Raw genomic sequence first — 54,311 nt, 5'->3', positions numbered from 1 at the left:
GGGTCAGCTAAAACTGCGCCGGTCCGAGCGACGACATCCGTTGCATTTCCCCACCAGGATAACCATAGGGTTGGCGCGCCCTGGTGCAAAAAGGCTTGGAGTACGCCGATACTGGCGCCCAGTTGAGCTTGCAACAGGGGTTTTTGATTGACGGGATTGAGAATGACAAAGTCCTGGCCCAGGCGAATCGGACTGTTGAAGGGCGTCTGCGGCCCTGTACCCACTAACCGCCATGCCGGTCGTCCCGGTAAATTGTTCCAGTCGGTGATCTCGCTGGCCGGCACCACCTGGGGAAGCAGCGGTCGTTTCCCCAAGCGGCTGAGCATCCCCAGCACTTGAGCCGTGCCCGCTACCACTGCAGGGTTGCCCGTATCCACCACCACCTGCCCCTGGCCCAAAAACGCCTGGGGCACATCGTCGAACGTCCCGCGCGGGGGCTGGTAACCCGTCCAGTCCAGGTAGGAGGAACCGAGCACCTGCACCGTCAGCGGGCTGGGGAAACGGCAGTACTCCTCCTGGGTTGCGCTAAATACCAGGTCCAGGTGATTGACCCGCCGGATGCGCCGCTCCGGCAGCGCCAGGGTGACGTTCAACTGGGTGTCCGTACCCACATTAAAACTGTTGACCAGCGCGCCGTTAAAGAAAATCTGGGCGCTCAGGGCCCGCCGGTCCCGCTCGCTCATTTGCCCAAACCGCGACCGCAACGCCAGCGCCAAGTCCCGTGGTCGTCCACCCAACTGGGCCAAATCAAACGTCAGGCGAAAACTCTGATTTCCCAGGCCCGTCTTAACGGTTTCCGGCCAGCCCAATTCCGCAAACAACCGCCGGTTTCGCGTCGGTGGAGCAGAGGGAGCGTCGGCGGCTACGACGCGCACATCGGGAGCGACAAAGGCCGGTTGCAGTTCCATCAGGGCACGTATCACCTCCGGTCGCGCCTTGACCCGCAGCCGGTTCCCTTGCCGATGGATATCGGGCGCTTGGGCGTCCCGGTGCAACAGCACCACCCCGTCCACCTTTGGGTCCAACTTCAGGGCGGCGACATCCCCAGCGAACCACTGCACTGGCACCCGCGTGTCCCGAAAGTGATAGCTGAGCACACTGTACAGCCAGAGCGCGGCTTGCGTGGTTGCGGCGTCCATCTGGGGAGGCACCACCAGCGCCACCCGGTTGTAGGTCGGGCGAAACCAGCCGTTAATGGGTGGGGCAGTCTCCGTCTGGGCAAGCTGGAAAAAACTGTTTTCCCCAACCGTCAAAAACAAATTGCCCGAAGCGGCGTCGTCACAAAAATTCTGGCTGATTCGCAAATATCCCTGCACTTCCACCGACAGGAACTGCTCCCCCGGTGGCGGCAACCGCAACGGAATCCGCACGCTTTTTTGGGGCAACAAATCCTTCACCAAAAACACGCGCTCTGGACGACCGTTGACCAAAACGCGCACGGTGGAATTGGGTCGCAACACCGGCGAAGGGGCCAATTCCAATTGCACAAAACTTTGCTTGGTATCCAAATTGCGACTCAAGAGGGGAAGACTCACACCGAATTCGGGATTCGGCCCCCGCAATACCACCGGACGGGTGTAACCCAAGTTGCGCAGGGGAATCCGCTGGAGGGTACGCACTGGCTGCGCGTGGGCGGGTAAAACGCCCAGCCCCACCACCCCCACCGCCCAGACCAACCGTTTCACGCCTTAACTGCTCCGTGAGACATTGATTTTTCTTTTACTAGACTGCACCCCGCTGCATGTCAAGACCGTCCTCCCTTTTCCAACCACCAGAGGTTGTCAACGAAAGAGCCAACAACGGGGCTGCGCCCTGCGACCCCCGAGATGACGAGCAGCCGTGACCTAGCGATAGGGATGGGCAAGGCCCCCGCAGGTTTGGTCGGCTTCCTTCACGGCCTTGAGCAACCAGCCTGGCGGTCCCAGTTCCACCTTTTGCATCAGGCGCTCAAACTCCCGCTGGAAGTGGGCTGCGACGGTGGCATTGCGAATCACCAGTAGCGTTTCATCGTTATTGTGATTCCCCGAGGGCGTCCAGTTGTGGGAACCAACGATGACGATGTAGTTATCAATCAGGCCGAATTTGTGGTGTAACCGGTCGCCCTTGGGCAATTTGGGCACGCCCACCTCCCGCACCGGATTAGACCAGGGAGCATTGTTGGGTTCGTACTTGCAGGTGCCTTTGCGGGGTAAGGCGATCCCCCACATATCGAGCGCCTCGCTGTAGTACTTGTAGGCGAAATCCGGCTCGATCAACGCCCGGATCCGCACGCCCTTGGCGGTCAGGGGTTCCATCGCGTCCACCAGCGGTTGTTCCGAAAACACAAACAGCGCCAGGTCAATGCTGCGCTGGGCTTGGCTTAAGGTTTCGGCAATCAGAGCGTTAGTGCTTTGGTGCCACTGGCGTCGCCGCGCCGGGGAAAACATCACCGTGACTGTGCCACTTCCGAGGTTGAGCGTCTGGGGCGCGCGCAGGGGTTTTTGAATCCCAAAGCGGCTGTCGGTGGCGCCGCCCGGTCCGTCTCCCCACATGAAATTAAATTCCTCGATAAATAGGCGGGCTACCTCGGGACTATCAATGACCAGCAGCGCATTCGGGTTGCCGCGACTTTCTGGGGAACCAAAATCCCCGTGCATATCGCTGGTGGTGAAGTTGGCCGAGGTCACCAGCACCCGCCGGTCGTCAAAAACCATGAACTTGTGGTGCATCAGGCCGCTGCCTTTGGACCCATCGGCGGTGTCGTCAATTAGGGGCACGTTGCCGTTTTGCAGGATGATGATGGCGTCGCCATTGTTGACCTCATCCGGGCTGAGCCGTCCATCGCCATTGGTGTCGATGAGTTTAAAGACCTCTTCGTAGCGGCTGCGGCTATGGGGGTTGAGTTCATCCACCTGCGCTTCAGTGAGCTGGCTCAGGGCCACGTTGTAGGTGTTTTCTAAAATCACGCGCACCCGCACCCCCGCCTGGTGCTTTCTCACCAGGGCCTTGGCGACCAGGGGCAACCGAATTTCCTGCACCGCCACGTCTATGGAACGGGTGGCGTTCTCGATCTCCTGCAGAATAATCGCCTCGAAGTTATCGCCGTAGCGGCTGGGGACCGCTTTGCGGTAGGGGTCGCGGTAAACAGCGGCTTGGGATTGATTGAAATAGGCCTGGATGGCCGGGTCCTGGGGCAAGGGACGCACCCGAGGACGCAAGCCGCAGCCAAGGGGAACCGCCGTCAGGATTAAGATGGAAATAACGCGCAGGAACTTGGGCCAGGCCATAACGTCTCAACCAGTTAGACACTGAACGATAAGGCTCACCCATGAATCCGACGTTGTCTGCCTCTTGGTCCCGCTTTGAGGTGCCGTCTGTGCCTGTGGGCAAACTGTCAACCGAGGAGTTGGTCTGTCGTTGCCAACAGGGGTTTCAACCCGACCGCGCCGCCTTCACGGAACTGGTGCGCCGCCATCAGACCCACGTGGAACGCCTTTTGTACCACTTGGCCGCCGACTGGCAAGACCGCGCCGACCTTGTCCAAGAGGTGTGGGTGCGAGCCTACCGCCATATTAAACGACTCCAGGACCCCAAGAAGTTTAGGAGTTGGTTAAGCCGGATTGCCACCAATCTCTTTTACGACGAACTGCGCCGCCGCAAGCGCCAGCAGGCTACGGTTTCCTTGGACGCCCCCCGCCAGATGGGCCATGCGGAAATGGACTGGGATGTTGCCAGCGACGGGCCAGGTCCAGGTGATGACCTGGCGACCCAGGAGTTTTACGAGCGCCTGCAACGGGCCATCGCCGAGTTGCCGGAGGTGTTTCGCACTACCATCATCCTGCGGGAGTTGGACGGTCTGGCCTACGAGGAAATTGCCGAGATCACGGGGACGTCTCTGGGAACAGTCAAATCCCGCATTGCCCGTGCACGCGCGCGTCTGCAGATGCAACTCAAGCCCTACCTCGACAGCTAGTTTTGTGCCATAGTAGTAGCGGGTGTGCCGCTTTCGCCTATGCCGATTACCCGTCCTGAGTCTCTCGACCGTTTTGAACTGGTGAGCGCCTACCTCGACGGGGAAGCCAGTCCCGAAGAGCGCGCCCTAGTGGAATACTGGTTGACCACCGACCCCGAAACCCAGCAGCTCTACCGCCAGTTGGTCCACCTGCACGAATGCTGTCAGGCATTACCCGCGCCCCCGCTGGGGATGTCCGCCGATGAGGTCGTGGCGGGGGTGATAACTCGCCTGAGCCGCCGCGCTCGTAAACGCTTGGTTTGGAGCGGGGTACTTGTGGCGGCCTCGGCGCTAGTAGGGGGTGTTCTCTCCGGCCTGCTCTGGCGGCCCCCAACCCCGGAACTAGCGCAGTATCCAGACCCCCAACGGGTTTTGCGGATCACGCTGGAGCAGCCGCCGGTGGTGATTCCGGCCCAGCTGCGGGAACGGGCTAGATAATTGTGCCGTCGGGAATCGTTGCGTTTTTGATCACCACCACGATGCCGTTGCGGATGTAGAACCCTAGGGCTTCCCGGTCCGCCTCCTGTACCCAGTCTTTGTTGATAATCTGCACGTCGCGCCCGATGCGAGCATTCTTGTCCACAATCGAGCGGCGGATCACCGTATTTTCACCGATGCCCACGGGGATATGGGAGTCTAGCGGGTCGGGAAACCGTTGCTCGTAGGGTTCGTAGTAGTCTGCTCCCATCACCAACGTGTCTTCAATCACACAACCGGATTGAATCCGGGAACGTATCCCCAGCACCGAATGGCGCACTCGGCACTCTTTTAAAATGCAGCCCTCGCTCACCAGCGATTCCACAATCTCACAGTTTAAGAGTTTGGAAGGGGGCAAATAGCGGGAGCGGGTATAAATCGGCGCCTTTTCATCGTAGAAACTAAAGGGGGGATTGGGTTGCTTGGTCAGGGCCAAATTCGCCTCATAAAACGATTCAATGGTGCCGATGTCTTCCCAATAGTCGGTGAACAAATAGACCTGAATGTTGTAGTCCTTGATGGCGGCAGGGATCACTTCTTTGCCAAAGTCGGTGCGGCTGGGGTCCTCCATCAAGAGTTTCTTGAGAATGTCTTTGTTGAAGACGTAAATCCCCATGGAGGCAATGTAGGGTTTGCGCAGGGCCTCCTCAAGCGGCAGCCCCAGCTTGGTGGTATCCACCCGCATCTCGTAGAGGGCATCCCCCTTGGGTTTTTCCCGGAACGCAACAACCCGCCCGGTCTCGTCAATTTTCATCAGTCCAAAGGCCGTCGCCCGCTTTTCCTCCACCGGGATCACCGACAGGGTAATGTCCGCGCCGGTGCGGATGTGATGCCCGATGAATTCCCGGTAGTCCATGCGGTAAAGATGGTCCCCCGACAGAATCAGATACTGGTCCACGTCCCAGGTTTCAAACAGCCACATGTACTGGCGCACCGCGTCTGCTGTCCCCTGGAACCACCCCGGATTGTCGGGCGTTTGCTGGGCTGCCAGCACCTCCACAAACCCGTCCAAAAAACCTGCAAAGACGTAGGTGCGGTTGAGGTGCCGGTTCAGGGACGCCGAGTTGTACTGGGTCAACACATAAATCTTGTGAATCTCAGAGTTGATGCAATTGCTGATGGGAATATCAATCAGCCGGTACTTGCCCGCCAGGGGAACCGCCGGTTTTGCCCGCAGTTTGGTCAAGGGATAAAGCCGTGTTCCTGCGCCCCCGCCCAGAATGATTGCCAACACCCGCTTCATATCGCTGCACCTCCCTTGCGGCTGCCAGTACCAGTCTCCCCCAAAACAGCACTCCTCAACAAGAGTATCTGTATCCGTTTTAGCATTTAGCCGGCAAAATTTAGGGGTTTATCCGGTTCTCCCAGGCGCAAATAGAGCAGAATAGGGAGCGTAATGAAGGCCATCAACACGACCGACAAAGCCGCCCCCAGCGGCCAATTGAGAGTTTTCAGAAATTGATTTTGGATGAGATTTCCCACCATCAAACTCTTGGCGCCCCCTAAAATATCCGGTGTAATAAAGGCTCCCACCGATGGGATAAAAACAAGCAGGCATCCCACTGTGATCCCGCGCCGGGTCAGGGGCAACAGGACGCGATACAGGACTTGCCAAAAATTGGCTCCCAAATCCTGAGCCGCCCACACCAGAGTGAAATCGAACTTTTCTAGGGTGCTGTACAAAGGCAACACCATAAACGGCAAATAGCCGTACACCAGCCCGATCCAGACCGCCGTCGGCGTAAACAGCAGGTCAAGGGGTTCCCGAATCAGTCCCAGTCCCACCAGCAGGGCATTAACCACCCCCCGTTGCCCCAGCAGCACCATCCAGGCGTAGGTGCGCACCAAAAAATTCGTCCAAAACGGGATGATCACCAGCAACAGTACCACCGTGCGCCAGGGCTGGGGTCGGGTCGCCATCCACAGGGCCAGGGGATACCCCAGCACAAGACACACCAGCGTGGTGCCCAGGGCCAGTCCCACCGAGCGCAGCAGGATTTCCCCGTAGGTCGGGTTCCAGAGACGGGCGTAGTTCTCCAGCGTCCCCTGCCAAACCACATTGCCGTAGCCCTGGTGGGTTAAGAAACTGTAAAGAACCAACAACCCCAAGGGGAGTACAAAGAAAATCCCCAGCCAGAACACGGGAAGCGCCAGCAGGACACGCCATACCCACCAGGACGGGTTCACGGTTCGGTTGACAGCCAGCTCTCGTCTCTAGGATAGCGTCAGGCGGTCGCTCCAGTTTTGGCGAGATAGCGCTGGACAGTGGCCCGCAACCGCTCAGGACTGGCCGGTTTTTCCAGAACTTCGTTGGCTCCCGCCAGGCGCGCCCGTGCCCGGTCAAGCAGCCCCCCGTTGGCCGTCAACAGGACAATTGGCACGTCCTTGAGTACCGGCGACTTGCGCAGCAGAGAGCAAATTTCCAAGCCGTTGACCTGGGGGAACAACCAATCCAGCAGGATGAGATGGGGCCGCGCTTGGATTAAGGTCCCTAACCCCCGCAGCGGGTCCTCCAAGGTGATGAGATGAAAGGCATCCCCCAGCGCCTGCACCACGTTTTGCAAACAGGTGGGGCTGTCATCCACACAGGCAACGATGGGCTTTTGCACGGGTTCTGGGGGCGGCGCTAAATCCTCCAGCGTTTGCAACCGGAAATACCCCTCGCGCACCAGCGATAGCAGCGATTTCCCGACTAAGGGAAGTTCAGCCCCCGTTTCCAGGGCCAAGTCCCAGAAGGTGTGTTCCCCGTCGCACAGGCGGCTCAGGGTGAGATAGGTCTGAGGACTAACGCGCTGCTCCAACCGGCGCTTTTCGTGGAATTGGGGGGCCATGTCCGGGGAGGTCGCCCGCAAGCCCACCTGTTGCCATTGCTGCCAAAGCTGTTCCACGCGCTGCCACTCTGCGGTTGCCACCAGCAGGCCCAACTCACCGGGCAACCGGGCGTCTCCATCCCAATAGCCCCGCACCTGACCAACCCCCATCTGGGCCAAGGTTACCGTCTGGGCCAGGTCAAACAGGACCTCTGTGACGCAACCCCGGATGATCTGCTGGGCCTGCTCGCGGGTGATTTGCCGGGCCGCTACCGCTTGCGCCAGGGTTTCGTACTCCCAGGGTTTTTCCGGCTTGCCCTGCTTGGGCGTGAGTACCGGAGCCAGTTTTTGGGTCCAGCGCCGCCAGCGCCGGTACCGATGGGCGCCTCCGGTGGCAAACAATAACCGCCCCCCCAAAAACCAGAGCTGCCACCGTTGCCGACCGTTGCCAAGCTGAAGTTCTCCTGACAACTGCTGGGCCTCCACCTTCCCCAGCAACAGCTTGACATCCAAAAGCGAAAACGTTTGACCGGCCATATTCCCCTCCTGAAACCGTAAACCTACGGGCACCCGTTCCTTCATATTAGGATTTCTTTGCACATCTCGCAACATTTCTTAACATAACAAAGCCAAGCAGTGGATGAACTTAGTTTAGCCGCAAATCTCGGGGATTTGAAGGGGATCCCAAAAAGGTTATAGCTAGCTATAAGCTTGATTTTGTAATTATTTTTAAGTGCTAAAATACTTACAATGTACTGCTAACTGTCTTGGTCGCCCAGGGTACATGCGACTGTCTTGCGCGATTTCACGGTGGATTTACTTACGTGCTTTTACGCAGAGACGATTGGTTATGTAAATTACCAGGGGATAATGAGACAAAATTAAACTTTGTGAAATACTAGGGCCATTAACCTTGGCGCTGGTGGGGAGTTTCTGCGACCCGGGGAGTGGCCCGGTAGAATGGGGGATGGAGGTCAAGTTGCCATGCCAGAATCGGTAACCAGTTTGCCGCCGTCGTTGGGAACGATTGTGGAGCGGCTCCAGCGGGCGAATCCGGCCAGGGTGAAGTACGAGTTGCTGATTCGCTACGGCCAGAAGTTGCCCCCTTTCCCCGAGGCGGAAAGAGTTCCTCAGAACCAGGTCAAGGGCTGTGTGTCCCAGGCATGGCTGGTGGCAGAGCTGGACGACCAAGGACGGGTGCAGATTCGCGCCGATGCGGACTCCCAGTTGGTCAAAGGTTTGCTGGCGATTCTGGTGCTGGGCTTGAGCGGACTGATGCCGGCGGAGATTTTGGCGGTACCGCCGGATTTCATCAAATTGACGGGGCTGGATGTGAGTCTCACGCCGTCACGCAACAATGGGTTTATGAGCGCTGTCCAGTTCCTGAAACGCCAAGTTGCGGCCTACGCGGTCACGTCCTAGCAACGGCGGTGTGCGTTCGACGGGTGAATTAAGATGTGGCCCTGGCTCGGTTGGCTGGCGCTGCTGGTTGTGGTGGCCGGGCTAGTGGGTCGGCAGTCTCCTTCAGATGGCATCCCACACGTCACTTTGATTGGGCTGGGAGCTTCGTTTCCAGCGCCCCTGTACCAGAATTGGGCATGGGGATTGAACCAAAGGCATAGCCAGATTCAGGTGAATTACCAGTCCCAAGGAAGTGGAGCTGGGATTAGAGACTTCCTTGAAGGGCATGTGGATTTTGCCGCCAGCGATATAGCCCTGGCTGATGAAGACGTGGCGAAGGTGGAACGGGGTGTGCTGATGCTGCCCATGACGGCGGGAAGTATTGCGATTGCGTACAACCTTCCCGGCGTGGAAACGGGCTTGAAACTTAGCCGAGAGGCTTACGTAGGTATCTTCAGCGGCCAAATTCGCCGCTGGAATGACCCCAGAATTGCCAAGGTCAATCCGGAAGTGACGCTACCGGACCTGGCGATTACGGTTGTTCACCGGTCCGACGGCAGTGGGACGACGGCGGCGTTTACCAGGCATTTGAGCGCCATCAGCCCCGAGTGGCGACAGCGGTTCGGCGAAGGAACGACCATCCAGTGGCCGACGGGTAATTTCGTGGGTGCCAGGGGGAATGAAGGCGTGACGGCGCAAATTCAACGCAACCCGGGGACCGTGGGTTACGTGGAGTACAGTTACGCTAAGAACCATCACTTGCACATGGCCGCGCTGGAGAACAAGGCGGGAGCGTTTGTGCTGCCTACACCGGAAGCGGGAATGGCAGCTTTGGCGGCGGTGACCCTGCCGGAGAACTTGCGGGCGTTTATCAGGGACCCAGAGGGTAAAGATGCCTACCCCATTGTGACCTACACCTGGCAGTTGCATTATCGGAAACAGCCAAACCCTGTTAAGGCGGTGGCTCTGGAGATGTGGATCGAGTACGGGTTGAACGAGGGGCAAAAGGTGGCTCCTGAGCTTGGCTACATTGCGTTACCCCAGTCAGTGCGGCAGCGGGTTGCCCAGGCGGCGGATGTGCTCAGTGACCAATACACCATCACCCTAAAGGATTTGACATGACGACGGCGCTGGCTGGTCAACCGTCCCGTTCGCCCTGGAAGCGACGAATTGACCAGTTATTCATCCGGCTGACGCAGGTTTTCGCGGTCTGTGCTGGGGTCTTGCTGGCCTGCATGGTGCTGGTGATGGCCTGGCAGTCGGTTCCGGCGTTTCAACGGTTTGGCCTATCGTTCATCTTCCGTTCAGCCTGGAATCCGGTGCCGGGGCGGGAAGACTTTGGGGTGTTCCCCATGCTCTACGGCACGCTGGTGAGTTCCCTGCTGGCTCTGTTGATAGCCGTGCCCTTGGGGTTAGGGACGGCAATTTTTCTGAGCGAAGATTTCATCCCGCCTTGGTCCCGCCTGGCGATTTCGTTCCTGGTGGAACTGCTGGCGGCCATTCCCAGTGTGGTGTACGGGTTGTGGGGGATTTTTGTGCTGATTCCCCTGCTCCAGCCGGTGGAACGGTGGTTGCACGCCCATCTAGGCTGGATTCCCCTGTTTGGCACCGAACCGGTAGGGCTGGGAATGTTGCCGGCGTCGCTGGTGCTGGCCATGATGGTGCTTCCCATCTTCACGGCAATTGCCAAGGATTCTCTGGAGGCCTTGCCGCCGGAGTTGCGCCAGGCTTCGGTGGCTTTAGGGGCGACCCGCTGGTGGACCCTTTTCCGGGTGTTGATGCCGGCAGCCCTGCCTGGGATAGTTGGCGGAGCGATATTGGCCTTGGGTCGGGCGCTGGGGGAAACGATGGCGGTCACCATGCTCATCGGCAATGCCAACCAGTTGAACGTGTCACTACTGGCGCCGGCCAATACCATTGCGTCGTTGCTGGCGAATCAGTTTCCGGAGGCACGGGGGATCCACGTATCGGCGCTGATGTATGCGGCGCTGCTGCTGATGCTGATGACGCTGCTGGTAAACCTCCTGGCCGAAGCCATCATTGCGCGGTTGAAGGCCACGTACGAGTAGGGGAGTCCGGTCATGACAACTACTACCGTCCATCTGCAGGTAGGGCTGCTGCGCAAGCGTCTGCAGTTCCGCACAGTATTTGGCTGGGTGATGACGGGGGTGGTGAGCCTGTGTACCCTGCTGGCTTTGGCTCCTGTGTTGGCAGTGCTGGGGTTTGTGCTGGCGCGGGGCATCCGCCGCTTGAACCTAGATTTGTTTACGCAATTGCCGCCGCCGCCGGGATGGTCGGGTGGGGGATTTGGGAATGCCCTCATCGGCACGTTGATGGTGGTCTTGCTAGGGACGGTGATTGCGGTGCCGTTTGGGGTGTTGACGGCGGTGTATCTCTCGGAATTTAGCAACGCCAATGCGCACCAACAGCAAATGGCCCGCTGGGTGCGTTTGGGGGTGAATGTGCTGGCAGGAGTGCCTGCCATCCTGGCAGGGGTGTTTGCCTACGGATTGCTGGTGGCAACGGGAATTTTGGGTTACTCAGCAGTGGCGGCGGGGGTGGCCTTGGCGGTGTTGATGCTGCCGACGGTCATTCGCACGGCGGACGAGGCTCTCCAACTGGTGCCACAGGAGATGCGCTGGGCATCGGCGGGATTGGGAGCGTCTCATTACGACACGGTGTTCCGGGTGGTGTTGCCAGCGGCCTTGCCCTCGCTCCTGACGGGCCTGCTCCTAGCGATGGCGCGAGCGATGGGAGAGTCGGCAGCTTTGATTTTCACAGCCCTGTTTTCTCCGTTTTGGCCCCGCAGCCTCTTGGAACCGATAGCCACCCTCTCGGTCCTGATTTACAACTATGCGACGGTGCCCTACCCAGCTCAGCAGGAACTGGCCTGGGCGGCGTCCTTCTTCCTGGTCCTGCTCATTCTGATGGCAAGCGTGGTCTCCCGTCTGGTGATTCGTCGGCACATGCAGCGCTAGCGTTGCCTGGAGGTGGGCGGATGAGTAACGGCGCAATCCCCCCAGCAGAACCTGTCTTTTGCTTGGAAAACGTTCACGTCTACTACGGCCACCTGCAGGTGCTGCGAGACGTTTCGATGTATATCCCCAAGCAGCAAATCACCGCTTTTATCGGCCCGTCGGGGTGCGGCAAAAGCACGCTCTTGCGCTGCCTGAACCGCTTGAATGACCTAATTCCCTCCTTTCGCTTGGAAGGAAAAGTGACCTATCACGGCAAAAACCTCTACGACCCGGATGTGGACCCGGTGGAGGTGCGCCGCCGGATTGGCATGGTGTTTCAAAAGCCCAACCCGCTTCCCAAATCCATCTACGACAATGTCGCCTACGGAGCGCGAGTGATCAATTACCAGGGGGACTTGGATGAACTGGTGGAGCGCTCCTTGCGGCGGGCGGCCCTGTGGGACGAAGTGAAGGACAAGTTAAAGGAAAGCGGCTTGTCCTTGTCCGGAGGACAACAACAGCGCTTGTGTATTGCCCGTGCGATTGCAGTGGAGCCGGAAGTGCTGCTGATGGATGAGCCCTGCTCTGCGCTGGACCCGATTTCCACGCGCAAAGTGGAGGAGTTGATGCAGGAACTCAAGGCCAACTACACGATTGTGATCGTCACCCACAACATGCAACAGGCGCTGCGAGTGGCGGATATGACAGCTTTTTTCAATGTGGAACCCGCTCCTGAAGGGGGCAAAGTGGGTTATCTGGTGGAATTTGACACGACCCAGGTGATCTTCAACTCCCCCAAGCAACCAGCGACCAGGGACTACGTCAGCGGCCAGTTTGGTTGACGCGACACCACTCGCTCCAGCCTCCGACGTACAAGCGTCCTGGCGGAAAACCCGCCCACTCCAGCGTCAGTAGATTCACACAGGCGGTGACTCCCGAGCCGCAGTAGCAGATCACGTCCCGGTGGTGATGGACTTCTCGCCAGCGCTGGGCGTAGGGCTGGGGGGGCAACAGTTCCAGCCAGGGCAAGTTAATCGCGCCGGGGATATGACCCGCCACCGGGTCAATTGGTTCCCATTCGCCTCGGTAACGGCGAGGCTCGCGAGCATCCACCAGAAGAATCTGGGGGTCCTGTTGCGCCGCTATCACATCCTCACGGGTGGCGAGATACTGGGGTTGCAGGCGGGGCGTAAAGTGACCATCGCGGGCCTTGGGCAGCACGTGAGTTGTGGGATAGCCCTGGCGCACATAAGCGTCCCAACCCCCCTCTAGCAGGGCAACCCGTTCATGCCCCACGTAGCGCAACAGCCACCACAGTCGGGCCGCATAGGCCAACTGGCCCTGGTCGTAAGCAATCACCAGCTTGTCGGGCGTGAGACCCATCGCCACCAGCTTGGCGGCAAAGGCCTCCATATCGGGCAGGGGATGGCGACCGCTAGTGGCGCTCACGGGGCCAGACAAATCCTGGTTCAGGTCCAGGTAGAACGCGCCGGGGATGTGACTTTGGTGGTACTGCTGGCCGCCCCAATCCGGTTGTGAGAGATTGAACCGGCAATCCACTAGGAGCACCTCCGGGTCAGTCAATCGGGCGGCTACGTCTGCAGGACTGATCAGGGTTGCCGGAGACACCATCGGCGCTGGGAAAACCGTTGGCTTCTATTATCGCGGAAAAAGGATGCTGCGTCCGGCCCACCGAGATGGTATGGTGAAAGCGTACTGCGTTGTGTGTGACTCAATCCCAACCTATGACCGCTGCGGCCCAGCGTCAGCTCTGGTTCCAAGCTGTTAACCCCTTGATTTACACGGCGGCTGTGATTCCTGTGCTGGTGGGGAGTGCCGCCGCCTACGCCGAAGCGCCCCCGTTGTTTTCCTGGAACACGTTTGCCTGGGTGTTGGCCGGTGTGGTGCTCCTGCAGGTCTGGCTCAACATCACCAACGACCTGTACGACGCGGAAACGGGGGTGGATGTCAACAAACTCACATCGCTGGTGCATCTGACGGGCCGGCCTGGGTTGCTGCATTTGATCGCCTGGTCCTGTCTGGCGGCGGGTCTGCTGTGTATTTATGTGGTGAATGCCCGGCACCCGGATCACTGGATTCTGGGAATTGCTGGGGCGGGAATTCTCTTAGGCTACGCCTACCAGGGACCGCCGTTGCGCCTAGCTTACCTAGGCTGGGGAGAACCCATGACCTTTATCGCTTTTGGGCCGTTATCCACCCTGGCGGCCAGCTACGCCCAGTTGGGCCGCTTTACCGAGATGGCGTTTTGGGCGTCCCTGGTGGTGGGGTGTTTGGTCACGGGGATCCTCTTTGCCCATCACTTTCCCCAGGTGGAGGACGACCGCCGCGCCGGCAAACGCTCCCCCGTCGTTCAACTCGGTGCCTACCGCGCCAGCCGTGTCTATCCCTGGGTGGTGTTGCCCGCCTACGCCCTGGTGTTGGTGGGGGTTGCCGCCGGTTTCTTGCCCTGGACGACCCTGCTATTTGGCGCCAGCTTCCCCCTCGCTTGGCGGTTGGTGACCTTTCTCTGGCGCACCTACGAAGGACCGGCTAGCGGCGGCGCTATGCCTTTAGCGGTCGGATTGCACGCCTTCGGGGGTGTACTCCTGGCGATAGGTCTCTGGCTCGGCCAACCCTACCTGCGCTAACAGGAACCGCTGTTGCGCCAGCATCTGGGCGAGAGAGGTCTCGTCGGGATGGTCCCACCCCAGCAGGTGGAGCAACCCATGCGCCGCTAACCACGCCAGTTCCTCCGTCACTTGCCCAGGTGGCGCTTGGCGCAGGGCAGTGGGGACCGAGATCACGATATCTCCGAGCAACAGGGGTGCCTCTAGTGGCGTGGGCGTTCCGGTTTCCAGAGCGCTAAAGGCCAGGACATCGGTAGGGCGGTCTTGACCGCGGTACTCCCGGTTCAGGGTTTGGATTTCCTGGTCATCGGTCAAGCGCAGGCCGATTTCGTAGCCTCTTGCTGGCGGCAACGCCAGGTGCGTCAGCCACGTTTGGAACCAATCTCGCCAGGGCAAAGCAGCCCACTGCGGGTCAATCCCATGCCAGGTCACCTCCAGTTCAAGCCTGGGCATTCTTCTCTGGCCGTGTCAAAAGACCCGCATCCAGGGCCTGGAGCAACTGCTGCAGCTGCAGGTGCCGCCGCTTGAGCAGTTCGGGCAGCCGCTGCATCTCGGCAAGATAGACCAGTTCGTAGGCTCCGTCCTTCGCCATCTCCTTAGCTCCCAGCCGCCAATCTACTTCCCTAGCATAGGCGGTTGTACCTAGCTACAAAGTCAAGGGGGCGATACAGTTCTTGAGAATGCCCGATACAATAAGGGCCAAAACGGGGGCGGGCCATGCAACGGTTATCGGTGGTCATTCCCATTTACAACGAGGTGGACAACATTCCCCACCTGATTCCGGCGGTGACCGAGGTGCTTCAGAGCACGGGGTGGGATTACGAGGTGATCTGCGTCGATGATGGGTCGCGGGACGGTTCCACAGAACGCCTGCGCCACTTGGCTCAGGAACGTTACGACCTGAAGGTGGTGGTTCTCCGGCGCAATTACGGCCAGACGGCGGCGCTAGCGGCGGGGTTTGACCAGGCGACCGGGGATGTGGTGGTGACCTTGGACGGGGACCTGCAAAACGACCCCCAAGACATCCCACGCCTGTTAGATAAATTGGCGGAAGGGTACGACCTGGTGTGCGGTTGGCGGCAGTATCGCCAGGACCCTGGCCTCACGCGCTTGCTCCCGTCTCGGGTAGCAAATTGGCTGATTGGTCGCGTCACGGGCGTCCCACTCCACGACTACGGCTGCACCCTTAAAGCCTACCGGCGAGAACTGCTGCAGGATATGCATCTCTACGGAGAACTCCATCGTTTCCTGCCGGCCTTGGCCGACATTGAAGGAGCGCGGATTGCTGAAATTCCCGTGCGGCACTACCCTCGCCGGTTCGGCCGCAGCAAGTATGGACTAGGGCGGACTTTTCGCGTGCTAATGGATTTGCTCACCATCGCCTTTATGAAAACGTTTCTCACCCGCCCGATGCATGGATTTGGCTTGATGGGCTTGCTGTTTCTCCTACTAGGGCTAGGACTGGGGATTTATCTAGCCATCTTGAAATGGGGTTGGGGCCAGAGCATCGGCCAGCGTCCCCTGTTGTTTTTATCAGGACTAGCGGTCACGTCCGGGTTGCAGTTGTTTTGTTTTGGACTGCTAGCGGAATTGCTCATGCGCACCTACCACGAGTCCCAGGGGCGTCCCATCTACCGGATTCGGGAGGTGGTGGCCGGTCGTCCTCGCAGCTTAGTCAATTGAAATCTGTTGAGGACCGCTCGGAGGCGGCGGTGATGCAGGCGGTTGCGACGTGGACATTTGCCGCTCGAGCCAGGATTTGAGCGGGTCTTGCTGCAAATCCAAACCCAGCAATCCCGATACAAACCCGCCGAGAAAGGCCGTTGGTTGCTGCAGGAACTCCTGCACGATAGGGCTGAGTTCGTTCAACAGCATAACTCCCTTGCGCGTCCGTTCGCCCTTTACTCTAGCACAGGCGGGGGAATGGCCGTCGTCAGGCAAACGCGCTACAATAAATGGCGACCCGGAACCATGCGGTTTCAACGCCTGAACCGTGTCAGGGCCGGGAGGCAGCAGCACTAAGGGATGCTTGCAACAGGCGTGGCCTCCGGGTCACCTACAGGCTTTCACAAACGCGGTACGCTGTGGATGTAGAGTTGTTTTCGGCGGAGGAGCTGCGGCGTACCTTGAACCGGTTGGCGACTCAGGTCATCGAAGCAACCCCTGAGCTGGCAGATTTATGTCTGCTGGGCATCTACACGCGGGGTGTGCCCCTGGCGCAACGACTGGCCCACAACATCCAGCAGTGGGAAGGGGTGACGGTGCCGGTAGGAAGTTTAGATATTACATTTTACCGGGATGATTTAGACCGGATTGGGGCGCGCACTCCGGCGCCTACCCAGGTTCCCTTCGATGTCACGGGCCGGGTGGTCGTGCTAGTGGACGATGTGATCTATAGCGGGCGCACGGTGCGGGCGGCCCTCGAAGCGATTAAAGACCACGGGCGACCTCGAGTGGTGCGCCTGGCCGTGCTGGTGGACCGGGGCCACCGGGAATTGCCCATTCACCCCGATTTCACCGGCAAGGTCGTCCCCACTGCTCGCGATGAAGTGGTGCGCGTCTATCTCACCGAAACCGACCAGCGGGACCAGGTGTTACTGATCAAAGCCCAGAAGTCGCTAGCTTGACCCCTGTATCCCATTGCATAGAATTGTGAAAGTATAGCTAAGCCGACAAAGGTTGACATACGAGACAGACAGCTTCATCCACGAGAGAACGTAGGTTTTGCTCGGTTAAACTCCATGCATGACCGACCCACCGTTTCATCAATCGGATTCAAATCAGGTGAATATCTCGGTAATAAACTAATTGACACCTGGCCGTTTCCACGACCTGTCTCACCGCCCTATCGCTGGTAAAAGTCTCTCACTTCACCACCGGATAATGGCTTATCCAAGTGAATGGTTCCATCACACGCCCCGATTGATAAGCCGTTCCCCACGATGGTTTTTCCCTTCGGTGCCCAATATCCCGAATAATCTACGCCAAACTGATATTCTGGTGGTATCTGCTTGATTAACTCGCCATAAGCCTGTTGCTCTTGCGAGTATAGCCTATCTTTTGCAGGGCCTTAACTCACGCCGAAGTGAGCGGCCATCTCCCATTCATCCACAAACTGCTGAAATGCTTATGACGATGGCCTTTTTGATAGCCTTCCTTAGGTTTCTGACCCTTGTCTAAGCCAGCATTGCACCGTTCGGTAGCCAACCCACAGTAGTCCCGCCATTCAAGATAGCTTCTATGGCCTTCCTGGGCAAGCCGTAGTTGTACGGCTTGGGCATTTTTCTCGTCCCTAGCAACACGTCTATTATATGACAATCTTAAACGGCTCAACTATAGTTGAGTCAGCCATTCTAGCTGGGCCATCTATGGTTGTCAGCTCTTGGGTCGCAAGGCGCAGTTCCGTCCTTGGTTTTCCGATGATTCCTCTGGCAAGCTAAAGTGGCTTGGCTATCAGAAGCCTGCTCATCTGGCACTTCTACCACCAGCAAATAGCCTGTCATCCGCCCGCTGCTGGCGCTTGCCAACACCCGCAGGATCTCGGGCATGTCCGCCTGGCCCAATTCCCCCTGAGAGCCATAGCGCTCCAGAGCCGTGAGACACCCGAGCGCCGGATTCCAGTCGTGTTGCCCTTCCGGCGGTCGCGCAAACAAAGTGGGGGCGTCCCCCGTCCCGTGAATCCGTAACAGGTTCCGGCCCAACCGTCCCGCGTAGTAGCTCTGGCGCAGGGGTGTGTAATCCCGCCAGGTGGGGGGCAATCGCTCCAAGTAGTCGGCCAAGGATCCGCGAAACGGCCCCGGCTGGGGAGGGAAAAACGCCCGCACCCCCGTTTCAAAGGGCAAAAACAACTTCACCAGGGGAAATTGCCCGTAGGCCCGGAAGAGGTCGCCGCTGCGGCTGTCGGTTCGCCCTTCCACCCGCTGCAATCCCTGGGGCGTCTGTCCGTAGGTAAAGGGCCACTCCAGCGCGTACACCGATTGGGACAACAACTGCCGAGACCACAGCCGCCCCTGTTCCCGGTAAAACTCGCCCCGGTCGTCTTTCACTAGCAGCGTGCAAGGTCGCCAGCGGTTCCTAGGACAAAATACATACAACTGCATTTCACTGGGATACGCTTGCCAGGCCAGTAGGTCGGTTAAAGGGGGCAATGGCTGGGGCGGTTGTTCCAAATCCTGAAGCACCACCGCCAGCAGCTCCGAAGGTTGGGGAAACCGCCGGCGGACTTGGGCAATCAGCGGTTGACGCTGCTCCAGCGGCAAGGGACGGGCTAGGGTGTTGACCGCGAGCGCAACCCACTGGGGATGGGGACTGGTCGCCACCACTTGCTCCAGGCTGGGTCGCAGGTGGGTCCGACTGGCCGGATGCTGCCGGAAGTACAGGTGGCTGACCTGTAGCGCTTGGGTAATGACGTGCGCTTCAGCAAGCGTTGGGTTTTCCGCGCCAGCGCGGCTGAGAATTTGCTGCAGGGCGCGCCAAACAAAGGTTTGCTGGGGTTGTTGCAGCGCGGTGGCCCAGAGCAGGCGGCGCCAATGGGTCGCATGGGCCTCGGTCAAAGGGTAACGCGCCAGGTCGTAGGAGGGCCGTTGCAGGCGCTGCCGTTCCTGTTGCAGTTGGGCTACACGGGCGGCCTCCGTCGCCAGGGGTTGCGGTTGTCCCAGTAGCAGGAGACTCCCCAACACACTAGGATAAAGATGTGTCGTTCGGAAAAGGGGCATGGCAGTTCTGCTGTTGTATCTGGCGTTGGTGGGCGCGTATCTGCTGGTGTTGCCCTTAGGGGTTTATTTTTACCTGAAAAATCGCTGGTATGTGGCCAGTTCCTGGGAACGGGCGTTCATGTATTTCCTGGTGTTTTTCTTTTTCCCGGGGCTGTTGCTGTGGGGTCCGTTTTTGAACTTCCGCAACCAACCCCGCTCCCTGCCCTAGAATTGCCCGTGCCACTGGCCGCTGCTGATGCGCTCGGCGACCATCTGGCGGGTTTCGGGGTCGAGCTGAGCCTTGCTGAGTTCCAAAATGTCCAGAATGGCGTTTTCCAAATTCACCCCGTAGAACTTGGCTTGCCGCAGTTGCGCACCCGTGAGGTCAGCGCCGTTGAAGTTGGTGCGGTAGAGGTTGGCCTGGCGCAAGTCTGCGTCTCGCAGGTTGGCCTGGAAGAAGGTGGTGCGGCTGAGATTGGCCTCCACCAGTTTCGCCCGTTCCAAAATGGCGCGGCTGAGATTGGTGCGCACCAGCACGGACCCATAGACCAAGCGCCCCGTTTCCTGGTCTGGCAGGATCACGCTTCCCAGGTTGGCGCCGCTGAGGTCGGCTTCGGTGAGATTGGCTTCGTACAAATTCGCGCCGCTGAGATTGGTGTAGCTTAGGTCAGCTCCCACCAGAATCGCACCCGTGAGATTGATCCGACTCAGGTTCAGGCCCCGCAGGTTGATCCCACTGAAGTCTCGCTCTCCCGCTCGGTAAGCCCGCAGCAAGGCATTTAGGTTGGATTCTGCTGCTAGTCCCTCGTCCAGCAGGGTCATGGGGTAGGGGCCAATGGCGCGGTTTGATGCCTATTGTAGAAGGGATCAGGGGCGGGCGGGTTCCCGTTGAGTTTTACGGTTGATTGCGGTGCCGCTGGACCTGTTCGAGCCATTGTTTGGCCTGGGTTGTCAACCGCGCCCGCCAGGTTTGCGCCGTATCCACCAGTTCCTGGCGCAGGTGCCGTACTGGTTCCTGTTGCCACCACGCGGTGGCTTGCGCTTGCCACGTTTGGGCGTGCCGGTTGAGTTTTTGCAGCGTCGGACGGAGTTGTGTTTGAGCTTTTTGCCACAGTTCGGCTGGTTGCATGACCTGTTGCTCCCTTTTTTTCTTCATCCTATCGCCCCTGGCGTGAACCGGCCTGCGCAGAGCTGCACATTAGGAACATTAAGATAGGATACAGAGAACGGCGAATCGCAATTGCACAGTCCATGACCAGGGTGGTGGGCATTGATTTAGGGACAACCAACTCGGTAGTGGCGGTAATGGAGGGGGGGAAACCCGTAGTCATCCCCAACAGCGAAGGCAGTCGCACCACCCCCAGCGTGGTGGGATTTACGCGCGACGGCGAACGCCTGGTGGGTCAACTGGCGCGGCGGCAAGCGGTGATAGACCCCAAAAACACCTTCTACGGGGTGAAACGGTTGATGGGCATGACCTACGACGAATTGCCCCCAGTGGCTCGGCGCGTGCCTTACACCATCCGGCGCGGCGTGCGCAACCGCGTGGAGGTCTATTGCCCCCGTTTAGACCAGACCTTTACCCCAGAAGAACTCTCGGCGATGATCCTGCGCAAGCTGGCCGATGACGCCGAACAGGTGCTGGGCTACCCGGTGACCGACGTGGTGATCACGGTTCCAGCCTACTTCAACGACGCGCAACGCCAGGCGACGCGGGATGCGGGACGCTTGGCCGGCCTGGAGGTCAAACGTATCCTCAACGAGCCGACGGCGGCGGCCCTGGCCTACGGCTTGGATAAGAAAGATGACCAGACGGTGCTGGTGTTTGACCTGGGGGGCGGCACGTTCGATGTTTCCATCCTGGACATTAGCCAAGGGGTGTTTGAGGTGCGGGCGACGGCGGGGGACACCCAGTTAGGGGGCGTGGACTTTGACCAGCGCCTGGTGAACTGGCTGGCGGACCAATTCCAGCGGGAACATGGCATTGACCTGCGGCGGGAACGGCAAGCCTTTCAACGGCTGTTGGAGGCGGCGGAAAAGGCCAAGATTGAACTTTCCAGCGTACCCAGCACTTTGATTAACTTGCCCTTTATCACCGCGACGGAGGAAGGACCGTTGCACCTGGAAACCGAACTTACCCGCAGTACCTTGGAGTCCCTGTGTGCGGATTTGCTCGACCGCCTGCGGGGGCCGGTGGACCAGGCTCTTGCCGACAGCGGCCTAGACCCCGCCGACCTGGACGCTGTGCTCTTGGTGGGCGGTTCAACTCGGATGCCGATGGTGCGCCAGTTGGTGCGGGAGATGCTCGGCCAGGAACCCTATCAGGGGCTGAACCCGGAGGAGGTGGTGGCCATGGGTGCCGCGATCCAGGGCGCAGTGCTGGCCGGAGATTTGCGGGATGTACTGCTGTTGGATGTCACGCCCTTGTCGCTAGGGTTGGAAACCGCCAACGGCATGATGAAGGTCCTGATTCCCCGTAACACGCCGATTCCCGTGCGCCGCTCCGATATTTTCTCCACCGCCGAGGACAACCAGAGCGCTGTGGAGATCCATGTTTTACAAGGGGAGCGTCCTCTGGCCAGCGGCAACAAATCCTTAGGCCGGTTTCGGTTGACGGGGATTCCGCCGGCGCCCAAGGGGTTGCCCCAGGTGCAGGTAGCTTTTGACATTGACGCCAACGGGATCCTACAGGTCTCAGCCCAGGACCGCCAAACGGGGCGACAGCACACGATTACCATCCAGGACGCCGCCAGTCTCACCCCCAGCGAGATTCAAAAAATGCTGGCCGAGGCGGAGCGGGCAGCCCCCAGCGACCAGGCCCAGAAGCAAAAAATCGAGCGCTGTCAAAAGGCGGAGGCCCTGATCCAAAAGGCGGAACGGCAATTGCGCCAGGTGACCTTGGATTACGGGTTTTTGTTTCTGCGGGAGCGGCGGCAAAAGCTCGAGCAACTGATCCAGGCCCTACGGCGGAGTTTGGCGGCCAAGGATTTGGTCAAGGTGGACCAGCTCACCAGCCGGTTGCAGGACCAACTCAACGAACTCCTTGCCATCGTCCGGCAGCAGCAGCAGGAGGATGAGATGCCCTGGTTTTCGCCTCCCTGGAGCCGCCCAGAGGGTCACAGCAGCCATCGCCGTCGCCGCGAGTGGGACGATGACAACTGGTAGCGCCATGCGCAACTTCCGCAACTACTACCAAATCCTGGGGGTTGACCGCAATGCCAGCCTGGCGGACATCAAACGCGCCTACCGGCAATTAGCCCGTCGCTACCATCCCGACTTGAACCCTGGCGACAAACAGGCCGAGGAAATGTTCAAGCTCATCGGCGAAGCCTACCAGGTGCTTTCCGACAGCGAAAAACGGGCCGAGTACAACCGGTTTGGCCAGTACTGGCAACAAAAGGGCTTTCAGGGGGAACCACCGCCGCGCGGTAGCGGTGTCTTTGACTACGGGCGCTTTGCCGATTTCCAGGACTTTCTGGATCAACTGTTGACCCGTTTTACCCGCCGTCCCGAATCGCCCCCGCGCGACGCCTGGGACGAGGACGGCCCCGCCGACATCGAAGCCCGCCTGCAACTGTCCCTGCAACAGGCCTATCGGGGCGGGCGCCAGCGCCTGAGTATCGGCGGACGCACCCTAGAGGTGAACCTGCCCCCTGGTATGGTTACGGGTCAACGCATTCGCCTGCGCCACCAGGGGGAAAACGGCGGCGATTTGTACTTGAAAATCCATGTCTTGCCCGATGAGCACCTGCGCCTGGAGGGCGACGACATCTACTGCACCGTACCCGTGACCCCCAGCGAAGCCATTTTGGGGGCGCAAGTGCCGATTCCGACCTTGGACGGCCCCGTGAAACTGGCGATTCCCCCCCGTGTGCAAAACCACCAGCGCTTGCGTTTGACCGGTCGGGGCTATCTCCGCGAAGACGGCACCCGCGGCGACCAGATTGTGGAGGTCGTGATTCAAATTCCCACCGAACTGACGCCCCAAGAGCTGCAACTGTATGAACAAATCCGTCAAATCGAACGCTTCAACCCCCGCCAGTCCTGGATGTCCGACAAAAAGACACAAAACGTCATCTCCCGTTTCAGTCCGTAGCATAAAGAAATAATTAAAAATTACGGGGGGTGCCGGTGACTTAGGGGATACTGAGAGATAGCAGTCAGAAAGGAACCAGCATCATAAAGGTTCCTAGCTTCAATAAGGTGATGAATCGGAACCAGCTGATAAAGGTTCTGAGTATAAATTGTTAGGGTAGGGGAGCTAGGTGACTAGTTCCCCTTCAGTTTTGGGATATAAACCTATGGACGTCTATAGCTAAACTGACTACGAGAGAACGTAGGTTCTGCTTGGTTACACTCCAAGCATGGCCGACCCAAATCGGATTCAGGCCAGGAACATCTTAAAACCAATCGACATCTATAGCAGACAACATTTAAGTTAGCGTACTTGAGCAGCAGGCAAGGTCAAAGCTTCAAGGTTTCTAGCTGCTGCTCGTGCCAGACATTGTGTGCTTAGCTATAGCCGCTCCTATAGCAGGAAACATTTAGGTTGTCGCGCTTGAGAAGCAACCAACAGGAAAACATGTAGGTTTCCGGTTGCTGCCCATGTCAAGCATTCTGTGCTCAGCCATATGGCTATAGCTAAAATCACAAAACTTGACATAAGCTACGGATAGTTTCATTGACCAAGGATTGCAGATTTTCGATTGAACTCACCTGTAACTTACGCACCTTTTGCTCAATCAATCGGGTTCAAATCTGGCAAATATCTAGGCAAATATATCAGCTCACACCCAGCCGCTTCCACCACTTACCTAACCGCCGCCGACCGGTGAAAACTGGCATTGTCCATCACCATCTTTTTACCAGGACCAATCGCCGGTAGTAACCACTCACGCAACCAAGTTAAAACGACCTGTAAATTGCAGCTCCCTATCCAGGTTAATGGCTTGATGAATCTCCCGAGATAATCACCACCCATCATATCCCACCCGCCTTCTTGCCATAATTACCCCAGCCATGCTCATAAACTGCTCGCTGGTCAATGCCGGATTGGTCTATATAAACAACTTCTTCCGACTTCACATCCTTCATTTTCTCGAGATATGCTTGCCGCTCTTGCTCGTCTTTTAAGCGCCCTACAAATCGTCATACTAGCTGCCATTTCCTTTTGGGTCAAACTGGGGTTCGCATCGACGAACTTGCGAAATTCATCCGAGTCTTTAATCTTATGACTATGCCCCTTTTGGTAACCGGTCTTCGGTGCGCAATCACTGGTTTCAGACCATTGTTTGAGCCAACGTTGTAACGTGCGATATCTCACTTCGACGAGTGTTGCACCCCCCAAGACCGCTTCAATAGCTCTCTAGCGCAGGTCTGTGCTGTAAGGCTTAGACATCACTCCGTAACCTATCAGCCTTATTCTACGTCAGACTAAATGTTTTTAGCTATAATCCTTGATGATGAACCCATCACTGATTTGTCATGCCGATGATACGGGGTGTTGGGTGCTGAATTTAACAGCGTCCGAATTTGCGGAACTGAAACGGGTCTGGGTGGACAATGGTTTATCGCCGGATTTGTTTTATCCAGAGTCGGAAACCATCGTTGTGCCCTGCAATGGCAAGGGCTTATTAGCGCCGCTCCTACGCTGGTTAGGGCTGACCTCATCCTACACACCCCGGCAATGGCGAGCAAAATTTGATGGTTCCTGAAGCGTGATTACCAGGGGCTACCCACGAGCGTAAACCCCGCCCAGTCGTGGGGATGATTGAGGAGCTGGTTCTCCTATTGAGCAATCACTAGCGGCACCGGCACACCCCCTTGCAAACCCCGCAACAGGGCAATCTGAACTTGACGCCATGCTTCGGCCTTGATGGGGGCTTGTTGCAAGTTCCGATAGAACCCCTTCATCAGCCCTAGCGTCCAATCATAGCTAGACCACTTTAGTTTGTCTAGGAGACAACCGAAAAAAACCAGAACGGGGCTACGCCCTGCGACCCTTGGGTTTAGGTTGTCGCCTTTGAGAGGCAACTAATGCAGAATCATCTGGGGTTCCAGTTTCTACCCATGTCAAGCATTCTGTGCTCAGCTATAGCTATAGAAAAAGGGTTTTTGGATCATTCCTAGGCCATTCGGCTCTCAAATAGGATTTTTATACAATGCATCTAGAGCAATCGCATAGCTCATTCGCTATGATTTCAACCTTGAAAGCCGCCCTCAAGCCCTTGATTCCGGCTTCACTCCGGCGACCCCTCAAGCGGCGCCTTCAACAGGCACTCAGTTACTTCAGGCCCGAATTCACACCCATTACCCCCGGTGGTTTGGATGTGCAGGAACTGGTGCAACTTCTTGGAAAAGACAACCCCGTGATCCTAGAAATCGGCTGTAATAACGGGGAACACACCGTGCAGTTTCTGGAGTGTTTTCCACGGGCAAAAATCTACTGTTTTGAACCGGACCCCCGCGCCATTGCTGATTTTCAACAGCGCCTAGGGAACGACCCACGGGTGCAACTCTATCCCATCGCGATTTCCAACCAGGATGGGGAAATTCCGTTTTTTATGAGCGATACCCACCCAGACGCGGCGATAGCTCGTAGCTGGTACGATTCGGGTTCCATCCGCCGGCCCAAACGGCATCTCGAACGGTTCCCTTGGATTGTTTTTGAAAAAACAATCACTGTCCCCACCCAGCGCCTAGATACCTGGTGCCAGGCACACTCAATTACCCAGATTGATTTCATCTGGGCTGATGTCCAGGGAGCGGAAGTTGATTTGATCCAGGGCGGCAAACAGACCTTGGAGAAAACCCGCTATTTCTACACAGAATACTCGAACGTGGAACTGTACGAAGGCCAAATTAATCTCGCGCACATCCTGCGACTGCTTCCCAATTTCCGCCTGGTGTACCGCTTTGCAGGTGATGTGTTGCTCCAGAACCAGCGGTTACAATAAGGGGACGGGTGCACAGGAGCTAAGGCATGGGGGCGATTCGCTTTGGCACGGACGGTTGGCGGGGGGTGATCGCTAAGGAGTTCACCTTCGACCGGGTGGCCCAGGTGGCGGTGGCCGCCGCTGAAGTTCTGGCAGAGGCCTGTCCTGAAGCGCCCCTGCTGGTTGGCTATGACCGGCGTTTTTTGTCAGAGGAGTTTGCGCAAACTGCCGCCCAGGCCGTTGCCGCTGCGGGCTATCAGGTGCTATTGGCAACCCAAGCGGCCTCCACACCCGCCTTTAGCTACGGCGTCCGACATTACAGGGCCATGGGGGCGCTGGTGATCACAGCCAGTCACAACCCAGCCATCTACAACGGCTTGAAGGTCAAAGGGGCCTTTGGGGGGTCCATCCCGCCGGATATGACGCAGCGCATCGAAGCCCACTTGACGCAACCATTGCCTCAGCGCCCTAGTGGAGCGGTGACCGTGTTTGACCCCTGGCCGGATTACGTGCAGGCGCTCCAGCAGCAAGTGGATGTGGCGCAAATTCGCGCTGGCTTGCAGCACTGGCAGGTGTGGGTGGACCCAATGCACGGAGCAGCGTCGGGGGGATTGACACGCATTTTGGGGAACGCGGTGCAGGAAATCCGCACCCAACGGGATGTGTTGTTCGGTGGTCATCCGCCGGAACCGCTGCCTCCTTACCTGGAGGAGTTGCGCACCACCTTGCAGCGACACCACGGCCCCCAAGTGGGCTTGGTGTTTGACGGGGATGGGGACCGGATTGCAGCGATGGACGGTCAAGGGCAATTTCTCTCGCCCCAGGTGCTGATTCCCATCCTGATTGAGCATTTGGCCGAACGGCGGCGACTGCAAGGTACGGTGGTAAAAACCATCAGCGGCTCGGAGTTGATCGCCAAGACGGCGGCCTACTACGGTTTGCCGGTGGTGGAAACCCCCATCGGTTTTAAGTACATTGCCCAGGAAATGCTCAAGGGCGGTGTGCTCCTAGGGGGTGAAGAGTCAGGCGGCATCGGCTACGGCCACTACTTGCCGGAACGGGATGCCCTGCTGTCAGCGTTGTACCTGCTGGAGGCGGTAGCCCTAACCCAGAAACCTCTCGAAGTCCTATATCGCCAATTGCAGGAGAAGACCGGCTTTTACAGCGTCTATGACCGGATCGACGTGCCGTTGGCGGATACGGCGGTGAAGGAGCGCCTGTTGCAACAGTTGGCTGAACACCCCCCTACCCAGATTGCTGATACGGATGTGGTAAAAACCTGGAGCGGCGACGGCTACAAATTTTACCTGGCCGACCAGAGCTGGTTACTCGTTCGCTTGAGCGGTACGGAACCGCTCCTGCGCCTGTACTGCGAATCCCCCACGCCCGAGAAGGGACAGGCTATTCTCGCTTGGGCACGCCGCTGGGCCGAATCAGCCGCACGATGAGGGTATCACCCACCCTCAGACCCAACTGCTGGGCGCGTCCCGGCGCCAGTTCAATCACCGCATCCACTAGGTCATCGGGGCCGTAGGTCGGGCAAGGGTCGCGAGGACAGGGCGGCACGTTGGGGTAAATGGCAATCACCCGGTTCTCGCGCAGAAACACCATGTCAATCGGCGCCCGCATATTTTTCATCCAGAACTGCACCGGACGGGGCGGGTAGAAGGGAAACAGCATTCCCCGGTCAGGCACCAGGCGTTCACGGTACATCAGGCCTAGCGCCTGTTGCTCCGGCGTCCAGGCCACCTCCAGGAGCACCCGTTGCCCGTTGTGTTGGAACTGGGCGCGCACCGGCAGATACTGGGGCTTTTCGGCGATGGCCGTTGTCCCTGTGAGCACCACCGCTAGGACAGCGCCCCCTAGGTAGCGTCTAAGGTTCCCGGAGAACATACCCAACACCCCGCACCGTTTGAATCAGGTGTTTTTCCCCTGGCTGGTCGAGCTTCAGGCGCAGGTAACGGACATAGACCTCGATCACGTTCGACTCATGCACCGACTGATAGCCCCACACTTGCTCCATGATTTCTTCCCGCGTCAACACCCGCCCCGGATTTTGCATGAGAAATTTGAGCAGGTCAAATTCCTTCATCGTCAGTTGGATTTGCCGTTGCTTGCGCAGGGCGACTCGCGTGTTCAAGTCCAGGGTCAAGTCGGCAAACGTCAGGACTTCCGTGGGTCCTGTCTGGGGTTGCACGTAAAGATTCAACCAGCGCAGCAGCTCCTTGCGGGGATAGGGCGCGCTCAGGTAGTCCCACGCCCCCGACTCCAAACAGGCAATCCGTTCCTCCAAGCTATCTCCTGCCGTCAAGAGCAGGATGGGCAACTGGGGGTGGCTCTGGCTCACCTGGCGGCACAGGGCAAGCCCCGCCGGACTGGCTTCCACGATGAGTAAACAGGCCGGTTGCTGGGTCAAATAGGCTGGCACCGCCGCCGGCTCAGCCAGGGCTTGACAGGGGTAGCCCGCCTCGAACAGCTCAGCGCTGAGACGTTGACGGACTTCCGCATCCCCACAGACCAGCAGCACCCGCGCGCGGTTGGGTTCAGTCATCGCTCTCCCTGCTGAAACCCTCGTATTTCCCACTGTAACGGTCTTGGTCGGCAAACGCATCGCCCCTTGGCGCACTACACTGAGATCATGACTGCTCAACGACCGCCATGTTCCTGGCCATTGCCAATCACAAAGGAGGCGTCGGCAAAACCACCTCTACTTTAGCGCTTGGGGGGCTACTGGCGGAATCGGACCCCTGTTTGCTGATTGACCTCGACCCTCAGGGCAACCTGACGACGGGTTTGGGGGTGGAACTAGCGGCGCAATCCCCAGGCGCCTATCACTGGCTAACCGGTCAGGTGCCAGCCAGCCACGTCATTCAAAAAACCGCTAGCGGCATTTATCTCATCCCAGCCGATGCCCATCTCACCCGCGCCGAAATGGAGTTGTTGCAAAAAAGCGGTGCCTTTTACACCCTGCGCGACCGTCTAGCTGACCTGCGCGGGCAATTTCGCTACGTTCTCATAGACTGTCCTCCCAGTCGCGGCCTGCTCACCATCAACGCCCTGGCCGCCGCCGATTACGTGCTGATCCCCGTGCAGTGCCAGTTTTTTGCCCTGAAGGGGTTGACCGCCCTGCTGGAAACCGTGCAACACGTGCAGCAGCGCCTCAATCCCAAGCTCAAAATCCTGGGGGTGTTGCCCACGATGGCTGAGCTGCACACCATCATGACCCAGGATGTGCTCAACGCTCTAAAAAACCAGCCCGACTTTCATGTGTTTCCCCCCTTGCCCAAATCCGTGAAGTTTCCCGAGTCCAACCTAGCCGGTGAGCCGATTCACCGTTACACCAACGACCCCCGCCTGCTCACCCCTCTGCGAGAATTGGTAACGTATATCCAGCAGCAGGTTCCCCGGTGAAACCGCGTCCTCGTCTCACACCCGACAACAATCCCCTGCAACGGCGGCCCACGGCGGCAGAACCGGCCTTACCGGCAGAGTCGGTTCGTTACGCGATTCCCGAAGACTTGCGCCCCCAGCTCCAGGCGCTTCAACAACAGTGGCGCGTGAGCGAAACCGAAGTCGTGGCCATCGCTCTGCGCTTTTTTCTCACTCAGGTCCAGCGCCGCCCGGTCGCGCCCCATCCACCAGCGGATAACGACCAGCTCATGGGGTTTTTGGACTAGGGAGGAGATAACGCTGGTGAAAACGGGGGATAAAACACCCTGTTGAAACGCCCGCAACGGCCCACTCAGGCCCACCGTGTAAACCGCTCATGGGCGTAAACGAACAAGAACCAGCGGTGCAAATCCTCCGGTGCTTTGCCTGGTCGGACAGTCTCTTCAGCCCGAAATGCCAGACCCCCTGCACTGGGACGGGCGCGACATTGGTAAACAGGGGGTCGTCTCCATATTTCTTGAGATGCACGTGAAAAGCGGCGGCGGCATTGACCATCGGTTCCGTGTGGGTAAACGCGGGCCGAGCCAAGACCCCGGCGCCACCGGTTGAAATTCCACCGGCACCTGCAACCGATAACCCTGTACTGGGTCCGTATAGAGTACCGCTTGTCCCGAAAACAGGAGTTGAGACGGCAATGCCAGCACACCAGCCAGCAGGACATCAAACATAGGTAACTGCCGATCGAGCGCCATGGAACGCCAAATGGAATTGGCAAAAACGTTTCCCGAGGACCGCAACGGATTTGGGACAGTCACCCAGGCCATGGAGAATGGAACCAGAAGGATAAGAATCGTGGTAAAGACAACGGATTTAGCCAGCAGGTCATCCAGCCGTTTACGCCAGTGCTTCCAGCGAATTTCCTGCTGTTTTTGCCGGAGCGCGATGATAAGTAAAAGTTGTTCCGCAACCGATAGATGAGAGACAAAATCCAGGGTGAAACCTGTGGGATCAAGGGCTTTGAAAAGATGGACCTTGGCTTGTCTTCTACTCAGGAGGTCCTGGCAATGGCCTACAAACCGACGACGGGCTGCCGCAACGGCTCGCACGTAGGCCCTTGGATAAAGACAACCCCAAAGTTTGCAGGGTTGAAAATGGGCAATCAACGCATCTGCTTGTTGCCGGTAGCCGCGTAGGGTTGGAGAGAAGATGAGTTCTGTCTTCTGGTGTTGAGAAAAGCTCGCTTCGGTCATCACAATGACCGCAATGTAAATCGGGGGCAAAAAGAGCGTCAATCCCAGTCCCATTAACGCCAGGAAGACCGGTGAGCGTATTCCATAGATAAACAGATGAATGACATGGACAAGCAGCCCAAACAACAGGGCCGATAGAGTGACCGTTGCGATTGCTCCCACAATCAGGGCAACGATGCGGCCTATTCTCGTGGTCAAGTCGTCGGGAAAGACGATTTCAATTGGGTCAGGACTTTCGGGGATGCCATAGCGCTCACGTAGCCTGTGCAAGTCTTTGATAAAGTTTTGCCAGAGTTTTTCCTCCTGTTGGGTCAATCGCTGAACGCCCAGCGCCAACGGAACCGATGATTGCAATTCGTTCAGCCATTCATCGAAGGTGGGGCCTCGATAACTCCTGGCTCTTTTCCGGTCATAGGCGGCCCGTAGCTCCTCATCGCCTAGGGTTTCATAGGCTTCATTCACTAACTTCAGGCGTTCTTCCGCCGATTTGCGCAAGTTTGGGCTTAAACCTACTAATTTATCAGGGTGCAATTCTTTACAGAGAGCGGTGTAGGCGGCTCGGATTTCTGCTGGTGTGGCTGTGGAGGACACGCCTAGCACATGGTAATAATTTGCCTTTGACATCTACGCTGGCCCCCTTGCCTCCCAAGCAGCAGCGCTTCGCCCGTCATTATAAAATCGGCGGCTCGGACTAGGCATTCGACACGAGGCGTAACGTCCATGCTATGATTGCCCCACAACCGTAGGCGTTCCTGCACAACTAGATGGCTATTTTTCGCGTCCGCCAAGGCGTTGGCATTGCGCTAGGGGTCCTTTTGGTGACAATGACGCTTGTGGGTTGCAGTTTGCGTCAACCCATTGCCCGTGTTCCCCAACTGGTGTTAGCAACCCCCGCCGGTCCCGCCACGTTTAACTATCCCTTGAACACGTCGTTTTACAGTGTGTTTGGATTTATTTACGAGGGGTTGTTGCAGACCAATGGGGTAACGCTGGAGTTGGAACCTGGCCTCGCCGAATCCTGGGAAATCAGTCCCGATAAAAAACGCATTGTTTTTACGCTGCGGGACAATTTGCGGTGGTCGGATGGTCACCCCTTGACGGCTGAGGATGTAGTGTTTTCGTTTCGGGATGTGTATTTCAATCCCAAGATTCCTTCGGGAATTCAAGACATTTTGCGGATTGGACAAAGTCGAGCGTTTCCCGAGGTGAGGGCCTTGAATCAACGCCAGGTCGAATTTCGCATTCCTGAACCCTTTGCCCCTTTTCTGCGGTTTGTGGGGGGGATTGCCATTCTCCCCGCCCATGTACTCCGTCCTGGTATTCAAACGCTGGATGCCCAGGGCAACCCACGGTTTTTATCCATGTGGGGGATTGATACGCCGGTGCAGCAAATTGTGGGGAATGGCCCCTATGTCATGGAGCGATTTACCCCGGGGCAACGGGTGGTTTTTCGCCGCAATCCCTACTACTGGCAAAAAGACGCTCAGGGAAAACCCTTGCCCTACATTGAGCGAGTTGTCTGGCAAATTATTGAATCTACAGACACGCAACTCCTGCGGTTTATGTCCCAAGAGTTAGACGCGGTAGAAGTTGCTCCCGAGGCCTTTCAGCTCCTCAAAAAAGAAGCCAAGCGCCGCAATTTTACGGTCTATAATGCGGGGCCGGAAACCTTGAGCACGTTTATTGCTTTTAATCTCAACCGCGCCCAGAATGCCCAAGGGGTGCCGCTGGTGGACCCTGTGAAATCCCGCTGGTTTCATAACCGCAACTTCCGGCAAGCGGTGGCCTATGGGATCAACCGGGAGCGCATGAAAAACACAATTTTTCGGGGGCTAGGGGTGTTGCAAAACTCTCCCATCCATCCGGCCAGCCCCTACTATGACCCCAATGTCAAGGTCTATGAGTACAACCCTAAGAAAGCCAGGGAACTGCTCAAAGCGGCGGGTTTTTCGTGGGATGAACAGGGCCGGTTGCGGGATGACCAGGGCAATGTTGTGCGTTTTACGTTGCTCACCAATATCGAACGCCGCATTCGTCCAGCGATGGCCGCTCAAATTAAGCAGGATTTAGCCCAATTGGGGATGCAGGTGGACATCCAAACCATGAGTTTTAACTCCTACGTGGAACGGCTGAATAAAACGCGAGATTGGGAGTGTTATTTAGGGGGATTTGGCGGTGGTGGGATTGACCCCCACAGTGGTTTTAATATCTGGTACAGCCGAGGGAGTTTGCATACGTTTAACCAGGGGCCGCTGCCAGGACAGCCACCGCTGAAAAATTGGTCACCCACGCCTTGGGAACTGAAAATTGATGAGCTGATGGTACGGGGTTCGCAAGAAATGGATGAGCAGAAACGCAAGGCCATCTATGCCGAGTTTCAAAAGCTGGTTCAAGAGGAGTTGCCGTTTATTTATCTGGTGAATAATTTGGATTTGGAGGCGATTCGGAATCGGGTGAAGGGTATTGAGTTTTCGGCGCTGAGCGGGGCTTTTTGGAATTTGCCGCATCTGCAACTACAGGACTAGTCAGCCCAGCGAAGACCGGCAAAAATTTGCCGCACGTGGGGGAGATACCAGTTGCGAAAGCTGGTGCGTTTGAGGTAGGGATGCGTCGCCCAACTGCCCCCCCGCAAAACGTAATGTTGACCATCGAAATAGGCGGCGGAATAGCCGGTATAGGGATAGGGACAAAAGCCGGGGTAGGGGGCAAACAGCGAACAAGTCCATTCCCACACCAACCCTTGCGAAGGTAATCCCTGTTGCGCAGCCGCTTCCCACTCCCATTCGGTCGGCAATCGCTTGCCAATAAAGCGGCAGTAGGCTTCGGCTTCATAGTAACTGAGACCGCAGACGGGTTGATAGGGCGAGTCGGCTTGCCAGTACAAAGGTTGCGTGATTTGCTCCTGCTGTAGCCAGGCCCAACCGGCATCAGACCACCAGCGTTTGTCCTGATAACCGCCCGCCTCAATAAACTCCTGAAACTCTTGCTGGGTCACGGGACGACTACTGATTGTAAACGTCTGAATATGGCGGGAATGACAGGGGCGCTCGTTATCAAGGGCGTCTATTGTTTCACTACCCACAGTCATCCAACCTGCAGAAATTCGTAAACAGGGATGGGGCGCAGCAATCCTTGGCAATTCAGGAGTGAGATTTCCTTGCAGGACGCGAAGCAGCGTGATGGTTTCTTGATGCTGCATTTCGTGCTGGATGACCCAGTGCCATAGGCGTGCGTTTTCGGCTGTGATAGTGGGTAAGGTAGCTAACACTTTTTCCCGAATGGTTTGGACATAAGTCATCAGCACGTCCCTAGGAGGCAAGACCCGACTGCGCTCCGCTTTGGCATAGCCATCAACCCGAAAAATGGGCGCGAGTTCGGGGTAGGGCAACGGCTCACCCAAGAGCCACAAGGCCTCGGTGTAGGCAATGTGACCTAGATGCCAACCGATAGGACTAAATTCGGGGTGAACTTGTTGGGTGAGTTGTTCATCAGTGAGGGGTGCAATCAGAGCCAGCGTCCGCTGCCGGCAATTGATGTAACGTTGCCGCAAATGCTCAATCTCCTGCATAACTAATCCAAGATTTTTTCGAGTCCGTACACGAGCTGTTTTAACTGGCGCACTTTGCGAATAGCAAGCAGCACGCCGGGCATGTAACAGCGGCGGTCGGTAACGTCGTGGCGCAGGGTATAGATTTCGCCGGGCGCTCCGAAAATCACTTCCTGATGCGCCAGTAAGCCAGGTAAGCGCACGCTGTGGATGCGGATATGTTCTGGCCCGAGACCCCCCCGCACACCCGCCAGCGTTTCCGTTTCCTCAACCTGGGAAGGATTGTAGGTTTTGCCCATTTCCGCCAGCATCTCCGCCGTCTTAAGCGCTGTGCCACTGGGCGCGTCGGCTTTCTGGTTGTGGTGCAGTTCGATGATTTCCACGTGTTCAAAGTAACGGGAGGCCTGAACCGCTGCCTGCTGCAACAGCACCATGCCGATGGAAAAGTTGGGGGCAATGATGCACCCGATGCTGGCTTTGTCGCAAAATTCCGCCAAGTCTTCAATTTGTTCAGTGCTCATCCCCGTCGTGCCCACCACCGGATAGACGCCGTAGGCAATTGCCGCCCGCACGTTGTCGTAGACGCTGCGGGGATGGGTGAAATCCACCATGACGCCGGGCTGTTTTTCCTGAGCTACCAGCGCGCACAAGGACTGTAAATCGGACGTAATGGGCACTTCCAACTCCCCAATGCCAGCGACGATACCGGCGTCTTCGCCCACCCGCTGGTGGTCCACTGCCCCCATCAGGACCATGTCGGGACTGGCGGCCACCGCCTGCACTACTTGCCGCCCCATGCGACCGGCGGCACCCGTGACAATCACCGGAATGCGTTCGCTCATGCCCACTCGCCTGCGCTCTGGGGCTATTGTAAGGGACACGTGGGGCGCTTGGAAAACGTCGTAACCGCCGGTTAGGGCACAATGAAAAAAAAGGGAGTTAGCCATGATGCGCTCTGCACCGATGGGGAAAAACCGGCGCTGGTGGGGATGGGTCCTAGCGATTTCGGTCCTGGTCGGCGGCGGGAGTCTGTGGTGGTTCCAGCAGGCCCGTCGCCCTGTTGAAAAAACGTTTGTGGTGACGGCTGAGCAACCCCGCCTGTACTGGCTCAAGGTGCAGCAGGGGCAAGAAATGCTGGTGAGTGAACCGTTGCCCAACGCCCCCAAACACGACCCTGCAGCGGCGTTGCGTCAAGCCCTGAACCTGCTGCTAAGCACGCCTCCCGGCGATAAAGTCAGTGCGATTCCCCCTGGCACGCGGCTGTTAGGTTTGGAAATCAAAGACGGGGGCGTGGTGGTGAACCTGTCGCGGGAATTTACCAGCGGCGGGGGCAGTTACTCGGTCATTTATCGCGTGGCCCAGGTGATTTACACCGCCAGCAGTTTGAACCCCCAAGCGCCGATTTACCTGCAAATCGAAGGGCAACCGGCACCCCCCATTGCTGGCGAGGGTCTTGTCGTGGACTATCCCACCACTCGCCGTCAATTCGCCCAGGAGGCGGGTCTGCCGCTGCTTTAGCCCCCAATCGTATGAATCTTGAGGAAATTGGTGGTTTGGGCCTGGCCAAAGGGAATCCCCGCCATCACCAGCACCTTGTCGCCAGGAAGGACGTACTGGCGCTGTAGCAGGTCCAATTCCATCTCCCGCAACACGTCCATCACATTGTCGGTAAACCAGCGGGTCAGGATCGGGCGGACGCCCCAGTAGAGGCTGAGCTGGTTGTAAATGTGCTTGTGGGGGGTATAGGCGACGATGGGTTTGCGAGGCCGTTCGGCGGAGGCCAACCGCGCGGTGCGTCCCGAATTGGTAAACACCACAATGCAGCGCAGGTCAAGGGTGTCCTCAATCGCGTGCATCGCCTCGGTGATGGCGTCCACGTCCTCGCTCTGGTTGGCTGGGTAATTGGCAAAGCGGGTGGCCGGTTCCACTTCCATCGCAATCCGGGCCAGCATTTGCACCGCCTCTACCGGGTACTGGCCGACGGCGGACTCTCCCGACAGCATCACTGCATCGGTGCCGTCAATAATGGCGTTGGCCACATCGCTGGCTTCGGCGCGGGTGGGACGCGGGTTGTGGATCATGCTCTCGAGCATTTGCGTGGCGGTAATCACCGGCACCCCCCGCTGGTTGCACAGGTGGATGATGCGTTTTTGAATCAGGGGCACCTTTTCGGGACTCATTTCCACGCCTAAATCCCCCCGCGCCACCATGATTGCGTCGGATTCGGCAATGATGGCTTCGATGTTCTCCACCGCCTGGGGCTTTTCAATCTTGGCCAGCACCGGCACCTTGGCTCCCTTTTGGCGCAACAGGTGCTTGAGTTCCTGCACGTCCTCCGGTCGCCGCACAAAGCTCAGGGAAATCAGGTCCACCCCATGAGCCAGGCCAAATTCTAAATCCTGCTTGTCCTTTTCCGTCATCGCCGGGAGTCGCAGGTCAAGGGTTGGGAAATTGACCCCCTTGCGGCTTCTGAGTTGTCCTCCTTTAACCACTCGACAGGCCACCCGCTGGCCCTGCACCTGTTCCACCCGCAACTCCAGCAGGCCGTCATCCAGAAGCACCGGCGTACCGGGCATTGCCTCTTCGGCGATGTAGGGATAATCAATTGGGACCGTGTTGGGCTGGCCATCCTCCTGACCAAGGGGCACCAGGGTCAAGGCCATCCCTTCTGTCAAGGTCAGACCTTCTGGCGGCAAGTCGCCCACCCGGATCTTTGGGCCTTGCAAATCCTGGAGCAACATCAGGGGCAAATCCAACTCCGCCGCCGCCGCCCGTAGGTTTTCGATACAGCGCGCGTGGTCTTCGTACTTGCCGTGCGAGAAATTTAATCGGGCCACGTTCATCCCCGCTTTGAGTAATTTACGGATCATCTCGGGGGAATTGCTAGCTGGGCCAATCGTCACCACGATTTTGGTGTGGTGTTGCAGGGGTTTTAGCAGTTGCATCCTTCACCTAGGGCAGGCAAATCCACTGTCAAATTAACACAGGGTTTTTGAAATGACAGGAGGGCAGGCGCAAAGAAAATCTAAAAATTTGCAGAGATCTGGACATTAAGCCAAGGTTAAAGTGCGGGTAATGCCTTAGTGGGAAAAATCCTTGGTCTGCGTTGATAAATTAAACTAAAAAAATACCCTGGGTAGCGCTAGTGGTCACATGCTGGCCAAATCTTCTAGCTTGCTATTGCTGGGAGCGCAGGACATAGCCCCGTCCTTAGTTTGCAATGGTCTCTGGCAAGCAATGGCTGAGTCATCTATAGTTGTCATCGCTTGAGTTGCAGGGCGCAGCTCCGCGATCTCTCTATCTCTTTGGCAAACCCTAGCCGATTTATTACTTGGGTTGCAGGGCACAGCCCCGCCTTTGGTTTTTTCTCAGCGAAAGCTGAAGCGGTTTAGCAATATTGATGAGTCTGATCCGTCCGCCCAACCATTAAACGCTCCATGCGGACGCAGAGACTCGAACTCTGACCCATTCGGACTGGAACCTAAATCCAGCGCGTCTACCAATTCCGCCACGTCCGCAGGCAATCTTTGTTATATTGTAGCCCCTGCTATAGTGGTCTCTATGCTGGCTAAACGCATTATCCCCTGCCTGGACGTCCACGCCGGGCGCGTCGTCAAAGGGGTGAACTTTGTCAACCTGCGGGATGCGGGCGACCCAGTGGCCTTGGCCCAAGCTTACGACCAAGCTGGCGCCGATGAACTGGTGTTTCTGGATATCAGCGCCACCCACGAAGGTCGCCGTGTGCTGTTTGAGGTCATCGAACGCACCGCCAGCCAGGTGTTTATCCCGCTGACGGTGGGGGGCGGCATCGGCGATTTGGAAACGATTAAGGCAATTCTACGGGCGGGCGCCGACAAGGTGAGTTTGAATTCGGCGGCGGTGCGCAACCCCGATTTGATCAACCAGGCGAGTGAACGCTTTGGCCGCCAGTGCATTGTCATCGCCATTGACGCCCGCTGGGTGGGAAATCGCTGGACGGTGTGGATACGCGGCGGTCGGGAAGATACGGGAAAAGACGCCATTGCCTGGGCGGAGGAGGTCGTGCGCCGTGGCGCGGGAGAACTTCTGGTCACCAGCATGGACGCCGACGGCACCAAAGCGGGCTATGACCTGCGCTTGACCCAAACAATTGCCCAGCGGGTCAACGTACCGGTGATCGCTTCAGGGGGCGCAGGCTGTTGCCAGCACATTGCCGAGGTCCTGACCCAGGGCCAGGCTGCTGCCGCCCTGTTGGCTTCCGTGTTGCACTACGGGGAATTGACCATCGCCGAAATTAAGGAATATCTGCACCAGCGGGGGATTCCCGTGCGCCGCTGTGGTGGGGATAACGCTGGAAACCCAAAATCTCTGGTACAACTAAACCAGGGGTTGTTTGGGGGAAGTCCGCATGACGAAGTATAAAATCTTGGTGATTGATGACAGCTTCTTGATCCGCAAGTCACTGGTCGAGCAATTGTCCGGTGACCGGTTTGAGGTGTACGAAGCCAAGGACGGCCCTACTGGTCTGGCGAAAGCTGAAGAGGTGAACCCCGATGTCATCCTGCTGGACTTTATCATGCCGGGGATGAACGGCTATGACGTGTACCAGGCCCTGCGTGCCAACCCCAAATTTGCCAATACGCCGGTGATCATCATCTCCAGCAGCTACGACGAGGTGGTGAGCAAGTTTGGTTATCCCTTTGTCGGATTTGACTTTTTGGCCAAACAGTTTACGAAGGAGCAACTGGAAGAACGGATTAACGCGGTCTTGCCGATGATTGCCGCTGCGCCGGAGCACGTGGGGATTGCTGTCACAGAGCAGGTGCCCGCCGACCACTGGCAACGCCTGGAAACCCGACTGGCGGAACTGGCGCAGCAGTTACAACAAAAGCCGGCTTGGGTGGCGGAGTTGCCGGCGGCTCCAGACCTGAACCCACTTTTGGCCCAACTGCAAACCCTAGAGGGGCGGCTGCAGGAGTTGTATCACCGTCCTCCCGCCGATACCCTGTCGCCCCACCTGCAGGAAATGACAGCAGCCCTCACCCGACTGGAACAGCATTTTTCCCTGGAGCCATTGCACCAGCAAATCCAGACGTTACAGACCCAGATGAACGCGCTCCACGCCCAACTGCAAACCCTGCAACTCTCCCAAGACACCCTCAACCAACTGGTCAGCAGCCTGCAGAGTTTGAACCAGGGGATTGCCAACCTACCCCGCACCGACGCCGTGCTGGACCAGGTCAGAGCATTGGAGGCCAAGCTCGACCAGGTGAGTCGCCAGGGACCAGCGCCGAACTTTTTGCTGTGGTTGGGATTGGTGACCCTAGGGGCACTGGTGGGTGCAGCGATTGGGTCGGCGGTGGTCGGTGGTGGTCAACGCCAGTCCCAGCTCCCCTCGGCAGTCCCTAGCTCAATTTCCGTTGCAGTAACCGCCACACGCTGGCTATAGCCAGGGCGTCAAACAGTACCAATACCCCCATTGCCATGCCCAACGTCACCGTACCCCAGGGCGCCCAAAGAACCCCATCCGACCAGTGCCAGTCTGGTTGCAGGTACACGTGGCGAATCGGCTCAATGGCGTAACTCAGGGGATTCAGGCTGGCTATCACCTGCAGCCAACGGGGCATAAAGCTCAAGGGGGCCAACGCCGTGCTGGCAAACAACAGGGGCAAATTCATCACAAAAATCACCGCCAGCAGCTCCACGTGACTGGGCAGGGCGAAGGTCAACCCCAGACTCAGGGCCGTCATCCCCAGGACCAAGAGCAAAATGACGCCCACCACCAGGAGCCATCCCCGCAGGTCGGGCAAGCCCCCACCCAGTAAATAGCTGGTGAGCATCACCGCCACCGCCTGGACCAAGCTCAGGAGCGTGATAAAAAGCGTCGAAGCCAAAATGATGGAAAACCGCGAGACCAGGGGAGCTACCAAAAAGCGGTTCAAAAAGCCGAATTCCCGGTCAAACATGACCGGCAAACCCGCGTTCAACGCCCCCGAAAAGGCCGTAAACACAATAATCCCCGCGCTCAAGAACTGGGCGTAGTGGACGCCATCGCCCAAGAACCCCGCTGGCGCCTTCTGAAACAGGGCTCCAAACAAAATCAGCCACATCAAGGGTTGGAGAACGCCAGCAATCAACGTCGCCGGTCGCCGCCGCAGTTGAATCAACAGTCGTCGCGTCAAGGCCCAGGTTTCCTGGAGCAAATCGGCCACTGGATTTAGCTCAGAAACCACCACCGGCGTTGACGTCACGGTCGAACTCATAGTTCATCGCTCAACCACTGCTAGGATCAGGCTAACGCACAGCTCTCCCGTTTTTCCACCCATGACCCTGACCCTGGTGACCACGACCCTGGATTGGAACGGCGTCCTGACCGATTTGATTCCCCAGATCCAGGCCCATCTTCAGTCCTATGGCACGCCCTTGCGCTGGGCGATTACCGCCGTCTGTGGCCGCACCCTCACGATTGAGGCGGTCGTGATCCAGTCATAACTGCCCAAGCAACGGATGGGTTTGGGGGATCACCCGCACGCGCGGGACATACGTCTGGGCCAACGCTTGCCAGGCCAGGACTTGGGCAGGCGTGGGTGCTGGACTCGCCGGACGGGGCGTGACCGGTTGCAACACCACCAGCACCCGAGGGTCAATCGCCCGAATCATCTCTAAGGCTTGCACCAACTCCGACGGTTGGGTGCGCTGGTCCACCACGATCTTGACAAAGACTTCGACGCCCGCCTGTACCGCTAGGGTGAGAAACTGGGCGTGGGCTTCGTGATAGCGTTCGCCGCTGACGCTGGGGAGTTTGTAATCCATCGCCACAATGTTTATCCAAGGCAACACCCGGGCCAGCGCCTGGGGCCGATGGCCTCCCGTTTCTAGGTACAGGGGCAAGGGAATCTGGCGGGTCAATTCGGGGAGCAATTCGGCGAGAAAATCCGCGTGCAGCAACGGCTCCCCACCTGTAAGACTGATGGCTGTATGGGTGCCCCCCTGGTATTGCCGCTCTAGCCAGGTCAACACCTGGGCCGCCGTTACCGGATTGGCCACTGTGACAAAATCCCGCGCCCCTGGCGTCTGTTCCACGCGGCCTTGGGCGACGGGTCGCCAGGTATGAGCGCTATCACAGAACCGACAACGCAGGTCACACCCTCCCAACCGCAGAAAAATTTGGCGCTCCCCGACATAAGGCCCTTCGCCTTGAATCGCCGAAAAAATCTCGACCAGGTTGGCGGTGCGGCTCATTGCAGAACGACTTGGGTCACCGAAATCCCTTGCCCGTCAACAGCCCAGGTCTGGTTTTAAGACCTCCTGGCGAGTCGCCACCGGACAAGACCGGCACACCACCGATGGGCCGACCGAACCCGTTGGGAAGCCACGGATCCGAAAATTGCCCCGGCAACCACTGGCTACCCAGATGCCTTGCCGGTCAACGCCCCAGGTCTGGTTTTGGACACAGGGCGCCCGGCTCAACTGCTGCTCCAGGGTTACGGTTACCCCGTGCGTCGCTACCGGACAGACCACCCGCTGGTTGTTGACCGACTCGCACCGGACGACCTGTTCCACCACCGGCGGCCAAACTGTGTCACCGGAACCCGCCCCAATCAAAAACGCAGCGGCGCATCCCCTGTCGACCCAAACACCCTGGTCGTCGTAGCCCCAGGTGCGGCCTTGCACACAAGGGCTATGGCTCAACTGGCGTTGCAACCGCACGCCGCCCTGCGTATTCACTCGGCAAAACTGGTACTTGAAATTCACCGAACGGCACGTCATGGTTACCGGCCCAGCCGTGACCACGAACACGCCGCGGCAGCCCTTGTCCACCCAAATCCCTCGGTCGTTCACGCCCCAGGTGCGGTTTTCGATACAGCGAGCGTTACTCAACTGGCGTTCCAAGCGCACACCGCCCCGCGCGTCCACAGGACAAGTCTTGTAGCGCCCATTGATGGACTCGCAGGTAAGGCGCTGTTGGGTTTGACCAGTTGTCGCTCGAGAGGGCCGGGCGTCTATCGCTCCCACTTGAACCGTCACACTCACCAGACCGACTGCTACCAGCCACGACCAGCCTCGCATAACCCAACCCTCATCACGAATGGGTGACAATTCTAGTCTAAGCTTTCTCGAAACAGTGCCGATTTCTCAATTGCGCAGGGAACCGTCCACCCAGCGAGTGCTCTGGTAAATCACTTCGGCAATAAACGCCCGTGGCATCAGGGCACCTGTGAGATTGGCGTTGCTCAAGTTAGTGTTGACGAGTACTGCTCCAGTTAAATTAGCTCCCTGGAGATTGGCCCCGGTCAAATTTGCCCCTATCAAACTCGCGCCCGCTAGGTTGGCACCGGTTAAATTCGCACCGGTCAAGTTAGCCCTGTCAAGACTGGTATTGCGTAAATCCGCACCCTGCAAATTCGCGTTGCTCAAATTCGCTCGGCTCAACGCCGTCCGGTTCAAATCCTTGTCCTCGGTACCGAAACGCGCCCCTTGCAGGTTGGCCCCCGTTAGATTCACCCCAATTAAATTCAAACCCCGCAAATCGGCGCCCTGGAGATTGCAATTCACACATTCCCGACCATTTTTCAAGCGTTGGAGCGTCTCGGGTTGCGCCCCCACCGGCATCGCCAAACCCACTAGCGCCAAACCGATACTTAGCCACGCATACTTCATCTCTGTAACCAGTCCGCCATGCTAGGTCCTTACTAAATTTATAGCCCATAGGGTTGTCATCCCTTGGGTCGCAGGGGGTAACCCCATTTATTTCTAAGGCGGTTGGTTAAAATAGACGCGCCCTGTCACTGATGGCTGACCGGTGAGTTTCTATACCCATCTCGTGCGACCCTTTCTCTTCACGCTGGACCCGGAATGGGCGCATCAAACGTTACTCCACACCTTGCATCGGTTGAATATTAGCCAAAACCACTGGCTGAAGTTGGGGGTGCGGCGATTATTCACCTATAACCACTTGGCCTTGCATCAGCAGATTTGGGGTTATCACTTTCCCAACCCCCTGGGCCTGGCAGCCGGTTTTGATAAGGACGGGCTAGGGCTGAATTGGTGGGCGGATTTGGGGTTTGGGTTTGCGGAATTGGGAACAGTGACGCCCTGTGCACAAGCGGGTCAACCGCGTCCGCGCCTGTTTCGTTTACCGGCGGATCAAGCCCTCATCAACCGCATGGGGTTTAACAATCAAGGGGTGTCCCACCTCAAGGCACAACTGGCACAGGGATGGTCCAGGCAAAAACCGGCGATTCCCATCGGTATCAATTTGGGCAAAGGCAAAGATACACCCCTAGAGCTGGCCTGGCAAGACTATCGCTATGGGTTTCAGCAATTGCAACGCTGGGGCGACTATTTTGTGGTCAATGTGAGTTCCCCCAATACGCCAGGTTTGCGGGACCTACAGACGCGCTCACTGCTGGCCCCGATTTTGGAGACGCTGCAACAGGAAAACCGCCAGAAAAAACCCCTGCTGCTCAAAATCAGCCCAGATTTATCGGAGGAGACGGTGCTGGAATTGTTGGAACTCGTGCGGACTTACCATCTGGCGGGCGTGATTGCCACCAATACCACCACGGCGCGCCCAGCCCTGAAAAGCCGCCATCGCCACGAAAGCGGGGGACTCAGTGGATGTCCGCTGGCCCACCGTTCTACTCAACTGATTCAGTTCATTTACCAGCACACCCAGGGACAACTTCCCATCATTGGCGTTGGGGGCATTTTCAGCGCGGCGGATGCCTGGGAAAAGATCACGGCGGGTGCCTGTTTATTGCAAATCTACACGGGCTGGGTCTATCAGGGGCCTGGGGTCGTGCGCCAGATTTTAGAGGGTTTGGTTGCCAAGTTGATGCAACACAACCTAGCCTTTCTCTCACAGGCGGTGGGATTACAGCACCGAACCCAGGCGTTCAGCCATCAAGTGGGCCAGATGGAGTAAACACCTTAGCGGCAATAGTGGGGTGATGCTGCGTCAAGTGGGCCATCGCCTGGCAGCCCAAGACCACCACCTGCGTCGGACTCAGGGCAATGACGTGGGTAGTCCGACGCGCCCCCGTCATCAACGCTACTTCCCTGAACCCAACAGCGCCAGCGGATACCCCCACCAAACCTGTTTGAATCACATCCAGTTCATTGCCCAGGTCGTTGGCCTGAATCTGGAGTTCGCCGGAGAAGAACGATGTGCGCTTCATCGGGGGTGAGTGACTGCCCCATGGGACGTGGAACCACCCTGCAACCACGCTCACGGCAAGGCCGCTAGCAGCTCCTTCTGCTGGTATTCCCAGGCTTGCAGTTGCTGGGTCAAGGTTTGGTCGGCAGCTTCATTGGCGATTGAGGGTGCACAAGGGTGTTACTGGTCGACCTGAACCTGCTGATAGGGTTTGGAACCAGGACCAGGCTAAGGGAACTGTCTGTTGACCTGTTTGGTAAACCGGAGCGAGTTGTTGACAAAGGTGTTGCCACTGGCGCTGGGCCTGCTGGTACGCCTATTGACAAAGTCGGGGGCGTCCAGTTGCCTGTAACACTGATGCAGTTGCTGCCGGTGGTGCTGGAGTCGCTCCGCCTAAGTCGTTAGGTCGGTTAGGGATGCGAGTACCTGCGGCTCGGGCAATGACTGCGCTTGGATGTAGGCCGCCAACCGCGGCAGGGATTGCACTAGGTGGGTCTGCTGAGGGAGCACCTATGTCAGCAGGTCAATCCAACGTCGCTGGCTTTGCTGTTCACCCCGCCTTACCCCACTGTTGCCAGGCCAGTTGGGCGTGGGCCAGCTCTTCGGTTTAGGTCTGGTAGGGCACACGGCACCTGGAAAAGATGGGACTAGGTTTCGGTTTCCCCTACCCACACGCGGTTGTCCTAGTGAGAGGTATGGCGAGACCGGAGGTGGCTTGCCAGCCGTTGGGCCCCTGTTGCGCCAGAGGTTGAATGCTTGCGCCCGTGACCACTCATGAACGGGCGGTCTCTTCCACCGAACTGGGTAGCGAGAGTTGTTGCCGGTACTGTTCAATATCGCGTTCCAGGGAGGCAATTTTTTGGTCGCGCCGCCACAATTCCCGCCGGGCGATCAGCCACCGTTGCAACTGGTTCCACACGCCAAAGAGCCAGGCCAGCACCGCTCCCACCCCCATCGCCAGGATCAATTCCACCGCCAAGGGGTAGTTGACGCTGTAGGAACCGACCAGATGCACCGTCACCGGCTCCATGTTCTGGAGGCTGAATAGCACCAACGCCAGGCAAAAGGCAAAGATTAACACGGCATTGACTTGCACCATAAACCCCACCTCGGACGCTCATGACTTATAGGGTATCAGGCTTGCGCCCTTGCCCCCTAGTTTTCAAACTTCTGTAAATAACGGCGCGCCAAGAAAAACCCGGCGATGGTCTTGGCGTCTACGCCTGCGCCTTGGTCAATGGCCGCCGCCAGTTGCGCCGGTGTCAACAACACCACCTGGATGTCCTCGTCCGCCTCCGGTGCCGGTTGTCGCGCCAAGGGCGCCAAATCGGTTGCCAAGTAGGCGTAGATCACCTCGTCGGAGTAACCCGGAGCCAGGAAGAACTCCCCCAAGGCTTGCCAGGTGTGGGCACAATACCCCGTCTCCTCTTGCAATTCCCGCTGGATGGTCTGCAGGGGGTCTTCGCCGTTTTCCACCGTCCCCGCCGGAAACTCCAGCAGGCGGCCCTGGGCGGTAAACCGGTACTGATGCACCAGAACCAATTGCCCTTCCGGCGTCACCGGCACAGCCATCGCCCCACCCGGATGGCGCACACAGTCCCATTCACCCTCGACACCGTTGGGCAAGCGCAGGCGATTCACCTCGTAGCGGAACTTGCGCCCTTGGTACCACAGCCGCTTGGCCAGGAGTTCGGGAGGGTCGTTGCGCATGGTCGCCTAGGTCACCGTCATCACCTTTTGCCAGGCCGGACGCGCCTGACAGCGCTGCAGGTAGGCCCCGATAGCTGGATAGGGACTGAAATCTAGGCCAAACATCTGCCCAGCAAAAAACAGGATGGAGGCCAACGCCACGTCCGCCACTGTGAACTGGGAGCCGGTGATGTAGTCCTGGTCACTCAGAATTTGCTGCAAGGGCGGTAACAACCTCGTTAGTTCCTGCTCCCGTTTCTCCGGCGGCTGAGCGAGAGCCTGGACCAAGGTGGAATTGCTAAAGAGAATCCACTGGTACAGGGGCGCTCGTTCAGCGGGCGTCAGCGGCAATTGCCCGTATTTATCCGCCAGGTAGAGCAGGATCGCCCCCGACTCCCACACCACTAGGTGGTCCTCCACCAGAGCCGGAACCTTGCCCATCGGGTGAATCGCCAGGTATTCCGGTTGCCGGTGGGCGCCCGCCGCCATGTCCAACCGCACAAAATCGTAGGGAACCTGCAGCTCCTCTAAATACCAAGCCACAATGGCGGCGCGGGAGCGAGTTCCCCCGTAGAGCTTGAGCATTGCTGGCCATTGAACCTAGAACTTATACAGCGCCAGACCCAGCCGCACCGCCATGACCAAGGGCAACAGGGCCAGCACCAGCGCCACAAATACCTGGGTGTCGGACAGTCCCATGGTTTTCCTCCGTAACCGCACTCCCCTGTCTACTTTGCCGGAAATGCCCGCTGAATGCACCAATCTGTTACATTATGAAATACTGTGCCCCCGACCGCCATGCTCGACCAGCTCATCGAAGTCCCCCAGCGCTTCGGCCTCCAGACCCTGCTTATCGTCGGGATTCTGGTCCTGCTGGAGGCGGTCTTGTCGGCGGATAACGCCATTGCCCTGGCGGCGATTGTCCAGAACCTGCACGACCCTAAACTGGAGCAACGGGCCTTGAACTGGGGCCTGGCCCTGGCGTTCGTCCTGCGGGTGGTGTTGATCCTGACCGCGACGTGGGTGTTGCAATTTCCCATTGTTTCGGTGATGGGGGGCCTGTACTTGCTCTGGCTGGTCTGGAATTACCTGCGCCATCGGGGGCAGGCGGAAACGGCCAATGACCCAGCCCTGGTCTTAGACCCCACGGCCTCCTTCTGGCAAGTGATTCCCGCCCTGGCCTTGACGGATTTAGCCTTTTCCCTAGACAGCATCACGACGGCGATTGCGGTGGCGGAGGAAACCTGGTTGGTGCTCCTGGGCGGCGTCATGGGAATCATTGCCCTGCGGTGCTTGGCGGGTCTGTTTATCCGCTGGCTGGAGATCTACACCCATTTGCAGGACGCGGGCTACGCCACGGTGTTGCTGGTGGGGGTACGCTTGCTGCTCAAGGCCCTGCATCCCGCCTGGGTGCCGCCGGAGTGGCTGACAACGACGCTGATTGTGCTGCTGTTTGTCTGGGGGTTTTCTAAGAAGAATCCCGACCCGTCTCCCACGCCCTGATGGTACTGGCAACGCCGATTCCGCGCTTTTTGGCCAAGTTGGCGGCCCAGCTATGGCCGGAGGAGACGGAAACCCAAGCTCGTTTTGCCCAGGCGTTATTGTCGCCCCAACCGTTGGCAACCGGCCTGGCCTGGTGTCGGCCCCGTCCGGAGGTCTTGCCCTTTCCCGTGCTCCCACCGCTGCGCTGGCAACCGGACTGGGTGGACCGGGTTTGCCCCGACCTGCAACCGGGCCGGCATCCCCTGCACAACCGGGGCTACTACTACTGCTTGGATATGTCGTCGGTGTTTGCCGGGGCGGTGTTGGGCGCTATCTCGATCCCCCATCCCGTCGTGATTGACCTGTGCGCCGCACCGGGGGGCAAGAGCGTCTTGGCCTGGCGTCACCTGCAACCATCGCTTTTGATCGCCAACGAACCCATCGGCAAGCGGGTGCGGACCCTGCTGAGCAACTGGCGGCGCTGTCGGATACCGGGGGTCGTCCTGCAGCAGGACCCAGCCACCCTAGCCCAACACCTGGCCCACACCGCCGATGTGGTGATCGTGGACGCTCCCTGCTCTGGGCAATCCCTCCTGGCCAAGGGCGCCAAAAATCCAGGCTGTTTTCATCCCCGCACCATTCGCTTCAACCGCCAACGCCAGCGGCGCATTCTCGCCTGGGCGATGCAATTGCTCAAACCGGGCGGCTATCTGGCTTACATGACCTGCACCTACAGCTTGGAGGAAAACGAGGAGAACGCCCAGTGGCTGCTCCGGCAGGACCCGCATCTGGTGCCGGTGCCTGTTCCGGCGTTGAGCGAGGCCCAATCCCATCTAGCGGCCTTTCCCTGCTACCGGCTATGGCCGCATGGAGGCGAAGGCGCAGGAGCCTTTACTGCTCTCTGGCAATGGCAAACCACAGGCCCTGGGAATCCTCTGGACTGGGAATGGGTGCAGCAGGCGGCGGTGTCGCGGCGACCTATGCAAATAAATTGCAACGAACCGGACGTCGGGGAAACGGGACATGATAAGGTTGAGGAAGGTTCTCCCGATGGCAACGGCGATGAGCGAAGCCCCGACGATTTCTCCGCGGCAGATGAATCTCCTGAGGGTGGTGGCGGCCATGTCCTGGAGTGATGGCGAGCTGTCCCCTGAGGAATGCCATCTGATCCTAGACCGGTTTTCCCAGTTGTTTGCCCAGGACCCCGACCAGCAGGCCCGCCTGCGCCAGGAGTTGCACGACTACGTTACCCAAAACATCCCCTTGGAGGAGCTAGTGCCGAAGTTGCAGACGGAGACGGAAAAGCTTCTAGTGTTGCAACTGGGCTATGCCGTGATCCAGGCCAGCCGCCGCACTCCCGAGGAACCCCTGATCAACGAAGAGGAAAAGGCGGCCTACGCCAAACTGGTCCACCTGCTACAAATTCCCCCGGAACAGGTCAAAGCCCTAGAGGCGGAAATGGACGCCCAACTGCGGCAACAGGCGAGCGTGGTGGACACGGTGGTGGAACGGGTGAACCAGTACCTGCAGACCTGCGCCTAGGGTCGGCGCCGGCATCGTCGGCTACAATGGGGGGCAGATGCAGGCCCGCCTATGGTGTCGGACGCGCCCAACCGTTCCCTGGCGTCAGAATTTAGTTTTTCGCCCCACCAGTTACCGCCCCAGAACGTGGCGGCGGAAGAAGCTATCTTGGGCGGCATCTTGCTAGACCCAGAGGCCATCGGTCGCATCAGCCATCTCCTCAAGCCGGAATTTTTCTACATCCAGGCCCACCAGGAAATCTACCGGGCGGCCTTGAGCCTGCACACCCAGGGCAAACCCACCGACATGACAGCCGTGGCCACCTGGCTGCAGGACCAGGGGTTGCTGGAAAAGGTGGGGGGCCCCGCCAAGCTGGTGCAGTTGGTCGAACAGGTGGTCAGCGCGGTCAACATTGACCAGTACGCGGCGCTGGTGGCCGATAAGTACCTGCGGCGGCAGTTGATCCAGGCGGGTCAAAACATCCTGCGCCTGGGCTACGAGACCACCCTGCCGATCGAACAGGTGCTCGACCAGGCAGAGCAGCAGATCTTTGCCGTCTGCCAGCACCAGCCCCGCCAGGAACTGGTCTCAACGGCGGAAATGGTCAGCGCCATTTGGCACGAAATCGAACAGCGCTCGGAGGATATGCTGCCGCCGGGCATCACCTGCGGGTTTTACGACCTGGACGCTTTGACCCAGGGGTTCCAGCGCTCGGATTTGATCATCGTCGCCGGTCGCCCCTCGATGGGCAAAACCTCCTTTTGCCTAAACATCGCCCGCAATATCGCGGCCATGCACCGATTGCCGGTGGCCCTGTTCAGTTTGGAGATGTCCAAGGAGCAGTTGGTGTACCGGCTGCTGGCGAGCGAAGCCCGCATCGAAAGCACACGGCTGCGCACCGGTCGAATTGCCGAGCAGGAGTGGCCCCAACTCAATCAGGCCATCAGCACCCTGGCGCAATTGCCCATTTTTATTGACGATTCCCCCAGCGCCACGCTCATGGAAATCCGCTCCAAATGCCGCCGCCTGCTGGCGGAACAGGGAAACCTGGGGCTGGTGTTGATTGATTACCTGCAACTGATGGACAGCGGCAATAGCGGCACCGAAAACCGCGTATTGGAACTGTCGCGTATGACCCGCGGTTTGAAAACCCTGGCGCGGGAGCTTCAGGTGCCCGTGATCGTGTTGTCGCAACTGAGCCGCGGCGTGGAACATCGCACCAACAAGCGGCCCCTGCTGTCAGACTTGCGAGAAAGCGGCAGCATCGAACAGGACGCGGACGTGGTGATCATGTTGTACCGCGATGAGTATTACAACCCGGACACGCCGGACCGAGGGATTGCCGAAGTGATCATTGCCAAGCACCGCAACGGCCCGACCGGCGTTGCCAAGCTCCTGTTTGACGCCCATCTCACCCAGTTTCGCAACTTGAAGCTGTGACGGGCAGGCCCAGGCATTGCTCCAGCGCCTGCAGGGCGGTCTCCAGGTCGTCGTTGACGATGCAGGCGTCAAATTCGGAAGCGGCCTGGAGTTCCTCTTTGGCGCGGGCAAGCCGTTTTTGCATGGCCGTTTCCGAGTCCTGACCCCGCTGGCGGAGCCGTTGCTCCAGGGTTTCCCAACTGGGAGGGCAAATGAAAATCAACTGGGCCTGGGGAAAGGAGCGCCGGACCTGGCGCGCCCCCTGAAGTTCAATTTCCAAAATGACCCACTTCCCTTGTTGGAGTGCAGCCTCCACCGGTTGGCGGGGCGTGCCGTAGTAGTGACCTGCGTACTCTGCCCACTCAAGTAAATCGCCGGCGGCAATGGCGGCCTCAAATTCCGCACGATTGACGAAAATATAGGACTGGCCGGGGATTTCGCCAGGACGGGGGTCGCGCGTGGTCAGCGAGACCGACACCTGCAGTTCGGGATGGCGCTGACACAGGTATTTGAGCAGGGTGCCCTTGCCCACACCGCTCGGTCCGGTGAGCACGATCAATCGCCCTGGGGTCACGAGGTTTTCGGTGGCCATAGGTACATTATCCCCGACAGCCAGGTGATGACAACGGCGACAGCAAACAGGGTTTGACTGAGCAGGCCCGGCCACAGCAGGAGCGCCACCACGGCTCCTACCTGGCTAACGGTTTTGGCCTTGCCCCAGCGGTCCGCGCCAACAACCTGCGGCAACTGCGCCCGCCAGGCGGTGATGGTCAACTCCCGCGCCAGCAAGAGAAAAACCCCCCAACCCGGCACGTCACCGGATTCCACCAGCGCCAGTAGGGGCGCCATCACCAGCAGCTTGTCCACTAGGGGGTCGAGCCATTTGCCCACATCCGTGACCTGCCGCCACCGCCGGGCGACGTAACCGTCCAGGGCGTCCGTCACCGCCCCCAAAAGAAATAAACCGGCGGCCCAGTCTCGCGCCTCTTGGGCCAGGGCCACAAAAACGCCCGGAATCACTAGCAACCGGCTTAGGGTTAACCAGGATGCTGTCGTCATGACCGCCTGCGCAAATAATCTCGCAATCGCCAGAGCTGCCAAACTTGTCCCACGCTCAACGGCAAGAGGGATACCGCTTCCAACTGCACCTGGACCCAGCCGTCGCCCCAAGACCACGTCTGTAGGCCGTCCACGCCACCGCAGAATTCCCATTGCAGCAGGTCTGTTCCCAAGCGCTGCACCCGCGCCCGAATCGGAATGAGACCAGACCAGCGCAATTCTGCCGACCGACCCGGCGCCACAGGCGTTTGCAAGGGCCATCCCGCAAACCACCACTGTTGCAGCGCTGCTGGTTCTACCAATGCTTGACGAATTTGTTCCTTGTCGGCCCGCAACTCAATCCGCAGGGCCACCTGTTGGAAATAGCCAAACATGATTCCCGCCGGTTGCCTACCCCCCATCCTACTGGAATCAGAGCAGGAGCGCCCGCCGCAGCCGTTGCAGGGCCAACTGGGCCACCGCCGCGTAGTGGGTTTTCCCCGTGAACAACTCAGCAAACTTGCGAGTTGCCGCTGGGCGTTTCACCCCCACCTGGTAGGCCAAGCCCGGCCAGCGGTAAAACACCTGCGCCAAGCGTCTTGCCCAGACCATATCGCGGCCCCAGGTGTTCTGGACTGTTTCCGTGTAGCGTTCGAGCGCCGTCGCGTCTCCAGCCAATGCGCGGTCTAGCGCGATGGCCGCTTGCCAGCCCGTCCAGAGGGAAGGCCGGATGCCTTCGGCGGTGAAAGGGTCCACCACACAAGCTGCTTCCCCCACCAGCAGGGCGTTTTGGGTGTGCAGGGCTTGAGGGGCATCCCACAGGCACAGGGGATGGCCGTACTGGCGCGCCTGGGAGACGTCCACCTGGAAATAGGCGGCATAGGTGCGCAAAATTTGGCGAAAATCCTGCGTTTCACCCCCAGCGATAAACGTCCCTACACCCAGGGAAAACCCGTCCCGCTTGGGGAAATTCCAGGCGTAGCCATTTTTCACCAGGCCAAATTCAAAGCAGACGCGCGGCTGAGGGTTCTCCGGCCCGGGCACCTCGGCTTCCAACGCCCCCGCCAAGCGCCGTTTCCGGTTGCGAAATCCCAGCCAGCTTGCCAGCTTGCCCTTGGCCCCGTCAGCGGCAACCAGATAACGCCCCTGAAAAGGCTCGCGGGTCGTCTGCACCCACCAGCGGTCTCCCAGCCAGGCAATTCCCGTGACGGCGGTGGCCTCCTGCAGGACCGCTCCCTGTCGTTGGGCCTGCTGCACCAGGAAGTAATCGAACACGTCCCGGCGCACCATCCAAATCGGCTCCAGACCCGCCAGTTCCACCGTCACCGGCTCCTCCAACCGCCAGGTGTAGTGAATCTCGCGGCTGACACAGGAAATCGCCGGTGTGAAATCGAAGTCAAACCACTCCTGCACCTGGGGCGAGACCCCACCACCACAGGGTTTGTAGCGGGGTAAAGGGGCCTGCTCTAGTAGCAAAACGGAACGCCCCCGCTTTGCCAGATGATAGGCCGCGCTCCCACCCGCCGGTCCCGCCCCCACCACAATCACGTCATAGGTCATCGCCAGATGCGCCGGTGGTATTCCTGAATGTCTCGATAGGGGTCGGTATAACCGTGATGATGGTCATGGTCATGAGGGTGGCTGTGGTGATGGTCGTGGGAATGGTCATGGGAATTACCACAGAGCACCAGCTGGCGGAACTTGCACACATCGCAGTTCATGGGCGTGTCCGTACCAAAGGTTTCCCGCTCCCGCTGGCGCACCAGCGCGAACAAGGTGGGGTTGATGCCTAGTTCCGGCAAACAGGTAATCGCAACGTCGGGATGCTCCGCCTGCATCTGCTGGGCCATCGCTTGAATTCGTTGCACCAGCACACCTGTAAACAAGAAGTGGGGAACGACAATCACGCGCCGGGGTTGATGCAGCCATACCCGCCGCCAGCCTTCTTCAAGCCGGGGATGGGTAATGCCCACGAAACAGACTTCCACCGTCAGGTAACCACTCCCTTCCCACAGCAGCCGCGCCAGTTTGAACACATCGCTATTGGCATCCGGGTCGCTGGCCCCCCGTCCTACCAACAACACCACCGTCTCCGAGCGAGGAATGGTCGGGTGGTCCACCTGAGCAAGTCGCTCCTGCCACAGGGCCAAAATTTCCGGCGCCAGTCCCAAGTGTCGCCCGTAGTGAATCTGCAACCCCGGATACTGCGCCCGCGCCCGGTCCAACTCCCGGGTAATGTCCAACTTCAGATGCCGCGCCGCTAGCAGCAACAGGGGCACCACTGAAATGTCGCGCCACCCGGCGGCGACACAGGTGGCAATTCCCTGAGCAATCAAGGGTTCGGTTAACTCCAGAAAACAGGGGACCACTGGACGACTGGGGTCCAAAGCGGCATACGCTTGGGCAAAACGGAGAAAATCAGCCCGCCCTTGGGCATCGCGCGTGCCATGACCCACCAGCAACAACGGACGCGGGTAAGGCAACGCTGGGAAATGGTCTGATAAGTTGAATACTGAGTGAACGTGGGCAGCAACCATGGAAAACTCCTTCCACCCGTGCGACGCAGGTGGGTACAGGACCAACCAACCATGAGGCATTCAGGCTGAGGGCGAGGCCCATCACTGCTGCGGCACAGCGCCGGATTCGCACCGGACTTTCCCCCATGGTCAGCTCTACCATCATAACGGGGAAAAGCCAGCCCGGCTGATTTGCTAGATTATGTAATGTCTTAAACAAATCTAAACATTTGTTAGCGGCAGGGGGAATCGGTCTATGTGGAGACAGTTCTTACGGTGGTGTCTGGCGAGCCTGGTGGTTGTACTAGTCGGGCTAGGGGTCCAACCGGCAGCTTGGGCGGCGACCTACCAGATCAAAATGGGGGCAGACAATGGCATGTTGGCCTTTCAGCCGGCGCAGTTGACGATTCAACGGGGAGATACTGTGGA

General features: G+C 58.5%; 60 protein-coding genes, 1 tRNA gene, 1 other RNA gene, 1 pseudogene and 1 riboswitch (1 of these 64 running past the window's edge). Of the genes and pseudogenes, 29 read left to right on the top strand and 34 right to left on the bottom strand.

Features of this window, described 5'->3' with window-relative positions; genetic code table 11:
• Positions 1-1,685 carry the 5' portion of a cellulose biosynthesis cyclic di-GMP-binding regulatory protein BcsB gene (locus NZ705_00315; protein ID MCS7291405.1) on the bottom strand. The gene continues 250 nt to the left of window position 1, outside the view, so only the first 1,685 of its 1,935 coding nucleotides appear in the window; its start codon is at positions 1,683-1,685; its stop codon lies beyond the left edge, outside the window.
• Between the two features lie 159 nt (positions 1,686-1,844).
• Positions 1,845-3,266, bottom strand: coding sequence for a phospholipase D-like domain-containing protein (locus NZ705_00310; protein ID MCS7291404.1), 1,422 nt, complete (start codon positions 3,264-3,266; stop codon positions 1,845-1,847).
• A 95-nt stretch (positions 3,267-3,361) separates the two neighbouring features.
• On the opposite strand from NZ705_00310, the gene NZ705_00305 reads away from it, so the two are divergent.
• Both NZ705_00305 and NZ705_00300 read left to right on the top strand, forming a co-directional pair.
• Positions 3,362-3,952: a sigma-70 family RNA polymerase sigma factor gene (locus NZ705_00305; protein MCS7291403.1), complete on the top strand. Its 591-nt coding sequence runs from the start codon at positions 3,362-3,364 to the stop codon at positions 3,950-3,952.
• Between the two features lie 39 nt (positions 3,953-3,991).
• Positions 3,992-4,429, top strand: a complete 438-nt coding sequence (locus NZ705_00300; protein MCS7291402.1) for a zf-HC2 domain-containing protein — start codon at positions 3,992-3,994, stop codon at positions 4,427-4,429.
• Here the strand turns inward: NZ705_00300 and NZ705_00295 are convergent.
• The 3 genes from NZ705_00295 to NZ705_00285 all read right to left on the bottom strand — a co-directional run bounded on the left by NZ705_00295 (position 4,422) and on the right by NZ705_00285 (position 7,860).
• Positions 4,422-5,711 (bottom strand): glucose-1-phosphate adenylyltransferase, encoded by a 1,290-nt coding sequence (locus NZ705_00295; protein ID MCS7291401.1) that lies wholly within the window; start codon positions 5,709-5,711, stop codon positions 4,422-4,424. The genes NZ705_00300 and NZ705_00295 overlap by 8 nt on opposite strands.
• Before the next feature lie 86 nt (positions 5,712-5,797).
• Positions 5,798-6,655 (bottom strand): ABC transporter permease, encoded by an 858-nt coding sequence (locus tag NZ705_00290; GenBank protein MCS7291400.1) that lies wholly within the window; start codon positions 6,653-6,655, stop codon positions 5,798-5,800.
• Between the two features lie 38 nt (positions 6,656-6,693).
• The gene (locus tag NZ705_00285) at positions 6,694-7,860 is read right to left on the bottom strand and encodes a response regulator (protein ID MCS7291399.1); all 1,167 of its coding nucleotides are present in this window, start codon (positions 7,858-7,860) and stop codon (positions 6,694-6,696) included.
• Positions 7,861-8,262: 402 nt separating this feature from the next.
• Here NZ705_00285 and NZ705_00280 point away from each other — a divergent pair, with 402 nt between their 5' ends.
• From NZ705_00280 to pstB, 5 genes are read left to right on the top strand one after another with little or no spacing between them, the layout of a single operon-like run.
• Positions 8,263-8,700: a SufE family protein gene (locus tag NZ705_00280; protein ID MCS7291398.1), complete on the top strand. Its 438-nt coding sequence runs from the start codon at positions 8,263-8,265 to the stop codon at positions 8,698-8,700.
• Between the two features lie 33 nt (positions 8,701-8,733).
• Positions 8,734-9,801, top strand: a complete 1,068-nt coding sequence (gene pstS, locus NZ705_00275) for a phosphate ABC transporter substrate-binding protein PstS (GenBank protein MCS7291397.1) — start codon at positions 8,734-8,736, stop codon at positions 9,799-9,801.
• Positions 9,798-10,748: a phosphate ABC transporter permease subunit PstC gene (gene pstC, locus NZ705_00270; protein ID MCS7291396.1), complete on the top strand. Its 951-nt coding sequence runs from the start codon at positions 9,798-9,800 to the stop codon at positions 10,746-10,748. Before pstS ends, pstC begins: the two co-directional genes overlap by 4 nt.
• 12 nt (positions 10,749-10,760) lie before the next feature.
• A complete protein-coding gene (gene pstA, locus NZ705_00265; protein MCS7291395.1) occupies positions 10,761-11,657 on the top strand; it encodes a phosphate ABC transporter permease PstA in 897 nt (298 codons plus the stop codon).
• Positions 11,658-11,677: 20 nt separating this feature from the next.
• Positions 11,678-12,478, top strand: coding sequence for a phosphate ABC transporter ATP-binding protein PstB (gene pstB / locus NZ705_00260; GenBank protein MCS7291394.1), 801 nt, complete (start codon positions 11,678-11,680; stop codon positions 12,476-12,478).
• Here pstB and NZ705_00255 read toward each other — a convergent pair.
• The gene (locus NZ705_00255; GenBank protein MCS7291393.1) at positions 12,459-13,268 is read right to left on the bottom strand and encodes a sulfurtransferase; all 810 of its coding nucleotides are present in this window, start codon (positions 13,266-13,268) and stop codon (positions 12,459-12,461) included. The two genes, pstB and NZ705_00255, sit on opposite strands and share 20 nt — an antisense overlap.
• A gap of 95 nt (positions 13,269-13,363) precedes the next feature.
• Between NZ705_00255 and menA the strand changes: the two genes are divergently transcribed.
• Positions 13,364-14,284 (top strand): 2-carboxy-1,4-naphthoquinone phytyltransferase, encoded by a 921-nt coding sequence (gene menA, locus NZ705_00250; GenBank protein MCS7291392.1) that lies wholly within the window; start codon positions 13,364-13,366, stop codon positions 14,282-14,284.
• Here menA and ybeY read toward each other — a convergent pair.
• Positions 14,207-14,716, bottom strand: a complete 510-nt coding sequence (gene ybeY, locus NZ705_00245; GenBank protein ID MCS7291391.1) for an rRNA maturation RNase YbeY — start codon at positions 14,714-14,716, stop codon at positions 14,207-14,209. The two genes, menA and ybeY, sit on opposite strands and share 78 nt — an antisense overlap.
• Positions 14,703-14,855, bottom strand: coding sequence for a hypothetical protein (locus NZ705_00240; protein ID MCS7291390.1), 153 nt, complete (start codon positions 14,853-14,855; stop codon positions 14,703-14,705). The genes ybeY and NZ705_00240 overlap by 14 nt, the downstream gene beginning before the upstream one ends.
• Positions 14,856-14,980: 125 nt before the next feature.
• Here NZ705_00240 and NZ705_00235 point away from each other — a divergent pair, with 125 nt between their 5' ends.
• Entirely contained in the window at positions 14,981-15,946 is a 966-nt protein-coding gene (locus tag NZ705_00235; protein MCS7291389.1) for a glycosyltransferase family 2 protein, read from the top strand.
• Here the strand turns inward: NZ705_00235 and NZ705_00230 are convergent.
• Positions 15,935-16,138, bottom strand: a complete 204-nt coding sequence (locus NZ705_00230) for a hypothetical protein (GenBank protein MCS7291388.1) — start codon at positions 16,136-16,138, stop codon at positions 15,935-15,937. The genes NZ705_00235 and NZ705_00230 overlap by 12 nt on opposite strands.
• Positions 16,139-16,223: 85 nt before the next feature.
• Between NZ705_00230 and ffs the strand changes: the two genes are divergently transcribed.
• An RNA gene (ffs, locus tag NZ705_00225) (signal recognition particle sRNA small type) lies at positions 16,224-16,320 on the top strand.
• A gap of 27 nt (positions 16,321-16,347) precedes the next feature.
• Positions 16,348-16,890: a bifunctional pyr operon transcriptional regulator/uracil phosphoribosyltransferase PyrR gene (pyrR, locus tag NZ705_00220; protein ID MCS7291387.1), complete on the top strand. Its 543-nt coding sequence runs from the start codon at positions 16,348-16,350 to the stop codon at positions 16,888-16,890.
• A 726-nt stretch (positions 16,891-17,616) separates the two neighbouring features.
• Here the strand turns inward: pyrR and NZ705_00215 are convergent.
• Positions 17,617-18,978, bottom strand: coding sequence for a hypothetical protein (locus NZ705_00215; GenBank protein MCS7291386.1), 1,362 nt, complete (start codon positions 18,976-18,978; stop codon positions 17,617-17,619).
• On the opposite strand from NZ705_00215, the gene NZ705_00210 reads away from it, so the two are divergent.
• On the top strand, positions 18,977-19,186 hold the full coding sequence (locus NZ705_00210; protein ID MCS7291385.1) for an NAD(P)H-quinone oxidoreductase subunit L: 210 nt from the start codon (positions 18,977-18,979) through the stop codon (positions 19,184-19,186). The two genes, NZ705_00215 and NZ705_00210, sit on opposite strands and share 2 nt — an antisense overlap.
• Here NZ705_00210 and NZ705_00205 read toward each other — a convergent pair.
• Both NZ705_00205 and NZ705_00200 read right to left on the bottom strand, forming a co-directional pair.
• Complete coding sequence (locus tag NZ705_00205) at positions 19,183-19,779, bottom strand: pentapeptide repeat-containing protein (GenBank protein ID MCS7291384.1); 597 nt, start codon at positions 19,777-19,779, stop codon at positions 19,183-19,185. The two genes, NZ705_00210 and NZ705_00205, sit on opposite strands and share 4 nt — an antisense overlap.
• Positions 19,780-19,852: 73 nt before the next feature.
• Complete coding sequence (locus NZ705_00200; GenBank protein MCS7291383.1) at positions 19,853-20,086, bottom strand: hypothetical protein; 234 nt, start codon at positions 20,084-20,086, stop codon at positions 19,853-19,855.
• Positions 20,087-20,208: 122 nt separating this feature from the next.
• On the opposite strand from NZ705_00200, the gene dnaK reads away from it, so the two are divergent.
• The 3 genes from dnaK (at position 20,209) to NZ705_00185 (ending at position 24,671) form a co-directional block, all read left to right on the top strand.
• Positions 20,209-22,122 carry a molecular chaperone DnaK gene (gene dnaK, locus NZ705_00195; GenBank protein ID MCS7291382.1) on the top strand — a complete coding sequence of 638 codons (1,914 nt, stop codon included), beginning with the start codon at positions 20,209-20,211 and terminating at the stop codon, positions 22,120-22,122.
• Positions 22,109-23,053: a DnaJ domain-containing protein gene (locus NZ705_00190; GenBank protein MCS7291381.1), complete on the top strand. Its 945-nt coding sequence runs from the start codon at positions 22,109-22,111 to the stop codon at positions 23,051-23,053. Before dnaK ends, NZ705_00190 begins: the two co-directional genes overlap by 14 nt.
• Before the next feature lie 1,363 nt (positions 23,054-24,416).
• Positions 24,417-24,671, top strand: a complete 255-nt coding sequence (locus NZ705_00185) for a hypothetical protein (protein ID MCS7291380.1) — start codon at positions 24,417-24,419, stop codon at positions 24,669-24,671.
• 73 nt (positions 24,672-24,744) lie between these two features.
• On the opposite strand, the gene NZ705_00180 is transcribed toward NZ705_00185, so the two are convergent.
• Positions 24,745-24,870, bottom strand: coding sequence for a CHAT domain-containing protein (locus NZ705_00180; GenBank protein MCS7291379.1), 126 nt, complete (start codon positions 24,868-24,870; stop codon positions 24,745-24,747).
• Between the two features lie 281 nt (positions 24,871-25,151).
• On the opposite strand from NZ705_00180, the gene NZ705_00175 reads away from it, so the two are divergent.
• Both NZ705_00175 and NZ705_00170 read left to right on the top strand, forming a co-directional pair.
• Positions 25,152-25,913 (top strand): FkbM family methyltransferase, encoded by a 762-nt coding sequence (locus tag NZ705_00175; protein ID MCS7291378.1) that lies wholly within the window; start codon positions 25,152-25,154, stop codon positions 25,911-25,913.
• 26 nt (positions 25,914-25,939) lie between these two features.
• A complete protein-coding gene (locus tag NZ705_00170) occupies positions 25,940-27,340 on the top strand; it encodes a hypothetical protein (protein MCS7291377.1) in 1,401 nt (466 codons plus the stop codon).
• Here NZ705_00170 and NZ705_00165 read toward each other — a convergent pair.
• Together NZ705_00165 and NZ705_00160 are read right to left on the bottom strand one after the other, a co-directional pair.
• Positions 27,294-27,785 carry a DUF192 domain-containing protein gene (locus NZ705_00165; protein ID MCS7291376.1) on the bottom strand — a complete coding sequence of 164 codons (492 nt, stop codon included), beginning with the start codon at positions 27,783-27,785 and terminating at the stop codon, positions 27,294-27,296. The genes NZ705_00170 and NZ705_00165 overlap by 47 nt on opposite strands.
• Complete coding sequence (locus NZ705_00160) at positions 27,766-28,443, bottom strand: response regulator transcription factor (GenBank protein MCS7291375.1); 678 nt, start codon at positions 28,441-28,443, stop codon at positions 27,766-27,768. Before NZ705_00160 ends, NZ705_00165 begins: the two co-directional genes overlap by 20 nt.
• Positions 28,444-28,550: 107 nt before the next feature.
• Between NZ705_00160 and NZ705_00155 the strand changes: the two genes are divergently transcribed.
• Both NZ705_00155 and NZ705_00150 read left to right on the top strand, forming a co-directional pair.
• Positions 28,551-29,303 (top strand): AAA family ATPase, encoded by a 753-nt coding sequence (locus NZ705_00155; protein ID MCS7291374.1) that lies wholly within the window; start codon positions 28,551-28,553, stop codon positions 29,301-29,303.
• Positions 29,300-29,569, top strand: a complete 270-nt coding sequence (locus tag NZ705_00150) for a hypothetical protein (protein ID MCS7291373.1) — start codon at positions 29,300-29,302, stop codon at positions 29,567-29,569. The genes NZ705_00155 and NZ705_00150 overlap by 4 nt, the downstream gene beginning before the upstream one ends.
• 156 nt (positions 29,570-29,725) lie before the next feature.
• Here NZ705_00150 and NZ705_00145 read toward each other — a convergent pair whose 3' ends face one another.
• The gene (locus tag NZ705_00145; GenBank protein ID MCS7291372.1) at positions 29,726-31,156 is read right to left on the bottom strand and encodes a J domain-containing protein; all 1,431 of its coding nucleotides are present in this window, start codon (positions 31,154-31,156) and stop codon (positions 29,726-29,728) included.
• A 140-nt stretch (positions 31,157-31,296) separates the two neighbouring features.
• On the opposite strand from NZ705_00145, the gene NZ705_00140 reads away from it, so the two are divergent.
• Positions 31,297-33,057, top strand: coding sequence for an ABC transporter substrate-binding protein (locus tag NZ705_00140; protein MCS7291371.1), 1,761 nt, complete (start codon positions 31,297-31,299; stop codon positions 33,055-33,057).
• Here the strand turns inward: NZ705_00140 and NZ705_00135 are convergent.
• Positions 33,054-34,100, bottom strand: a complete 1,047-nt coding sequence (locus NZ705_00135) for an SUMF1/EgtB/PvdO family nonheme iron enzyme (GenBank protein MCS7291370.1) — start codon at positions 34,098-34,100, stop codon at positions 33,054-33,056. The two genes, NZ705_00140 and NZ705_00135, sit on opposite strands and share 4 nt — an antisense overlap.
• Positions 34,101-34,102: 2 nt before the next feature.
• Positions 34,103-34,921, bottom strand: coding sequence for a 4-hydroxy-tetrahydrodipicolinate reductase (gene dapB / locus NZ705_00130; protein ID MCS7291369.1), 819 nt, complete (start codon positions 34,919-34,921; stop codon positions 34,103-34,105).
• Positions 34,922-35,024: 103 nt separating this feature from the next.
• Between dapB and NZ705_00125 the strand changes: the two genes are divergently transcribed.
• Entirely contained in the window at positions 35,025-35,597 is a 573-nt protein-coding gene (locus NZ705_00125; GenBank protein ID MCS7291368.1) for a GerMN domain-containing protein, read from the top strand.
• Here the strand turns inward: NZ705_00125 and pyk are convergent.
• Together pyk and NZ705_00115 are read right to left on the bottom strand one after the other, a co-directional pair.
• Positions 35,594-37,024, bottom strand: coding sequence for a pyruvate kinase (gene pyk, locus NZ705_00120; protein MCS7291367.1), 1,431 nt, complete (start codon positions 37,022-37,024; stop codon positions 35,594-35,596). The genes NZ705_00125 and pyk overlap by 4 nt on opposite strands.
• A 493-nt stretch (positions 37,025-37,517) precedes the next feature.
• Positions 37,518-37,597 (bottom strand) — tRNA-Leu (locus NZ705_00115).
• 43 nt (positions 37,598-37,640) lie between these two features.
• Here NZ705_00115 and hisF point away from each other — a divergent pair.
• Positions 37,641-38,378, top strand: a pseudogene (hisF, locus tag NZ705_00110) (imidazole glycerol phosphate synthase subunit HisF).
• 88 nt (positions 38,379-38,466) lie between these two features.
• Positions 38,467-39,507, top strand: a complete 1,041-nt coding sequence (locus NZ705_00105; GenBank protein MCS7291366.1) for a response regulator — start codon at positions 38,467-38,469, stop codon at positions 39,505-39,507.
• Here the strand turns inward: NZ705_00105 and NZ705_00100 are convergent.
• Positions 39,464-40,321, bottom strand: coding sequence for an ABC transporter permease (locus NZ705_00100; protein ID MCS7291365.1), 858 nt, complete (start codon positions 40,319-40,321; stop codon positions 39,464-39,466). The genes NZ705_00105 and NZ705_00100 overlap by 44 nt on opposite strands.
• A 61-nt stretch (positions 40,322-40,382) precedes the next feature.
• Here NZ705_00100 and NZ705_00095 point away from each other — a divergent pair, with 61 nt between their 5' ends.
• Positions 40,383-40,550 carry a hypothetical protein gene (locus tag NZ705_00095; GenBank protein MCS7291364.1) on the top strand — a complete coding sequence of 56 codons (168 nt, stop codon included), beginning with the start codon at positions 40,383-40,385 and terminating at the stop codon, positions 40,548-40,550.
• On the opposite strand, the gene NZ705_00090 is transcribed toward NZ705_00095, so the two are convergent.
• From NZ705_00090 to NZ705_00080, 3 genes are all read right to left on the bottom strand, one after another.
• Entirely contained in the window at positions 40,545-41,300 is a 756-nt protein-coding gene (locus NZ705_00090) for a 7-carboxy-7-deazaguanine synthase QueE (GenBank protein MCS7291363.1), read from the bottom strand. The two genes, NZ705_00095 and NZ705_00090, sit on opposite strands and share 6 nt — an antisense overlap.
• Positions 41,301-41,336: 36 nt before the next feature.
• On the bottom strand, positions 41,337-42,128 hold the full coding sequence (locus NZ705_00085; protein MCS7291362.1) for a DUF3011 domain-containing protein: 792 nt from the start codon (positions 42,126-42,128) through the stop codon (positions 41,337-41,339).
• A 66-nt stretch (positions 42,129-42,194) separates the two neighbouring features.
• Positions 42,195-42,719, bottom strand: a complete 525-nt coding sequence (locus tag NZ705_00080; GenBank protein MCS7291361.1) for a pentapeptide repeat-containing protein — start codon at positions 42,717-42,719, stop codon at positions 42,195-42,197.
• 142 nt (positions 42,720-42,861) lie between these two features.
• On the opposite strand from NZ705_00080, the gene NZ705_00075 reads away from it, so the two are divergent.
• The gene (locus NZ705_00075) at positions 42,862-43,986 is read left to right on the top strand and encodes a quinone-dependent dihydroorotate dehydrogenase (GenBank protein MCS7291360.1); all 1,125 of its coding nucleotides are present in this window, start codon (positions 42,862-42,864) and stop codon (positions 43,984-43,986) included.
• Here the strand turns inward: NZ705_00075 and NZ705_00070 are convergent.
• The 5 genes from NZ705_00070 to psaM all read right to left on the bottom strand — a co-directional run bounded on the left by NZ705_00070 (position 43,958) and on the right by psaM (position 46,605).
• On the bottom strand, positions 43,958-44,239 hold the full coding sequence (locus NZ705_00070; protein MCS7291359.1) for a hypothetical protein: 282 nt from the start codon (positions 44,237-44,239) through the stop codon (positions 43,958-43,960). The genes NZ705_00075 and NZ705_00070 overlap by 29 nt on opposite strands.
• 750 nt (positions 44,240-44,989) lie before the next feature.
• Entirely contained in the window at positions 44,990-45,316 is a 327-nt protein-coding gene (locus NZ705_00065; GenBank protein MCS7291358.1) for a LapA family protein, read from the bottom strand.
• 56 nt (positions 45,317-45,372) lie between these two features.
• On the bottom strand, positions 45,373-45,927 hold the full coding sequence (locus NZ705_00060) for an NUDIX hydrolase (GenBank protein ID MCS7291357.1): 555 nt from the start codon (positions 45,925-45,927) through the stop codon (positions 45,373-45,375).
• A 6-nt stretch (positions 45,928-45,933) separates the two neighbouring features.
• Positions 45,934-46,491, bottom strand: coding sequence for a glutathione S-transferase family protein (locus tag NZ705_00055; protein ID MCS7291356.1), 558 nt, complete (start codon positions 46,489-46,491; stop codon positions 45,934-45,936).
• Between the two features lie 15 nt (positions 46,492-46,506).
• Positions 46,507-46,605 carry a photosystem I reaction center subunit XII gene (gene psaM / locus NZ705_00050; protein MCS7291355.1) on the bottom strand — a complete coding sequence of 33 codons (99 nt, stop codon included), beginning with the start codon at positions 46,603-46,605 and terminating at the stop codon, positions 46,507-46,509.
• An 84-nt stretch (positions 46,606-46,689) separates the two neighbouring features.
• On the opposite strand from psaM, the gene NZ705_00045 reads away from it, so the two are divergent.
• Genes NZ705_00045 through dnaB form a run of 4 tightly spaced genes read left to right on the top strand, consistent with a single transcriptional unit; the run spans position 46,690 to position 50,349 of the window.
• Complete coding sequence (locus NZ705_00045; protein MCS7291354.1) at positions 46,690-47,409, top strand: hypothetical protein; 720 nt, start codon at positions 46,690-46,692, stop codon at positions 47,407-47,409.
• The gene (locus tag NZ705_00040; GenBank protein ID MCS7291353.1) at positions 47,409-48,524 is read left to right on the top strand and encodes an RsmB/NOP family class I SAM-dependent RNA methyltransferase; all 1,116 of its coding nucleotides are present in this window, start codon (positions 47,409-47,411) and stop codon (positions 48,522-48,524) included. Before NZ705_00045 ends, NZ705_00040 begins: the two co-directional genes overlap by 1 nt.
• Positions 48,451-48,930: a TerB family tellurite resistance protein gene (locus tag NZ705_00035; GenBank protein ID MCS7291352.1), complete on the top strand. Its 480-nt coding sequence runs from the start codon at positions 48,451-48,453 to the stop codon at positions 48,928-48,930. Before NZ705_00040 ends, NZ705_00035 begins: the two co-directional genes overlap by 74 nt.
• Positions 48,931-48,981: 51 nt before the next feature.
• Positions 48,982-50,349 carry a replicative DNA helicase gene (gene dnaB / locus NZ705_00030; GenBank protein MCS7291351.1) on the top strand — a complete coding sequence of 456 codons (1,368 nt, stop codon included), beginning with the start codon at positions 48,982-48,984 and terminating at the stop codon, positions 50,347-50,349.
• Here dnaB and gmk read toward each other — a convergent pair.
• Genes gmk through NZ705_00005 form a run of 5 tightly spaced genes read right to left on the bottom strand, consistent with a single transcriptional unit; the run spans position 50,321 to position 53,849 of the window.
• A complete protein-coding gene (gene gmk, locus NZ705_00025; protein MCS7291350.1) occupies positions 50,321-50,920 on the bottom strand; it encodes a guanylate kinase in 600 nt (199 codons plus the stop codon). The two genes, dnaB and gmk, sit on opposite strands and share 29 nt — an antisense overlap.
• Positions 50,899-51,387 carry a CDP-diacylglycerol--glycerol-3-phosphate 3-phosphatidyltransferase gene (gene pgsA / locus NZ705_00020; protein MCS7291349.1) on the bottom strand — a complete coding sequence of 163 codons (489 nt, stop codon included), beginning with the start codon at positions 51,385-51,387 and terminating at the stop codon, positions 50,899-50,901. Before pgsA ends, gmk begins: the two co-directional genes overlap by 22 nt.
• Positions 51,384-51,761: a hypothetical protein gene (locus tag NZ705_00015; GenBank protein ID MCS7291348.1), complete on the bottom strand. Its 378-nt coding sequence runs from the start codon at positions 51,759-51,761 to the stop codon at positions 51,384-51,386. Before NZ705_00015 ends, pgsA begins: the two co-directional genes overlap by 4 nt.
• A gap of 37 nt (positions 51,762-51,798) precedes the next feature.
• Positions 51,799-52,926, bottom strand: a complete 1,128-nt coding sequence (locus NZ705_00010) for a geranylgeranyl reductase family protein (protein MCS7291347.1) — start codon at positions 52,924-52,926, stop codon at positions 51,799-51,801.
• Positions 52,923-53,849 (bottom strand): sirohydrochlorin chelatase, encoded by a 927-nt coding sequence (locus NZ705_00005; GenBank protein MCS7291346.1) that lies wholly within the window; start codon positions 53,847-53,849, stop codon positions 52,923-52,925. Before NZ705_00005 ends, NZ705_00010 begins: the two co-directional genes overlap by 4 nt.
• An 89-nt stretch (positions 53,850-53,938) precedes the next feature.
• Positions 53,939-54,064, bottom strand: a riboswitch (cobalamin riboswitch).
• Between the last annotated feature and the right edge of the window lie 247 nt (positions 54,065-54,311).

The organism is Gloeomargarita sp. SKYB120, assembly GCA_025062155.1.
GTDB lineage: Bacteria > Cyanobacteriota > Cyanobacteriia > Gloeomargaritales > Gloeomargaritaceae > Gloeomargarita.
This window is presented reverse-complemented; position numbering and strand designations above follow the sequence as displayed.

Bases quoted from the DNA above. Each gene is read 5' to 3' on its own strand.
- NZ705_00310 (MCS7291404.1), bottom strand. From the start codon at position 3,266: ATGGCCTGGCCCAAGTTCCTGCGCGTTATTTCCATCTTAATCCTGACG.
- NZ705_00300 (MCS7291402.1), top strand. From the start codon at position 3,992: ATGCCGATTACCCGTCCTGAGTCTCTCGACCGTTTTGAACTGGTGAGC.
- NZ705_00295 (MCS7291401.1), bottom strand. From the start codon at position 5,711: ATGAAGCGGGTGTTGGCAATCATTCTGGGCGGGGGCGCAGGAACACGG.
- NZ705_00285 (MCS7291399.1), bottom strand. From the start codon at position 7,860: ATGAAGGAACGGGTGCCCGTAGGTTTACGGTTTCAGGAGGGGAATATG.
- NZ705_00280 (MCS7291398.1), top strand. From the start codon at position 8,263: ATGCCAGAATCGGTAACCAGTTTGCCGCCGTCGTTGGGAACGATTGTG.
- pstS (MCS7291397.1), top strand. From the start codon at position 8,734: ATGTGGCCCTGGCTCGGTTGGCTGGCGCTGCTGGTTGTGGTGGCCGGG.
- pstC (MCS7291396.1), top strand. From the start codon at position 9,798: ATGACGACGGCGCTGGCTGGTCAACCGTCCCGTTCGCCCTGGAAGCGA.
- pstA (MCS7291395.1), top strand. From the start codon at position 10,761: ATGACAACTACTACCGTCCATCTGCAGGTAGGGCTGCTGCGCAAGCGT.
- pstB (MCS7291394.1), top strand. From the start codon at position 11,678: ATGAGTAACGGCGCAATCCCCCCAGCAGAACCTGTCTTTTGCTTGGAA.
- NZ705_00255 (MCS7291393.1), bottom strand. From the start codon at position 13,268: ATGGTGTCTCCGGCAACCCTGATCAGTCCTGCAGACGTAGCCGCCCGA.
- ybeY (MCS7291391.1), bottom strand. From the start codon at position 14,716: ATGCCCAGGCTTGAACTGGAGGTGACCTGGCATGGGATTGACCCGCAG.
- NZ705_00240 (MCS7291390.1), bottom strand. From the start codon at position 14,855: ATGGCGAAGGACGGAGCCTACGAACTGGTCTATCTTGCCGAGATGCAG.
- NZ705_00235 (MCS7291389.1), top strand. From the start codon at position 14,981: ATGCAACGGTTATCGGTGGTCATTCCCATTTACAACGAGGTGGACAAC.
- NZ705_00230 (MCS7291388.1), bottom strand. From the start codon at position 16,138: ATGCTGTTGAACGAACTCAGCCCTATCGTGCAGGAGTTCCTGCAGCAA.
- NZ705_00210 (MCS7291385.1), top strand. From the start codon at position 18,977: ATGGCAGTTCTGCTGTTGTATCTGGCGTTGGTGGGCGCGTATCTGCTG.
- NZ705_00215 (MCS7291386.1), bottom strand. From the start codon at position 18,978: ATGCCCCTTTTCCGAACGACACATCTTTATCCTAGTGTGTTGGGGAGT.
- NZ705_00205 (MCS7291384.1), bottom strand. From the start codon at position 19,779: ATGACCCTGCTGGACGAGGGACTAGCAGCAGAATCCAACCTAAATGCC.
- NZ705_00200 (MCS7291383.1), bottom strand. From the start codon at position 20,086: ATGCAACCAGCCGAACTGTGGCAAAAAGCTCAAACACAACTCCGTCCG.
- dnaK (MCS7291382.1), top strand. From the start codon at position 20,209: ATGACCAGGGTGGTGGGCATTGATTTAGGGACAACCAACTCGGTAGTG.
- NZ705_00190 (MCS7291381.1), top strand. From the start codon at position 22,109: ATGACAACTGGTAGCGCCATGCGCAACTTCCGCAACTACTACCAAATC.
- NZ705_00185 (MCS7291380.1), top strand. From the start codon at position 24,417: ATGATGAACCCATCACTGATTTGTCATGCCGATGATACGGGGTGTTGG.
- NZ705_00180 (MCS7291379.1), bottom strand. From the start codon at position 24,870: ATGAAGGGGTTCTATCGGAACTTGCAACAAGCCCCCATCAAGGCCGAA.
- NZ705_00175 (MCS7291378.1), top strand. From the start codon at position 25,152: ATGATTTCAACCTTGAAAGCCGCCCTCAAGCCCTTGATTCCGGCTTCA.
- NZ705_00170 (MCS7291377.1), top strand. From the start codon at position 25,940: ATGGGGGCGATTCGCTTTGGCACGGACGGTTGGCGGGGGGTGATCGCT.
- NZ705_00165 (MCS7291376.1), bottom strand. From the start codon at position 27,785: ATGTTCTCCGGGAACCTTAGACGCTACCTAGGGGGCGCTGTCCTAGCG.
- NZ705_00160 (MCS7291375.1), bottom strand. From the start codon at position 28,443: ATGACTGAACCCAACCGCGCGCGGGTGCTGCTGGTCTGTGGGGATGCG.
- NZ705_00155 (MCS7291374.1), top strand. From the start codon at position 28,551: ATGTTCCTGGCCATTGCCAATCACAAAGGAGGCGTCGGCAAAACCACC.
- NZ705_00145 (MCS7291372.1), bottom strand. From the start codon at position 31,156: ATGTCAAAGGCAAATTATTACCATGTGCTAGGCGTGTCCTCCACAGCC.
- NZ705_00140 (MCS7291371.1), top strand. From the start codon at position 31,297: ATGGCTATTTTTCGCGTCCGCCAAGGCGTTGGCATTGCGCTAGGGGTC.
- NZ705_00135 (MCS7291370.1), bottom strand. From the start codon at position 34,100: ATGCAGGAGATTGAGCATTTGCGGCAACGTTACATCAATTGCCGGCAG.
- dapB (MCS7291369.1), bottom strand. From the start codon at position 34,921: ATGAGCGAACGCATTCCGGTGATTGTCACGGGTGCCGCCGGTCGCATG.
- NZ705_00125 (MCS7291368.1), top strand. From the start codon at position 35,025: ATGATGCGCTCTGCACCGATGGGGAAAAACCGGCGCTGGTGGGGATGG.
- pyk (MCS7291367.1), bottom strand. From the start codon at position 37,024: ATGCAACTGCTAAAACCCCTGCAACACCACACCAAAATCGTGGTGACG.
- NZ705_00105 (MCS7291366.1), top strand. From the start codon at position 38,467: ATGACGAAGTATAAAATCTTGGTGATTGATGACAGCTTCTTGATCCGC.
- NZ705_00100 (MCS7291365.1), bottom strand. From the start codon at position 40,321: ATGAGTTCGACCGTGACGTCAACGCCGGTGGTGGTTTCTGAGCTAAAT.
- NZ705_00095 (MCS7291364.1), top strand. From the start codon at position 40,383: ATGACCCTGACCCTGGTGACCACGACCCTGGATTGGAACGGCGTCCTG.
- NZ705_00090 (MCS7291363.1), bottom strand. From the start codon at position 41,300: ATGAGCCGCACCGCCAACCTGGTCGAGATTTTTTCGGCGATTCAAGGC.
- NZ705_00085 (MCS7291362.1), bottom strand. From the start codon at position 42,128: ATGCGAGGCTGGTCGTGGCTGGTAGCAGTCGGTCTGGTGAGTGTGACG.
- NZ705_00080 (MCS7291361.1), bottom strand. From the start codon at position 42,719: ATGAAGTATGCGTGGCTAAGTATCGGTTTGGCGCTAGTGGGTTTGGCG.
- NZ705_00070 (MCS7291359.1), bottom strand. From the start codon at position 44,239: ATGAAGCGCACATCGTTCTTCTCCGGCGAACTCCAGATTCAGGCCAAC.
- NZ705_00065 (MCS7291358.1), bottom strand. From the start codon at position 45,316: ATGGTGCAAGTCAATGCCGTGTTAATCTTTGCCTTTTGCCTGGCGTTG.
- NZ705_00060 (MCS7291357.1), bottom strand. From the start codon at position 45,927: ATGCGCAACGACCCTCCCGAACTCCTGGCCAAGCGGCTGTGGTACCAA.
- NZ705_00055 (MCS7291356.1), bottom strand. From the start codon at position 46,491: ATGCTCAAGCTCTACGGGGGAACTCGCTCCCGCGCCGCCATTGTGGCT.
- psaM (MCS7291355.1), bottom strand. From the start codon at position 46,605: ATGGGACTGTCCGACACCCAGGTATTTGTGGCGCTGGTGCTGGCCCTG.
- NZ705_00040 (MCS7291353.1), top strand. From the start codon at position 47,409: ATGGTACTGGCAACGCCGATTCCGCGCTTTTTGGCCAAGTTGGCGGCC.
- NZ705_00035 (MCS7291352.1), top strand. From the start codon at position 48,451: ATGAGCGAAGCCCCGACGATTTCTCCGCGGCAGATGAATCTCCTGAGG.
- dnaB (MCS7291351.1), top strand. From the start codon at position 48,982: ATGGTGTCGGACGCGCCCAACCGTTCCCTGGCGTCAGAATTTAGTTTT.
- gmk (MCS7291350.1), bottom strand. From the start codon at position 50,920: ATGGCCACCGAAAACCTCGTGACCCCAGGGCGATTGATCGTGCTCACC.
- pgsA (MCS7291349.1), bottom strand. From the start codon at position 51,387: ATGACGACAGCATCCTGGTTAACCCTAAGCCGGTTGCTAGTGATTCCG.
- NZ705_00015 (MCS7291348.1), bottom strand. From the start codon at position 51,761: ATGTTTGGCTATTTCCAACAGGTGGCCCTGCGGATTGAGTTGCGGGCC.
- NZ705_00010 (MCS7291347.1), bottom strand. From the start codon at position 52,926: ATGACCTATGACGTGATTGTGGTGGGGGCGGGACCGGCGGGTGGGAGC.